61 protein-coding genes and 2 pseudogenes are annotated in these 55,045 nt (G+C 63.2%); 32 read left to right on the top strand and 31 right to left on the bottom strand.

The annotated features are described in order from the left end of the window. Window positions 1-53: 53 nt before the first annotated feature. From NN5_RS10240 to NN5_RS10220, 5 genes are all read left to right on the top strand, one after another. On the top strand, window positions 54-344 hold the full coding sequence (locus NN5_RS10240; RefSeq protein WP_025160433.1) for a hypothetical protein: 291 nt from the start codon (window positions 54-56) through the stop codon (window positions 342-344). Continuing rightward, a complete protein-coding gene (locus tag NN5_RS10235; protein WP_020818473.1) occupies window positions 334-2,640 on the top strand; it encodes a type IV secretion system DNA-binding domain-containing protein in 2,307 nt (768 codons plus the stop codon). The genes NN5_RS10240 and NN5_RS10235 overlap by 11 nt, the downstream gene beginning before the upstream one ends. Then, window positions 2,640-5,711, top strand: coding sequence for a MobF family relaxase (gene mobF, locus NN5_RS10230; protein WP_020818474.1), 3,072 nt, complete (start codon window positions 2,640-2,642; stop codon window positions 5,709-5,711). The genes NN5_RS10235 and mobF overlap by 1 nt, the downstream gene beginning before the upstream one ends. Window positions 5,712-5,760: 49 nt before the next feature. Beyond that, window positions 5,761-5,961, top strand: a complete 201-nt coding sequence (locus NN5_RS10225; RefSeq protein ID WP_020818475.1) for a hypothetical protein — start codon at window positions 5,761-5,763, stop codon at window positions 5,959-5,961. Window positions 5,962-6,032: 71 nt separating this feature from the next. Further along, window positions 6,033-6,686 carry a hypothetical protein gene (locus NN5_RS10220; RefSeq protein WP_020818476.1) on the top strand — a complete coding sequence of 218 codons (654 nt, stop codon included), beginning with the start codon at window positions 6,033-6,035 and terminating at the stop codon, window positions 6,684-6,686. Between the two features lie 20 nt (window positions 6,687-6,706). Here the strand turns inward: NN5_RS10220 and NN5_RS10215 are convergent, their stop codons facing one another. Both NN5_RS10215 and NN5_RS26870 read right to left on the bottom strand, forming a co-directional pair. Further along, a complete protein-coding gene (locus tag NN5_RS10215) occupies window positions 6,707-7,906 on the bottom strand; it encodes a tyrosine-type recombinase/integrase (protein WP_020818477.1) in 1,200 nt (399 codons plus the stop codon). A gap of 145 nt (window positions 7,907-8,051) precedes the next feature. Further along, window positions 8,052-8,582, bottom strand: a complete 531-nt coding sequence (locus NN5_RS26870) for a ribbon-helix-helix domain-containing protein (protein ID WP_063619123.1) — start codon at window positions 8,580-8,582, stop codon at window positions 8,052-8,054. 132 nt (window positions 8,583-8,714) lie between these two features. Between NN5_RS26870 and NN5_RS10205 the strand changes: the two genes are divergently transcribed. Next, the gene (locus tag NN5_RS10205; RefSeq protein WP_020818478.1) at window positions 8,715-9,389 is read left to right on the top strand and encodes a type IV toxin-antitoxin system AbiEi family antitoxin domain-containing protein; all 675 of its coding nucleotides are present in this window, start codon (window positions 8,715-8,717) and stop codon (window positions 9,387-9,389) included. Beyond that, complete coding sequence (locus NN5_RS10200) at window positions 9,382-10,245, top strand: nucleotidyl transferase AbiEii/AbiGii toxin family protein (RefSeq protein ID WP_020818479.1); 864 nt, start codon at window positions 9,382-9,384, stop codon at window positions 10,243-10,245. The genes NN5_RS10205 and NN5_RS10200 overlap by 8 nt, the downstream gene beginning before the upstream one ends. A 20-nt stretch (window positions 10,246-10,265) precedes the next feature. On the opposite strand, the gene NN5_RS10195 is transcribed toward NN5_RS10200, so the two are convergent. After that, the gene (locus tag NN5_RS10195; protein ID WP_020818480.1) at window positions 10,266-10,865 is read right to left on the bottom strand and encodes a hypothetical protein; all 600 of its coding nucleotides are present in this window, start codon (window positions 10,863-10,865) and stop codon (window positions 10,266-10,268) included. Window positions 10,866-11,043: 178 nt separating this feature from the next. Here NN5_RS10195 and NN5_RS10190 point away from each other — a divergent pair, with 178 nt between their 5' ends. From NN5_RS10190 to NN5_RS10180, 3 genes are all read left to right on the top strand, one after another. Then, a complete protein-coding gene (locus tag NN5_RS10190) occupies window positions 11,044-11,964 on the top strand; it encodes a DUF8535 domain-containing protein (protein WP_020818481.1) in 921 nt (306 codons plus the stop codon). A 282-nt stretch (window positions 11,965-12,246) separates the two neighbouring features. Then, window positions 12,247-12,720 (top strand): Hsp20 family protein, encoded by a 474-nt coding sequence (locus tag NN5_RS10185; RefSeq protein WP_020818482.1) that lies wholly within the window; start codon window positions 12,247-12,249, stop codon window positions 12,718-12,720. Window positions 12,721-12,824: 104 nt separating this feature from the next. After that, on the top strand, window positions 12,825-13,343 hold the full coding sequence (locus tag NN5_RS10180; protein WP_025160432.1) for an Hsp20/alpha crystallin family protein: 519 nt from the start codon (window positions 12,825-12,827) through the stop codon (window positions 13,341-13,343). 123 nt (window positions 13,344-13,466) lie between these two features. Here NN5_RS10180 and NN5_RS10175 read toward each other — a convergent pair whose 3' ends face one another. Genes NN5_RS10175 through NN5_RS26865 form a run of 3 tightly spaced genes read right to left on the bottom strand, consistent with a single transcriptional unit; the run spans window position 13,467 to window position 14,349 of the window. Next, window positions 13,467-13,883, bottom strand: coding sequence for a hypothetical protein (locus NN5_RS10175; RefSeq protein WP_100239607.1), 417 nt, complete (start codon window positions 13,881-13,883; stop codon window positions 13,467-13,469). Then, window positions 13,847-14,116, bottom strand: a complete 270-nt coding sequence (locus NN5_RS10170) for an usg protein (RefSeq protein WP_020818485.1) — start codon at window positions 14,114-14,116, stop codon at window positions 13,847-13,849. Before NN5_RS10170 ends, NN5_RS10175 begins: the two co-directional genes overlap by 37 nt. Continuing rightward, entirely contained in the window at window positions 14,113-14,349 is a 237-nt protein-coding gene (locus NN5_RS26865) for a hypothetical protein (protein WP_021224284.1), read from the bottom strand. The genes NN5_RS10170 and NN5_RS26865 overlap by 4 nt, the downstream gene beginning before the upstream one ends. Window positions 14,350-14,621: 272 nt before the next feature. On the opposite strand from NN5_RS26865, the gene groES reads away from it, so the two are divergent. The 3 genes from groES (at window position 14,622) to NN5_RS10155 (ending at window position 17,157) form a co-directional block, all read left to right on the top strand. Further along, window positions 14,622-14,936, top strand: coding sequence for a co-chaperone GroES (gene groES / locus NN5_RS10165; RefSeq protein ID WP_037485676.1), 315 nt, complete (start codon window positions 14,622-14,624; stop codon window positions 14,934-14,936). A 56-nt stretch (window positions 14,937-14,992) separates the two neighbouring features. Then, window positions 14,993-16,612, top strand: a complete 1,620-nt coding sequence (gene groL, locus NN5_RS10160) for a chaperonin GroEL (protein ID WP_020818487.1) — start codon at window positions 14,993-14,995, stop codon at window positions 16,610-16,612. A 158-nt stretch (window positions 16,613-16,770) separates the two neighbouring features. Continuing rightward, window positions 16,771-17,157 carry a SpoIIAA family protein gene (locus NN5_RS10155; RefSeq protein WP_020818488.1) on the top strand — a complete coding sequence of 129 codons (387 nt, stop codon included), beginning with the start codon at window positions 16,771-16,773 and terminating at the stop codon, window positions 17,155-17,157. A 46-nt stretch (window positions 17,158-17,203) separates the two neighbouring features. On the opposite strand, the gene NN5_RS10150 is transcribed toward NN5_RS10155, so the two are convergent. Further along, entirely contained in the window at window positions 17,204-17,668 is a 465-nt protein-coding gene (locus NN5_RS10150; protein WP_020818489.1) for a hypothetical protein, read from the bottom strand. A gap of 99 nt (window positions 17,669-17,767) precedes the next feature. Here NN5_RS10150 and NN5_RS10145 point away from each other — a divergent pair, with 99 nt between their 5' ends. Continuing rightward, complete coding sequence (locus tag NN5_RS10145; protein ID WP_020818490.1) at window positions 17,768-17,974, top strand: hypothetical protein; 207 nt, start codon at window positions 17,768-17,770, stop codon at window positions 17,972-17,974. Between the two features lie 6 nt (window positions 17,975-17,980). Here the strand turns inward: NN5_RS10145 and NN5_RS10140 are convergent, their stop codons facing one another. The 20 genes from NN5_RS10140 to NN5_RS10045 form a co-directional block, all read right to left on the bottom strand. After that, entirely contained in the window at window positions 17,981-20,782 is a 2,802-nt protein-coding gene (locus tag NN5_RS10140; protein WP_020818491.1) for a conjugal transfer protein TraG N-terminal domain-containing protein, read from the bottom strand. A gap of 16 nt (window positions 20,783-20,798) precedes the next feature. Continuing rightward, complete coding sequence (locus NN5_RS10135; RefSeq protein ID WP_020818492.1) at window positions 20,799-22,265, bottom strand: conjugal transfer protein TraH; 1,467 nt, start codon at window positions 22,263-22,265, stop codon at window positions 20,799-20,801. Continuing rightward, window positions 22,265-23,086: a conjugal transfer protein TraF gene (locus tag NN5_RS10130; protein ID WP_025160430.1), complete on the bottom strand. Its 822-nt coding sequence runs from the start codon at window positions 23,084-23,086 to the stop codon at window positions 22,265-22,267. The genes NN5_RS10135 and NN5_RS10130 overlap by 1 nt, the downstream gene beginning before the upstream one ends. 145 nt (window positions 23,087-23,231) lie before the next feature. After that, window positions 23,232-25,046, bottom strand: coding sequence for a conjugal transfer protein TraN (locus tag NN5_RS10125; RefSeq protein WP_029986356.1), 1,815 nt, complete (start codon window positions 25,044-25,046; stop codon window positions 23,232-23,234). 17 nt (window positions 25,047-25,063) lie between these two features. Beyond that, complete coding sequence (gene trbC, locus NN5_RS10120) at window positions 25,064-25,810, bottom strand: type-F conjugative transfer system pilin assembly protein TrbC (RefSeq protein ID WP_020818495.1); 747 nt, start codon at window positions 25,808-25,810, stop codon at window positions 25,064-25,066. A gap of 11 nt (window positions 25,811-25,821) precedes the next feature. Continuing rightward, complete coding sequence (ltrA, locus tag NN5_RS10115; protein ID WP_007015856.1) at window positions 25,822-27,444, bottom strand: group II intron reverse transcriptase/maturase; 1,623 nt, start codon at window positions 27,442-27,444, stop codon at window positions 25,822-25,824. Window positions 27,445-28,038: 594 nt separating this feature from the next. Further along, entirely contained in the window at window positions 28,039-29,067 is a 1,029-nt protein-coding gene (gene traU, locus NN5_RS10110; RefSeq protein ID WP_067734123.1) for a conjugal transfer pilus assembly protein TraU, read from the bottom strand. Further along, the gene (locus NN5_RS10105; protein WP_020818497.1) at window positions 29,064-29,333 is read right to left on the bottom strand and encodes a hypothetical protein; all 270 of its coding nucleotides are present in this window, start codon (window positions 29,331-29,333) and stop codon (window positions 29,064-29,066) included. The genes traU and NN5_RS10105 overlap by 4 nt, the downstream gene beginning before the upstream one ends. Then, entirely contained in the window at window positions 29,333-29,938 is a 606-nt protein-coding gene (traW, locus tag NN5_RS10100; protein WP_021223066.1) for a type-F conjugative transfer system protein TraW, read from the bottom strand. Before traW ends, NN5_RS10105 begins: the two co-directional genes overlap by 1 nt. Window positions 29,939-29,985: 47 nt before the next feature. Then, the gene (locus NN5_RS10095) at window positions 29,986-30,522 is read right to left on the bottom strand and encodes a S26 family signal peptidase (protein ID WP_020818499.1); all 537 of its coding nucleotides are present in this window, start codon (window positions 30,520-30,522) and stop codon (window positions 29,986-29,988) included. After that, window positions 30,503-31,156, bottom strand: a complete 654-nt coding sequence (locus NN5_RS10090) for a type-F conjugative transfer system protein TrbI (RefSeq protein ID WP_020818500.1) — start codon at window positions 31,154-31,156, stop codon at window positions 30,503-30,505. Before NN5_RS10090 ends, NN5_RS10095 begins: the two co-directional genes overlap by 20 nt. Next, the gene (locus NN5_RS10085) at window positions 31,149-31,508 is read right to left on the bottom strand and encodes a hypothetical protein (RefSeq protein ID WP_020818501.1); all 360 of its coding nucleotides are present in this window, start codon (window positions 31,506-31,508) and stop codon (window positions 31,149-31,151) included. The genes NN5_RS10090 and NN5_RS10085 overlap by 8 nt, the downstream gene beginning before the upstream one ends. Before the next feature lie 3 nt (window positions 31,509-31,511). Continuing rightward, on the bottom strand, window positions 31,512-34,103 hold the full coding sequence (traC, locus tag NN5_RS10080) for a type IV secretion system protein TraC (RefSeq protein ID WP_020818502.1): 2,592 nt from the start codon (window positions 34,101-34,103) through the stop codon (window positions 31,512-31,514). Window position 34,104: 1 nt separating this feature from the next. Continuing rightward, the gene (locus NN5_RS10075; protein WP_048574957.1) at window positions 34,105-35,085 is read right to left on the bottom strand and encodes a TraV family lipoprotein; all 981 of its coding nucleotides are present in this window, start codon (window positions 35,083-35,085) and stop codon (window positions 34,105-34,107) included. Then, window positions 35,082-35,954, bottom strand: coding sequence for a DsbC family protein (locus tag NN5_RS10070; protein ID WP_020818504.1), 873 nt, complete (start codon window positions 35,952-35,954; stop codon window positions 35,082-35,084). The genes NN5_RS10075 and NN5_RS10070 overlap by 4 nt, the downstream gene beginning before the upstream one ends. Next, window positions 35,941-37,266, bottom strand: a complete 1,326-nt coding sequence (locus NN5_RS10065) for a TraB/VirB10 family protein (protein WP_020818505.1) — start codon at window positions 37,264-37,266, stop codon at window positions 35,941-35,943. The genes NN5_RS10070 and NN5_RS10065 overlap by 14 nt, the downstream gene beginning before the upstream one ends. Before the next feature lie 4 nt (window positions 37,267-37,270). After that, window positions 37,271-38,071: a type-F conjugative transfer system secretin TraK gene (locus NN5_RS10060; RefSeq protein ID WP_021223067.1), complete on the bottom strand. Its 801-nt coding sequence runs from the start codon at window positions 38,069-38,071 to the stop codon at window positions 37,271-37,273. After that, window positions 38,068-38,634, bottom strand: coding sequence for a type IV conjugative transfer system protein TraE (locus NN5_RS10055; RefSeq protein WP_020818507.1), 567 nt, complete (start codon window positions 38,632-38,634; stop codon window positions 38,068-38,070). The genes NN5_RS10060 and NN5_RS10055 overlap by 4 nt, the downstream gene beginning before the upstream one ends. Window position 38,635: 1 nt before the next feature. Then, window positions 38,636-38,926, bottom strand: coding sequence for a type IV conjugative transfer system protein TraL (traL, locus tag NN5_RS10050; protein ID WP_020818508.1), 291 nt, complete (start codon window positions 38,924-38,926; stop codon window positions 38,636-38,638). A gap of 58 nt (window positions 38,927-38,984) precedes the next feature. Then, on the bottom strand, window positions 38,985-39,305 hold the full coding sequence (locus tag NN5_RS10045; protein ID WP_020818509.1) for a TrbC/VirB2 family protein: 321 nt from the start codon (window positions 39,303-39,305) through the stop codon (window positions 38,985-38,987). Between the two features lie 349 nt (window positions 39,306-39,654). On the opposite strand from NN5_RS10045, the gene NN5_RS10040 reads away from it, so the two are divergent. Beyond that, window positions 39,655-40,104 (top strand): hypothetical protein, encoded by a 450-nt coding sequence (locus NN5_RS10040; RefSeq protein ID WP_020818510.1) that lies wholly within the window; start codon window positions 39,655-39,657, stop codon window positions 40,102-40,104. Window positions 40,105-40,271: 167 nt separating this feature from the next. After that, complete coding sequence (locus tag NN5_RS10035; RefSeq protein WP_020818511.1) at window positions 40,272-40,766, top strand: helix-turn-helix domain-containing protein; 495 nt, start codon at window positions 40,272-40,274, stop codon at window positions 40,764-40,766. Between the two features lie 40 nt (window positions 40,767-40,806). Here the strand turns inward: NN5_RS10035 and NN5_RS10030 are convergent, their stop codons facing one another. Further along, the gene (locus NN5_RS10030; protein WP_306305098.1) at window positions 40,807-41,730 is read right to left on the bottom strand and encodes a lytic transglycosylase domain-containing protein; all 924 of its coding nucleotides are present in this window, start codon (window positions 41,728-41,730) and stop codon (window positions 40,807-40,809) included. A 140-nt stretch (window positions 41,731-41,870) separates the two neighbouring features. Here NN5_RS10030 and NN5_RS10025 point away from each other — a divergent pair, with 140 nt between their 5' ends. From NN5_RS10025 to NN5_RS09980, 10 genes and pseudogenes are all read left to right on the top strand, one after another. Then, window positions 41,871-43,166 (top strand): DUF8535 domain-containing protein, encoded by a 1,296-nt coding sequence (locus tag NN5_RS10025; RefSeq protein ID WP_020818513.1) that lies wholly within the window; start codon window positions 41,871-41,873, stop codon window positions 43,164-43,166. Window positions 43,167-43,266: 100 nt separating this feature from the next. Next, window positions 43,267-43,791 carry a hypothetical protein gene (locus NN5_RS10020; protein ID WP_037485683.1) on the top strand — a complete coding sequence of 175 codons (525 nt, stop codon included), beginning with the start codon at window positions 43,267-43,269 and terminating at the stop codon, window positions 43,789-43,791. 284 nt (window positions 43,792-44,075) lie between these two features. Further along, a pseudogene (locus NN5_RS27410) lies at window positions 44,076-44,150 on the top strand (hypothetical protein); the annotation flags it as partial. Window positions 44,151-44,430: 280 nt separating this feature from the next. Beyond that, on the top strand, window positions 44,431-44,694 hold the full coding sequence (locus tag NN5_RS10010) for a type II toxin-antitoxin system RelB/DinJ family antitoxin (protein ID WP_021224639.1): 264 nt from the start codon (window positions 44,431-44,433) through the stop codon (window positions 44,692-44,694). After that, window positions 44,681-44,962 (top strand): type II toxin-antitoxin system YafQ family toxin, encoded by a 282-nt coding sequence (locus NN5_RS10005; RefSeq protein ID WP_020818517.1) that lies wholly within the window; start codon window positions 44,681-44,683, stop codon window positions 44,960-44,962. Before NN5_RS10010 ends, NN5_RS10005 begins: the two co-directional genes overlap by 14 nt. A gap of 31 nt (window positions 44,963-44,993) precedes the next feature. Further along, a complete protein-coding gene (locus tag NN5_RS26855; RefSeq protein WP_020818518.1) occupies window positions 44,994-45,176 on the top strand; it encodes a hypothetical protein in 183 nt (60 codons plus the stop codon). After that, window positions 45,173-45,541, top strand: a complete 369-nt coding sequence (locus tag NN5_RS09995) for a DUF7673 family protein (RefSeq protein WP_020818519.1) — start codon at window positions 45,173-45,175, stop codon at window positions 45,539-45,541. The genes NN5_RS26855 and NN5_RS09995 overlap by 4 nt, the downstream gene beginning before the upstream one ends. 37 nt (window positions 45,542-45,578) lie before the next feature. Continuing rightward, complete coding sequence (locus tag NN5_RS09990; RefSeq protein WP_020818520.1) at window positions 45,579-45,950, top strand: antitoxin PaaA2 family protein; 372 nt, start codon at window positions 45,579-45,581, stop codon at window positions 45,948-45,950. Beyond that, entirely contained in the window at window positions 45,947-46,207 is a 261-nt protein-coding gene (locus NN5_RS09985; protein ID WP_020818521.1) for a hypothetical protein, read from the top strand. The genes NN5_RS09990 and NN5_RS09985 overlap by 4 nt, the downstream gene beginning before the upstream one ends. Next, window positions 46,204-47,177 (top strand): annotated as a pseudogene (locus tag NN5_RS09980) (tyrosine-type recombinase/integrase). The gene NN5_RS09985 and the pseudogene NN5_RS09980 overlap by 4 nt, the downstream one beginning before the upstream one ends. Before the next feature lie 10 nt (window positions 47,178-47,187). On the opposite strand, the gene NN5_RS26595 reads toward NN5_RS09980, so the two are convergent. From NN5_RS26595 to NN5_RS09965, 3 genes are all read right to left on the bottom strand, one after another. After that, complete coding sequence (locus NN5_RS26595; RefSeq protein WP_020818523.1) at window positions 47,188-47,478, bottom strand: hypothetical protein; 291 nt, start codon at window positions 47,476-47,478, stop codon at window positions 47,188-47,190. A gap of 399 nt (window positions 47,479-47,877) precedes the next feature. Continuing rightward, window positions 47,878-48,090, bottom strand: coding sequence for a hypothetical protein (locus NN5_RS09970; protein ID WP_020818524.1), 213 nt, complete (start codon window positions 48,088-48,090; stop codon window positions 47,878-47,880). Between the two features lie 167 nt (window positions 48,091-48,257). Further along, window positions 48,258-50,504 (bottom strand): TonB-dependent receptor, encoded by a 2,247-nt coding sequence (locus NN5_RS09965; RefSeq protein WP_223308158.1) that lies wholly within the window; start codon window positions 50,502-50,504, stop codon window positions 48,258-48,260. Between the two features lie 616 nt (window positions 50,505-51,120). Here NN5_RS09965 and NN5_RS09960 point away from each other — a divergent pair. The 6 genes from NN5_RS09960 to NN5_RS09935 all read left to right on the top strand — a co-directional run bounded on the left by NN5_RS09960 (window position 51,121) and on the right by NN5_RS09935 (window position 54,889). Further along, window positions 51,121-51,642 (top strand): helix-turn-helix transcriptional regulator, encoded by a 522-nt coding sequence (locus NN5_RS09960; RefSeq protein ID WP_235589628.1) that lies wholly within the window; start codon window positions 51,121-51,123, stop codon window positions 51,640-51,642. Between the two features lie 83 nt (window positions 51,643-51,725). Beyond that, a complete protein-coding gene (locus NN5_RS09955; protein ID WP_020818527.1) occupies window positions 51,726-52,034 on the top strand; it encodes a hypothetical protein in 309 nt (102 codons plus the stop codon). Between the two features lie 41 nt (window positions 52,035-52,075). Further along, window positions 52,076-52,549: a hypothetical protein gene (locus NN5_RS26295; RefSeq protein WP_020818528.1), complete on the top strand. Its 474-nt coding sequence runs from the start codon at window positions 52,076-52,078 to the stop codon at window positions 52,547-52,549. 122 nt (window positions 52,550-52,671) lie between these two features. Next, window positions 52,672-53,511 (top strand): JAB domain-containing protein, encoded by an 840-nt coding sequence (locus tag NN5_RS26290; RefSeq protein WP_158500939.1) that lies wholly within the window; start codon window positions 52,672-52,674, stop codon window positions 53,509-53,511. 500 nt (window positions 53,512-54,011) lie between these two features. Then, the gene (locus tag NN5_RS09940) at window positions 54,012-54,464 is read left to right on the top strand and encodes a Ros/MucR family transcriptional regulator (protein ID WP_020818598.1); all 453 of its coding nucleotides are present in this window, start codon (window positions 54,012-54,014) and stop codon (window positions 54,462-54,464) included. Then, window positions 54,461-54,889 carry a hypothetical protein gene (locus NN5_RS09935; RefSeq protein ID WP_020818599.1) on the top strand — a complete coding sequence of 143 codons (429 nt, stop codon included), beginning with the start codon at window positions 54,461-54,463 and terminating at the stop codon, window positions 54,887-54,889. The genes NN5_RS09940 and NN5_RS09935 overlap by 4 nt, the downstream gene beginning before the upstream one ends. The last annotated feature ends 156 nt before the right edge of the window (window positions 54,890-55,045 follow it).

Raw genomic sequence — 55,045 nt, 5'->3', positions numbered from 1 at the left:
AAGACGGGCAGGTTTCTGAGACCCCACCAGCCTCCCTGCTAGGAGGCCTGGTTTTGATGACCCCCAACAAGCATTGCACGGTCAGGCTCGACCGCAGCAAATATGACCGTCTAGTCGCGATCGCGGCCGAGCGCGAATGCACCGCCTCAGACCTCATCCGGCACGCGGTCGACGCCTTCCTTGGAGCCGGCCAGATTCTCGCTGGAAGCCAGCGGCGGCTCGCGCGGATCAACGAGTTTCAGCACCTCGCTCTCGACATCATCATCCGCGAGCAATTCCCCGAATATCGCGATCGCATCCTCGCTGAAACCGACAAGCGTCTGGAGACCTACCATGGCGCGTAAGGACATTCGATCGAACGGGCGCAACATCCCCCTCATTCATCACAGCGCGCGCGGAAATGTGCAGCGCAACTCAGGCAATTTCACGCGCGGAAGCCAGCTCCTCACGCACGAGATGCTGATGTGGTTCTCGGGCGCGAAGCTGCCCTTCCTGCTATGGTTTTTTGTCTTCCTCATAGCCTTCTGCCTCATCCTCGCCGTGAAGCTCGACGAGCACGGCGTCCAGCTCATCGGAATGAAGCTCTATTCGGCCTTGTGGAACTGGATCGACCTCGATCCGAACAAGCGCGTCAACGTCACGCTTCCCAGCGGAGACGTCCTTCGCACCGTGATGCCGGCAGTCCCCTACATCCCCGAGGTGATCAGGGCATGGACCGTCGCCATGAGAGGACTGTTGGGCGCGTTCCTCATCTCGGCCTTCATCACCATTCCGTTGACCATTTGGTTCATCGACATCTCGCATCGACGCGGCCGCGCGATCCTTCAGGAACGGCATGAACGCGGCGCCATGCTTGTCGACCACGATATCCTTCTCAACGAGATCAATGAATATAATCGCGAGAAGTTCGAAACCGAGGCGGTCGAACTCTTTCCCGGGAAGTCGCCGCGGGACGTCCTCGCGCTTCCCTTCGCCGTGCGCAAGGCAGCCGGAATCCACCATCCCTACAAGCTCGCCGACATCCCTTTCCCCCATCGGCTCGAGCAGTCGCATGCGATGCTATTCGGAACGACCGGCGCCGGGAAAACGACACAGCTTCGCGATCTGATTGTGCAGATGCGCCAGCGCCAGGACAACGCCGTCGTTTTCGACCTCACGGGCGCCTACGTCGAAGCGTTCTACGACCCGGAACGCGACACGATCCTCAACCCGATGGACCAGCGCTGTCCCGCCTGGACCATCTTCAACGACTGCACGAGCTACAGTCATTTCACGGCAGCGGCTGCCTCTCTCGTTCCGTCCGACGGCGGATCGTCCGAGCCCTTCTGGGCGCTCGCCGCGCGCACTCTCTTCATCGAAATGTGCATCAAGCTCCGCGAGCGCGGCCAAACGACCAATCTCGCTCTCTCCGACAATCTGATGACGGCCGACCTGAAGCGCGTGCACCGCTATCTGGCCAACACAATCGCGGACCCGCTGACCGCCCCGGAAGCTGCACGGATGGCGGAATCGATCCGGGCTGTCTTCAATACCAATGCGCAGGTCCTGCGGTTCCTCCCCGACGAGGGCGAGCCTTACTCCATTCGCAGGTGGATGACGGCCGACAAAAGGCCCGGCGCCATCCTCTTCATCACCTCCGATTATGAGGACCTGGAGCTGAACCGTCCGCTCCTGACGCTCTGGACGAACCTGTCCATCACGAGCCTCATGTCGATGCCGCGGACGAACAGTCTGCGCACCTGGTTCGTGTTCGACGAACTCGCCGCGCTCCACCGTCTGCCGGCCATCGAGAAGGGACTTCAGACCGCACGCAATTTTGGCGGAGCAATGCTCCTCGGCCTCCACAGCTTTCCGAAGCTCGTCGAGGTCTACGGCGAAGAAGGCGCTCGAAATCTTGCTTCGCTAGCACGCACCAAGCTGATCCTCGCCACCGGCGAATATAAGACCGCCGAAGAATGCTCCCTCTACATCGGAAACCGTGAGGTTCGCCAGATGGATGAGGCCTATTCTTACGGCTATAACAACACGCGCGACGCTTCGACGCTGACTCCGCGAAAGCAGGTCGAACCGCTTGTCCTTCCCGACGACATCACCAACCTTCCGGCGCTTCACGGATATGTCAAATATCCGGACGGATTCCCCGCAGGACGGATCAAGCTCGAATGGAAACGATACCCCGTTGTCGCCGAGGGCTTCATGCCTCGCGCCAATGTTCAACCCGTTCGATCAAGGCGCGGAGAAGGGGCGTTCGAGGAGGATGGGGCAGGGGAAGCCGGCGGGCGGGACGGCTCGTTGCTGGTGATCGACGAGATTCTGGAATCTCCCAATCTCGCGCGGGATTTGGCCGCCGGGATATTGTCGGCGGAAGCAGAAGAAGAGGGGAACGCGGCGGCACGGGCGGCGCAGGGCACGGACGACCGCGGTGATCAGGGATCGGTAAAGGGTGAAAGCGCCGAAAAGGCGCCCGCGGCACCGGCCCGATCAGACGAGCAGGCTGTTGCGGCGCGGGATCGCGACGATCGGAGCGATGGCCATCGGCAGGGTCAGGGGACGCCCCAGGTCGAGGATCAGACGCTCGCCGAACTGCGTCAGGACTTCTCGGCCGGCCGTGACGACAACGATCTCGATATGGGCATCTGATGCTCTCCGTCGCCCCGATCCGCTCGGCCGCCGGGTCCGCGAATTATTTCGCGAAGGACGACTATTACACCGTCGAGGATTCGTCCGAGGTCAGCGCCTGGGCAGGGGAAGGGGCCGACATCGCTGGTCTCTCTGGCGAGGTGTCGAAGGACGCCTTCGAAGGGATTCTAAACGGGTTCCTGCCGAGCGGGGAAGGGGTCGCCCAGGTCGAGAACCGCCGGCACGGCCTCGACCTTACCTTTTCGATGCCGAAGTCCGCGTCGGTGATGGCCTATGTCGCCGGCGACAAGCGCGTGCTCTCCGCCAACATGGCGGCCGTCAAGCAGACGATGGCCTGGGTCGAAAAGAACCTTGCCGAAGGCCGGCGCGACGTCGACGGCCGCAAGGTTCCGGTCCAGACCGGCAATCTCGTCTATGCGCTCTTCCAGCACGATACCAGCCGGGCGCTCGATCCGCAGGGCCATATTCACGCTGTGATCGGCAACATGACGCAGATGCCCGATGGCAAGTGGCAAGCCCTTCACGCCGACAAGATCTGGAGCCACAACAGCATCATCGGCGCGATTTACCACAGCTACCTGCGGACGGCGCTCGAGAAGATCGGCTACACTGTAGAGCTTCGCGGCAAGCACGGAACCTTCGAGATCGTCGGCGTGCCAAAGGCCGCGCGTGAGGAGTTCAGCCAACGGCGCGAGGACATTCTCAACAAGGCGGCCGAAACCGGCATAACATCCCACAAGGGCCGCGACCAGATCACGATCAATACCCGCGATCCCAAGCTCGACGTCGAGGATCGCGGCGCGCTCAGGCAAAGCTGGATCGAGCGGGCCGCTGCGCTCGGTTTCGACGGAAAGGACCTGCGCGCGGCCGCGGAAGCGCGTGCTGGCATGATGACCGCGGTCGGGCCGCTCGAGCGCGGCTATCGCGCGATCGTCGATGCCATCGATCTCGCGCGCAGCCGGCTCGGCGATTTCCTTCGCCCACACGACCCGTTAGTCGACCATGCGCTCGCGCGCGCGGTCAAGTCACCCGAAGAGGCCCGCACGCAACTCGCGGTCGCATCGGCCGTCCGCATCCTGTCCGAACGCGAGGCGGCCTGGCCGCTTCATATGGTGTCGAAGACTGCGCTCGATCTCGGTCTCAAAGGCGTCACCGTCGAAAGCGTCGAGCGCCGGATCGATCAGCTCGTCCAGAATCGGCAGATCGTGATGGGAACTGCCCATGCCACGGACCGCGACGGCAAGATGGTGACGACCCAGGAGGCGCTGCGCATCGAGGAGAAGATCCTCGACCTGGTGAAGGAAGGCAATGGCGCCGCAAATCCCGTCCTGTCTGCTGCCGACGCGCCCGCGCGCCTTCAGGCAGTCGCGGAGCATCCACTCAATCCCGGGCAGCTTGCCGCCGCGACCCTGATCCTCTCCTCTGACGATCGCACGATCACGATCCAGGGAAAGGCGGGCACGGGCAAGTCCACGATGCTGCAGGCGGTCTCGCGCGTCGCGGAGGCCGAAGGCCGTACGATCCGGGGTCTCGCGTTCCAGAACAAAATGGTCGGCGATCTCGCCGAGGGCGCCGGCATCCAGGCCCAGACGATCGCCTCCTTTGTCCTCGCCCACGAGCGCTTCATCGCCGAACGGAACACGCCGCGCTATGAAGCGGCGCGGGAAAGGCTCGCCGGCACCATGCTCCTCGTGGACGAGACCTCGATGGTCTCGGCAAGCGATATGCTGAAGCTTCACCAGATCAGCGCGGCGATGGGCGTCGACAAGCTCGTCCTCGTCGGCGACAGGCAGCAGCTCTCCTCGATCGACTGGGGCAAGGCCTTCGCCATGATCCAGGCTGCCGGCGCGACGATGGTGCGGATGACCCAGAATATCCGCATCGGGAAGCCGGGCCAGCCGCTAACCGAAGAGCAGCAGAAGCTGAAGGTTGTCGCCGAACTCGCGAACGTGGGAAAGGCGGGCGCCGCCATGAAGGTGCTCGGCGAGCATATCGTGGAAGAGAAGGATCCGGCCGCCGCCGCGGCCGATAGTTGGCTCGGCCTTTCACCGGAAGAGCGTGAGGCGACCGCCGTATTCGCATCAGGCAGAGACGCGCGCGAGACTATCAACAAGCGCATTCAAGCCGGATTGATCGCCGAAGGAAGCGTCAAGGGCGAGGCGCTCCAGCTCACAGTCTATGATCGAGTGAATACGACGCGCGAGGAATTGCGCTATGCGTCGACCTATCGCCCCGGCCAGACCCTCGAGGTGGGTCGGGGCGGGGCGCAGGATGTCGGCATCCAGGCCGGGCGATACGATGTCCTCAAGGTCCATGCCAGTGGCAAGGTCGACCTCGCAGACGGACGGCGCAGGATCCGCTTCGATCCGCAGAAGCTGTCGCCGGCAGAGCAGCGGGACCGGCTCCAGCTCTCCGAGAAAAAGCCGCTCGATATCCACGAGGGCGACCGCATCCGCTGGACCGCGAACGACAAGGGCCGCGGGCTTCACAACGCCACCCTCGCCCGGGTGGTGAGCGTCGACGGCTCCGGCGTCACGGTAGAGACGGCGGGCAAGGAGCAACTGACCCTGCCGATGGGCGATCCGATGCTCTCGCGCCTCGACCTCGCCTACTCGCTGAACATGCATATGGCGCAAGGCATCACAACCGACAGGGCGATCGGCGTCATGTCCTCATTCGAGCGTTTCCTGTCCAACCAGCGCCTGTTCAATGTCCTCGTGACGCGCGTGCGCGACGGCCTGACGATGATCGTTGACGACAAGGAGAAGCTGGCACGGCAGCTCGACATGAACCCGGGCAACAAGACCTCTTCGCTCGAAACCGTCGGCCGCCTCGACATAGATGGGAACATGGCCAAGGGCGCGAAGGCGCGCGAGGATTTCAATCCCGGCCCGATCGACGGCGTCGACCTGTCCGATCTCCCGCCGCTGCCTGACGACCTGCCCCCGCTCCCTGACGCCGGCGCCGCAGCGCCGGTCGGAAAGGACCAGGCAGCGAAGCCCGAACCGAAGCCCGACCGGGCGGAACAATTGCCGCCGCTGCCCGAGCGCAGCCTCGGCCTCGATTTGTAGCATGAAGCCGCCGGCGCGGCGCCGGGGGCGAAAGGAAGGAGACGAAACGATGGCATGGGAATTTGAGCAGGCCGGCAAGTTCGGCAGCGAGAAGGCGGCTGACGATTATGCCAGGCGCAACAATCTCGATCCGCGCGATGTGCAGATCACCCGCAAAGGCGGGGAAGTGGAGCTCAGCATCCGCCGATCGGCGCTCGACGGGCGCAACCTGCGCGACAATGGCGAAGGCCGGCGGGATGGGTGGGGCTGAAGGAGGCGGTCATGGAATTCACTCAGCGCCGCGGCGACGCGCCCCCTCGGGCAATCGGAGGATAACCGCGCATGGGCATCGACGATCGAGACTATATGCGCGAGCGGCAGCGCGCGCGGAGCGGAAGCACGCGCTGGAATGACCGAGCCGGGCGCGTGGAGGGCGCCTGGTTCGACCCGGCCATTCGAAGCTTCGACTATCAACGCGGACGCTGGCGGGGCTCCAGGCGTTCCAGCCCTGTTCGATATATTCCCTTTGCCCTGAGCCTCCTCCTCATTCTGATCCCCCTCTACGGCGAAGCTCAACGGGCGGGCTGGCTGCCGGATCGCGAGGCGGCGATGCCATTTCCGGAATCAGGGTCGGTAACTGTGGCGAGTTGGGCGATGCACGAACCCGTTAGCAGCTTCCTCACCGTCGAGACGGCGGACAGCAATGCCGTCGTGCAGCTCATCGACCCGACCACCGGCCGACACGCCATTTCGATCTATGTCTCGAAAAATGACCGGATTCGCGTGCCGGTGCCGCAGGGCACATTCCGGCTCCGGCTCATCGAAGGTCAGAAGTGGCACGGACCGGTGCGCTATTTCGGGTCGAATACATCCTACGAGACAGCCGCTGAACTCATGATCTTTGCACCTCGGGCCGGCCACATCATTGACCTTCATCGGAGGCCCGATGGCAATCTCAAAACGCGTATGATGTTGTCGCGCCCCGAAGCTCTGTGATTCCGGACGCGTAAGTGTGGTCAGCGGCGCACGCGCGATAGGACCCGGGCGGCGACATTGCTGCGAACCGCGAGCTTGCGGCCATAGCGTAATGCCGTAGCGGGCGAGCTCCAGCGCAGCGCCTGGGCTATTCCCGCGCCGTCCTCTCCGGCAGCAAAAAGGTCCTGGGTCAGGCCGACGCGAAGGGAGTGAGTGGACAATGCCTGCACCGCGGCGGTCAACTCGCTGGCGGGGAGACTCACCAATCCCAGTTCGAATGCTGCAAGCGCGACGCGTCGGTAGATGCCGTTGACGCCCTGGCGTGTCAGCGGCGCCGTTCCGATGGAATAGGTCGTTCGGGCGAGCGCCGTTTCAGAATCGCTGGCGCGTACGCGCCGCCGATCGACTCCGACCCTGCGGAACAGGGGGCCTTCCTCGATACCGCTCGCTTCCAGCCAGGCGCCGACCCGCCGCATGGTCTCGGCCGACAGCCATGCCCAGGCGCCTTCGCCTTCCTGGTCGGTCTTGGAGAAGGGGATGAACAGCGTCGCCGAACCATCCTGCTGGGGATCGATATGCACAGCTTCGACCACCGTGAGTTCGCTTACGCGCAGCCCCGCGTCATATCCGAGCGATAGCAGGGCAGCGTCGCGCAGCCCCTGCAGGTCGCCGCCGCAGGCATCGAGAAGCGCAGCGAGGGTGAATCCCTTGGTGACATGGCTGTCCAGTGCCTTGCCGAGCCGCAATGGCGCTGCCTGGCGCTGCAAGGCTCCTCTGCGCCTGCGGACGGCCTTGAGCGCCGCGCGCACCATCGGTGCGTCGGTAGGCGCGGCTTCGCCCGCCAATCCCATCATGCGGTGGACCGTGCCGAGGCTAGCGATCCGGCGCGCGAGCGTCGCGGGCTTCTTGCCCCTGCCATCGAGCGCATTCACATAGCGAACCAGATCTTCGGGATCGGCGGGCAGCGGTGAGCGGCCTTCCTCACCGCACCAGCCGCTCCAGCAGTCGAGATCGGCGGCGATCGCCGCCTTTGTCGCGTCGGCCATGGCCGCCAGCGTCGTCTCGAGTCCGAGTTGGCTGATCGGCGGCAGATCCGCTGGAACGATGCTGGCGATCGTGCGCAGCAGCCGCATGTCGACGGTCTCGGGATCCGCGTTTGGCGATCGCGTCGGCAGCGCGGCATCGTTGGTCCGGACCACCACGATTTCGGCGTCGGAACGGCTGGCGGGTTTTTCGGCCATCGTTGCTACGCGCCCTTGCGCCGGGCATTGTGCTCATGCGGCACAAGGCGCGGCACATTTGTGCCGCGTGATTTCGCTGCCATTTTCGCGATCGTCATTTTGGCCCTTCCCTGCTGTTTCCGCGCACTTGTTCTTACCATAACGATCAATTATGGTAAGTGACAGATCGCGCGGGGAGGGCGGTTTTTGGGGCTGTTTTACAAGCTTTTCCGATAATGCTGATCAGAGCGCGATATCGACGCGCGTGCAGGACGGTCACGATGCCCGACGGATCCATCCGACAGAAACGCCAAAAGACATAGTGATGCTCATGGCGGCCGAAAAAGCCCTCGACCCCGAATTCTGCCGGAATGGCGCGCCATCGCGTTTCGCGCCTAGCGATCCGATCGAAGCAGTCGAAGAGGCCGCGAATGTAGGCATCCGCCTTGGGCCTCGCCCCAGCGGTCGCGTACAGGCATAAATTTCGCCCAGCCGCCCTCCGGCGCATTGAATGCCTGCGTAAGCTCTGCCTTGAGGCGACCAAACTGCTCGGCTTGAGCCGTTCCTTGTCCCGGCGGATGAGGTCGCGGACATATTCGCTGACATTTTCGTAGGAGCCTTCGGCGCCGACATGTGCCATGACGAAATCGCCTAGTGCGCCCCTGATCCGAACATTGAGCGTAACAGGCTTGCTCATGGCGATAACCTCCTGTTTGATATTCTGGACAGGATCAAGGGCAGACTAAGCAATGCTGGGTGCCTCCGCTGCTTCCCGCCCTTCGTCAGAAAATTCTGGAAACTTTCATACATTGGAAGTATCGGGAATTTCATGTCCTCCCTGGCGCAACAGATCACGGCAGCGGGTCTGGCCGATCATATCCTCAGCGAACGCCAGCTCGGCAATCTGCTGGGCGGCGGAGACGCCCGGCGCTACGGCCTGGTCAATCGGGCGCTCAAGGATGGTTCCCTGCTCCGCGTGAAGCGCGGCACCTACCTGCTGGCTAAGCGCTATCGGGCCGAAACCATCCATCCCTTCGCCATTGCGCAAGGTCTGATGCCGGGTAGCTATGTCTCTTTCGAAAGCGCGCTCGCCCATCATGGCTGGATCCCCGAAGCGGTCTTTGTGACCGCGGGAGTGACGCCTGGCCGCAAAACGCTCCGCTTTGAAACGACAGACTTCGGCACGTTCAGCTTTCATCCGCTCGCTATCGCGGATTATCAGTTCCTGGCCGGCGTCGATCGCGTGCAGATGGGCAAGCTCATCGCCTTCGTCGCACAGCCGCTGCGGGCCTTGTTGGACCTCGTTGCCCTGCGCAAGCAGCAGTGGGCGGGCATCGAGTGGCTGACCCATGGCATGCGGATCGACGAGGACATGCTCCTCGGGCTCCGACGGAAGGATTTCGCCAAGCTGAAACCGGTCTACAAGCACAAGGCCGTGAACAGCTTCCTCGCCGCGCTCGAAAGCACTGTCATGGCCAGGAAGGTCCGCTCAGCACATGATTGACATCATCCAGGAGAAACTGCGCCGCTACGATCCCGCCAATGCGCTAGAGGAAGAGAATGCGGTCAAGGAAATCCTCCAGGAAATCGCGCTCTATGCCCTTTGGCGCGGCGACTTCTTCGACGTCGCGCTATTCCAGGGCGGCACGTCCCTGCGCATCCTGAACAGCCTACCGCGCTTCTCGGAAGATCTCGACTTCCTGCTGCGCCAGGCCGACCCAGACTTCGACTGGACGCCTTATCTCAAGACCCTGATCGAGGTGTTCGGCCAGTTCGGGCTGAAGCTCGATGCTCTGCCCAGGGCGAAGATGGACACGGCTATCCGCCAGGCGCTGATCAAGAACGATTCCATCGCGAGCCAACTCGACCTGTCTTTTGCGGGCGCTGGTAAGCCAAAGACGATCCGGATCAAGCTAGAGATCGACGTCAACCCACCTGCGGGTTCGGGCGAGGCGTCCAGCTATCTCGATTTTCCAGCGGACCACGAAGTTCGGCACCAGGATCTGCCGTCCAATTTCGCTCTCAAGATTCATGCCTTGCTATGCCGGGGTTTCCTCAAGGGTCGGGACTGGTTCGATTTCTCCTGGTATGTCGCCAAGGGAGTAACGCTCAATCTGGCCCTCCTGCGCAATGCCCTCATCCAGGCCGGTCCCTGGGCGGGAGATAATCACATCGCCGTCGACATGCCCTGGCTGAACGAAGCGCTGGGCAGCACGATTGCGAAGATCGACTGGAAGGCCGCCGCTGACGACGTGCGGCGTTTCCTGCGGCCGGCCGAACTCAGGTCGCTTGATCTGTGGAGTGAGCGCTTTTTCCTCGCCAAACTGGAAAAACTGACGTCGACTTCTGGTCACGCTTGAGCGGCAAACCTCCAGCGCTATCATGACACCGCCGCGCGAGGCTGGCCGTGCATTCCGCGAATGTAGAAGTCTCGCTGATGCTCACTCGTGGCGACGTTGGGATGCAGCGCGGCCCGGACGGCGGGCGTTATCGTATAGACCGCATGTCGCTGCGCCCCGCGGTTCTCATGATCCACCAGGAAACCCTGATAGTGGCGTTCGATAAGACCCGCCCGCACCAGCTCGGACACGGCCCGGCTGATCGCCGTCATGCCCGTATCCCGAATGCGCTCGCTGACTTGCGCTTCCACGATCCGTTCAGCTTCAGCCGTGTCGGCCGGCAGCTCGCCCTTCGCGGCGAGCGCCGCCCGCACCTTGCCGGCGGTCGCGCGACGCTGATGGTACCGCGCCCCGCTCGGCGCGATCGCGGTCGCCAGCCATTCACGGATCGGTACCAGAGCCTCGCCATCGCGCACGAGCGGCCCGGCCTGCCCATTCGCCCGGGCGACCCGCGAAATAAGGTCGAGCACCATGAAGGTGTAGCGCGGACGCGCTGAATGTTCGGCGATCGTGCGGACGATATCGGGTATTCCGATTGTCCGGCGGGCGGGCGGAGGTGCGAAAAGGTCCTGCTGAAACATGGAACGAATCAAGCACAAAGTTAGACTCATGTGAATCCCCCAATTACTCACAAAGACGGTCATTTGGCGATTTTGCCACCAGTGTCACTTTACCGCTGGGCAAGGTAAAGTGACGTAGTTGTCATTGTTCGGCGCTTCCCTCTCTCACGCGCGGATGAAGCTGTGCTAGAGCGTGGCGATGGATCTGGACCAGTTTCGCTCCTCCGCTGCCTCCATAGCCGCGCCGGTCGCTCGCCCATTGTTCCGGCTCACAACGGATCTCGACCTGCCGCCGCTGCCCGGGCATGCGGCCGCATCCTCGCGCCACTCCATGGCGAACCTGCTGGAGGAACTCATCGACGCTGCGGGCTGCAATGAAATTCCAGCCCCCGCCCGCGCACCCGATCAGCCCTCTATCGTTGACCTGTTCGGAGCGTTGAAGACGGCCGCTGCCGGCTTCGAAGTGGCTCCCGGCGTGGGCCTTGCCGAACACTTCTGGACGCACCCGGTCGCTCTACATAATGGCGAGGCCGCCGCCTCCCTTCTGCGCACCGCACGCAACGGGCATTCCATACACGGTTTCGCCGTCCTCTATGCCACCGATGTCCGGCCGCCATTGCTCTATGGCCCCAATATGTCGCCGCTGCGTGTGACAGGAACGATCGGCACCGAAAGCGACATCGAGGGTCCTTACCTCGCGCTCGTTGCCTTCGAAGGCGAGCCGGACGGTCGCGCCGCAGCGATCGAAGCGTACGCAGCCCCGATCTTCCATGCTCGACGGTTCATCCTCGTTCGTTCGGAACTCGATCGGGATGTGCTCCGCGCTCTCGAGCATCTTCAAGCGGCGCTGGATGCCCACGGCGTCGAATGTGCGATCCACCGCGTCCGACCGGGTGCAGACGACGAACGAACCCTGATTGAATTGGTCATCTCGAACGCGGTAGGTGGCCGGCGCATGCGGCTGGCGATCGATGCGACGCGTGAGGCCACGCGGTGCCAGGCCGAGCGTACATCTCCCGGGTTCGTGGTAACGCACCGGAACTGGAGGGACGGCAGCTTCATCGCTTGGCTCGCGCAAACGGTAATAGCTGACGGTCGAACAATCCCCGCAATTGCATAACCAGGCCCATCGCGAGAGGCAGGCTCGCGTCACTATCCTCGCTACCCCATCGCGATGCGGTTCCGTCTCCGCCTGCAGCGGGTTCAATATCCGCTTTTTCGTGGAAGCCAGCGCGGTTCGATCAGAGGTACCGCCAACGTGCGATCAGGCTCTTGAATCGAACTTTGGCCTCACTAGCTCTGCAATACCGGACGCCATCCGGGTCCGGATGGACATAGAGGGCGTCGGCTCTCGCATACCGACGCTTCTCATGCCCAAATTGCTTCGTTGGAGGATTTGGAAATGAGAACCAACTTCGACTTTACGCCGTACAGGCGATCAACGGTCGGCTTTGACCGTCTTTTCAACCTGCTTGAGGCGGGAGCACGCGAGGACGACGGCTATCCGCTCTTCGATATTGTGAAGCTTGGCGATGACAGCTTCCGCATCACCTTGGCGATCGCAGGGTTCAGACCCGACGACATCGAGATCGTGGCGCAGCAGAACCAGCTCACCGTGACCGGCAAGCGCGCCGATGATGCGGACAAGGGAGAGTATCTCCACCGAGGCATCGCGTCTCGATCGTTCGAGCGACGCTTCCAGCTTGCCGACTTCATCGAGGTCGGAGCGGCGAGCTTCGAACATGGACTGCTCTCGATCGAACTCCGGCGTGTCGTTCCTGAAGCAATGAAGCCGCGCCGAATCGAAATCGGCGGCGGAGCCCCGGACGGTCGCCAAATCGGCGAGGCGAAGGAGAAGGCGAGCGAAGTTGCCTGATCCCGCCGCCGGCCTGCCGGCGCCGCTTTCGTCCCTCCCGCCAGCGGCGGCCGGCAGGTGCCGGCAGGTATCGACAGGATCCAGCCAGAAAGGAGATGCTTATCATGGCTTTTCGTGATCTCATTCCCTGGAGCCGGCAGGAAAACCGGCTGCCTGTCTCGGTCAGCGCCGAACAGGACCGGGACACTCATCCGCTGCAATCGCTTCACCGCGAGGTGAACCGTCTCTTCGACGACGTCTTGCGTGGCTTCAACATGCCCGCCTTTGCCGGGTTTGATCGGCGCGCCGGCTGGCCTCACCTAGAGCTCGGCGAGACGGACAAGGAAATCCGTGTAACGGCCGAACTTCCCGGCCTGGATGAGAAGAATGTGGAGGTGCTGGTCGAGGACGGCGCGCTCACTCTTCGCGGCGAGAAGAAGGCCGAGGTCGAGGACAAGGACCGCGGCTATTCTGAACGAAGCTATGGCCGCTTCGAACGTCGGATCAGCCTTCCGAACGGTGTCGAACACGACAGGGCGAGCGCAACGTTCAAGAACGGCGTCCTGACTGTGACAGTGCCACGCTCCGATAAGCCCGACGAGAGTGTGCGCCGAATTCCGATCAATGGCGGTGCGGCGTCATGAGATAGGCCGGGGGCGCTCTGCTCCCGGCCACCGGCGCTCCGAAGCTCCTGCCCCGGAATTTCAGGAAGCACCATGAGCCAATTTCTCGATTAGCGGGCGGAAACGGGTCTGGTTACCAGACCGTCACCTGGCTTCACGGTCCTGGCGGTGCGCTGCCAGGTCGAGGGCGGTGAGAACACGGTCGATCACTGCTGCTTTGCTCGCGGCCTTTGGAAGTTCGCGAACGGCGAATTGCTGCATCTTCGTCAGATCGTCTCTGGGAATGCTAATCTCGATCGGTAGCATGCCCAACCGTTCGGGATCGACACCCTGTGCGGCTCGGCCCGATGCAAGCAGATGATCGAGCAGCCGCTTACGATCGGCAAAAGTCCAGCGCAGCGCCTCGAGCTCCTGCGGACTGATGGATAGCAACGCGATCGCGAACTCCATGATATCGTCGAACGGCAGGCGCACGCGCGCACCATCCTTGCGGCCGCGTCGCATCCGCTTGAACACCCCTTGATTCACTGAATCGAAATCACGCCGTCGACGGCGTTCCATTCCGTAGGGCGTATCAGCCCTTCATGGGCTATGCGCACAGAATGGAGCGCCGCCTCGATCTCGCGACGCCAGTGGTCGAGAAAATCGAACAGCACGGGAAAGTCTGGAGCGAGATCATATTCCTGCCAGACGAATAGCTGGAGAAGCGAAGGCGCGTCCGGACGATAATAGTGGATTTCCGCAGTCGTCAGGCCATAGCCGCGCAGCTGCGCAATAAATCCCCGGTCGATCACGGCGACGGCTGCGGCCGCTCATGGCCCTGATCAAGCGTGTGCATCGCCGCAAGAATTTCGTCGACTGGGATGGGACGCCTTGCTCCAGGGGGCTTGCGCAAGCCAGGCTGGTTTCTGACCGCGGACCTGTCGGACGCCCAGGACGCCAGAATTGCGCGCTTCACTTCCGGTTCCAGGCTCGGATGCCGGGCAACTTCAAAGGGATGAAGAAAACGGGAAAATGGTTGCGACATTGCTGTGCCTCCTTTCCTTCTCGTCGCTCCATTGTTGTTCGTGGCGCCACGTCCACCGCTGCAAATCTTGGTGCGCGCGTGAGTCGCGTCAAGAGGGCATTCGCGATGACCAAGGCACTGAAATCAGGGCAATTGGCACTCACTCGCGCAGAGTGCCAATATTTTTCGTTGCACCCCTTGAACGGAAAAATCTCCTTTCCTAGCTTCGGAAAGCCTGTCGTTCAGATGAACGAGAGGGCCATCACATATTGTTTTGCATCCGGAGGTTATGCATGCATTTCCGCCCCTTGCACGACCGTGTGGTCGTCCGCCGCATTGAAGCCGAGGAAAAAACCTCGGGCGGCATCATCATCCCCGACACCGCCAAGGAAAAGCCGCAGGAAGGCGAAGTCGTCGCCGTCGGTCCCGGCGCGCGCGATGACAACGGCAATCTCATCGAACTCGCCGTGAAAGCCGGCGACCGGGTCCTTTTCGGCAAATGGTCGGGGACCGAGGTCAAGATCGACGGCGAGGACCTGCTCATCATGAAGGAAAGCGACATCCTCGGCGTGATCGACAATGTCGTCCCGCTCAAGCAGGCGGCCTAGCAGGACCGCCATTCCTCAAGCATTCAGGAAGGAACAAGGAAAGGAGTTAAGCCAAGATGGCTGCCAAGGAAGTGAAATTTGCGTCGGACGCGCGTGATCGCATGCTGCGCGGCGTGGATACGCTTGCGAATGCAGTAAAGGTCACGCTCGGTCCCAAGGGCCGCAATGTCGTGATCGAGAAGAGCTTCGGCGCTCCGCGCATTACCAAGGACGGCGTCACCGTCGCCAAGGAGATCGAGCTCAAGGACAAGTTCGAGAACATGGGCGCGCAGATGCTGCGCGAAGTGGCCTCGAAGCAGAACGACAAGGCGGGTGACGGAACCACCACGGCCACTGTGCTCGCCCAGTCGATCGTGCGCGAGGGCTCGAAGGCGGTGGCCGCCGGCATGAACCCGATGGACCTGAAGCGCGGCATCGATCTGGCGGTCGGCGCCGTGGTCCAGGATCTCGCTGCGCATGCCAAGAAGGTCAGCGCCAACAGCGAGATCGCCCAGGTCGCCACCATATCGGCCAATGGCGATGCTGAAGTCGGCCGCATTCTCGCTGAAGCCATGGAGAAGGTCGGCAATGAGGGCGTCATCACAGTCGAGGAGGCGAAGAGCCTCGCGACCGAGCTCGAAACGGTCGAGGGCATGCAGTTCGATCGCGGCTATCTCTCGCCCTATTTCGTGACCAACGCCGAGAAGCTCAAGGTCGAGCTCGAGGACCCCTATATTCTCATCCACGAGAAGAAGCTGTCCAACCTGCAGGCCCTCATTCCGCTGCTGGAGCAGGTGGTTCAGTCGGGCCGGCCGCTTCTCATTATCGCCGAGGACGTCGAAGGCGAGGCGCTGGCCACGCTCGTCGTCAACAAGCTCCGCGGTGGGCTCAAGGTCGCGGCCGTCAAGGCGCCTGGCTTCGGCGATCGCCGCAAAGCGATGCTCGAGGATATCGCAATCCTCACCGCCGGCAATGTGGTCAGCGAGGAACTCGGCACGAAGCTGGAAAACGTAACGCTGGGGATGCTCGGCCGCGCCAAGAAGATCATCATCGACAAGGACAACACCACCGTCGTCGATGGCGCAGGCGCACGCTCGGACATCGATGCCCGGGTCGCGCAGATCCGTGCTCAGATCGAGACCACGACCAGCGACTATGACCGCGAAAAGCTGCAGGAGCGCGTAGCCAAGCTAGCAGGCGGCGTCGCGGTCATTCGCGTCGGCGGTGCGACCGAAGTCGAGGTCAAGGAAAAGAAGGATCGTGTCGATGACGCGCTCCACGCCACTCGCGCCGCGGTCGAGGAAGGCATCCTGCCGGGCGGCGGCATCGCTCTGCTCCGCGCGCTGAAGGCACTCGACGGTCTCAAGGCGGCCAACGACGACCAGCAGTCCGGCATCGACATCGTCAGGCGGGCTCTGCGCTCGCCGGCGCGGCAGATCGCCGACAATGCGGGCGAGGACGGCGCCTTCATCGTGGGCAAGCTTCTGGAAAGCAGCGACTACAACTGGGGCTTCAACGCCGCCACCGGCGAATATGAAGACCTGGTGAAGTCGGGCGTCATCGATCCGGCCAAGGTCGTGCGTACCGCCCTCCAGGACGCCGCCTCGGTCGCCTCGCTGCTCATCACTACCGAGGCGCTCGTGGCCGAGCTTCCAAAGGAAGATAAGGCCGCGCCGATGCCGGCGATGGATTACTGACCTCCTGGGCGGGAGGGCATGGCCTTCCCGCCCTTGCTCGCACATCTCTCGAATGCAAGCGGGCCTGCTACATCGACTATCTCCCATTTCTGACCGGACCGGAATCAGGGTAGCTTCGGTCGAGAAATTTCGTAGGATGGTGCTGGCAGGAGATCAGAATGCACGAGTTTATCGACAGTTCGGACGACGTGCTCGCCCTCGCAGTCTCAGGCAAGATCACCGGCTCGGATCTTGACGCGATCATGACCCGATTGGACAGCGCGATGGCGCGACACGAAAAGGTGCATATGTTCGTTGAGACGCGGACGATCGACGGCATCGAATTGTCGGGCTTGCCCGCTTACACCGCCCGGGCAATGCCCCTCTTCGGGAAGCTCAACCGCTTCGGACGCGTTGCCATCGTTGCAGATCAGGCCTGGATTCGCTTGGCCAGCCGCCTTGAAAGCGCAATTCTCCCGTTCATCAGCTACCGCGTGTTCGAGCCCGATCAGCGCGCCGAGGCACTCGCCTGGGTTGACCCTGCGAAGACGCAAAGCGGGGCCTGAACACGAGCTGCAGCACTGAGATCGGCCGCTTGGTCCACGATCCCTGCTATCTTGACGCGGGGCGATCAAGCACCGGACATCCCCTCGCAGCCTCGCGATGGATCGCGGCAACCATGGCATTTTGGCGGTCGCTTCTCTCCCGCTGAAAGCGGTCAACCGCCGCTTGCCGCGCCCGAGCCTCATCAACTGTGAGATCCGTCTTTCCCAGATCCGGCAATTCGCTTCCGGCTTTCGCGCTCTGCGCGCGATACCATTGAACGAATTCCTGGGTGAGCTCGGGCGAAAACGCCCCGCCGTGCCGCTCGGCATAAGCAGCCTCCGCTTCGATCGCAGAGGCCATATCCCGGAGTTTCATCGCCGCCGCCTGTGCCTTGGCGGCGCACTCCCGTGGTGGCAGCGCACTCTCCTTTGCCGTCGCAAGGCCACCTTGGGCCAGGAGGGCGCTACCGGCAATGACAACTGCCATCCATTTCATCTCGAACCCCCTCCGCGCAACCTTGCGTTTGACCATTCCTAATCGGGCAAAGCGGCGCGCCGTATGGCCGTTCGGACAGTGCCGCCCCTTGTGAACAAAGATTGAACATGCTAGTGAACTTCCTGGGAGTTCACCATGCGAACCGTGAAATTCGACATCGAAACCTATAATAGGACCAAGGCTTCGGGCACGCCGGTCTGCACGCATGTTGACGAGGAATATTGCGAAATAGGGACGGCTGTCGATCACGATGGCAATCCTACGCTCGGCGGTCGCATCGGCTATGCATTGGCCTATCTGCTCATGGCTGGCTGCGTCGGCTATTTCGTCCTGTTCGTCTAAAGCTCCTCATTCTCGCAGCTTGGGATCATGGAAGAAGCCATGGTCCCTGCCCCGGTTTACCTCGCTTTGAACATCGACCGCGCCTTGGATGCGTTGACCGCGCATGGATTGGGCAGCCTCACGCGTCAGGTCGATATCCGCCCTGCCCTCTTCGATTATGTCCGCTGCCGTCGATGACTGGCCGCCTCCGGGACCGGCCGGCACTCCGGCTAGCCCGCGAGGCTGGTAGGCCGCCCGAACGTCGGCAGCGCTATCGACGGAGGGATGGTGCACATCGACGAGATCGGGCGCATGGAGCCTGCCCTCGATCTCGGACCGGATCGACGCCTGCTTTTCGTCCATCCAGCGCGTGATCATCTCCTGCCGAACCGCTCGCTGCTGATCGGTCAAGTCGGTCGCCCAGAGCTCCGGCGCGTCGAGCCCCGGATTTGCGACCTGCTGGTGGCGATACCATTGGGCGAGATCCTGACTCAGGTTCTCGCTCAATTGCATTCCATGCGTCTCCGCATAGCTCGCGTCGCGCGAGAGCTGCTGCGACAGCTCATCGAGCCGTCGCGCGGTTTCCGAATAGGATTTCGCCAGAGCCAGGGAATCTTCGGTGCTGACCGACGACGAATCCGTCCTTGAGCCACGGGCGAAGACACCGCTCCGAGCATAGGTGCCTTCCGACGTCGAAGCGCCGCTACCGTTCGCATGCTCGTCACGAACCCCGCTTGACGAGGTGTTGCCGCTCTCACTGCTCCGAGAATCGTCCGTCGTCCAATTCATGGTGTCCATCTGGCTACCCGACTTGGACACATTGATTCCGAGCCCCGGCAGCCCGCGCCCACCCGAGCCTCCGTTGCCGCCACCGCGGCGGCCGCCAAGGCCGGCCGAAAGTGCTCCACCGATCTGATCGGATATCTGCGCTTGGCGATCGTGCCGCCCCGAAACGCGCTCGCTTTGCGAAATCGTCGATCGCTCTTCCAGGCCCTGGGTACTGCTGCCCGTGCGCCGATCGAACTGCTCTACAGAGGCATTCGCCTGATTGCCGCTGCTCGATTCCCAACCCCGCGTATGCTCGGTTGAGCTTCCGAACGTGCTGCGGTTCGCATGGGTCGCGGTCAGAATCTCGTTGGCGGCATTCTCATAGGCACGCGCCTGGCGATGCGCCTCGCTGGCCATTTCGCGCCATTCAGCGACCGATCCCGATGTCATCGTCGGCGTGAACCCAAGGCGCGAGATGGCCGCGGATGTATCATATACCTCCTGGCCGTTGCCGAACCCCGTCACCATGGCGCCATTGTCCTGACGCCACCCGAAGCTGGCGCCGCCGCCCATATAGGTGGGCGCCGTCGACCATTGATCGGCCTGCCGCATGTTCGACGTGGCATTCGCCCAGCTCACGTTGCCATACGAATAGTTGCCGGTCGTCTGTTCCAGCGCCGCCGCTTCCGCAGCGTTCTGCGCCGGCGCGAGCATGGACATGGAATGCCCGGCAATCGACATCGCGCCGCGCGCGAGGCCTGCCGCGAGAAAGGGCACGCTCATAAGCATGAAGCCAGCGATCGTGGCGGTCTCGCCATTCACCGCCCCGATCCCCGCATAGCTTGCGAGCGTAACGCCGCCTTCCGCGACGCCTGTCGCTGCCGACGTCGCCCGCGTCATGCAGATCATGTGAAGGATGACGTAAAGCGGCCCCCATGCGGCGAGATAGAAGAACCCTGTCACATAGCCCTTCAGCGTCGAGACGCCCGTCTGAGGCATCAGGAAGAGCGGGAAAACGACCGGGAACATGGCGAAGAAGACCACCGTCAGCACGATGTTCAAAATCGGAACCCATGCCATCGCCTGCTGAGCGATCGAATTATAGGTGTTGCGCGCCTGAATGTCGGCACGGGTCTGCGCGAAGGTGTCGATCTCTGCGGCGCCCGTCCCGCCGGACATCGAATTTCGGGCCTGCATGAAAGCATTGATTGCTGTGTTCTGGCGCATCACCTCAGCAAAGTTGTTGCTCGTGCCCGTGAAGGCCGCACTGACGATGGGAACGTCGTGTTTGAGCTTGTCCGCCGCCAGAGCGTTGCTGAGCTTGGGATAGACCTCCTTGCCCCAAAGAGGCGCGTTGGCCTCGATCATTGGACCCCATTGCGCGTCGAGCGCCTGGTACGCCTGCCGGCAAGTGATGATGAAGCTGTTAACCGTTCCGTCACCTTGTCGCTCAAGCCATTGCTGCGATCGGGCTTCCGAGCCCGGCCCGACCGCAGCCCAGAGATCGGGCGCCTTCGCAAGATTGGTCAGCGACTTCTGATAAAGCATCACATCGCCGAACAGGCAGTTCTTGAAATGGTTTTCGAGGTTGGTCGAGAACTCCGCATCGCGAATGATGAAGTTGCGCGTCGCATCGAACAGTCGCGCGCCATACACCATGCCGTTCGTCGAGTAGTTGAGCTCGCTCGGCATGACGAAGACGGTCTCGGCCGTCCGCGTCAGCCAATCGCCCACCTGTGTCGTGAAGCTCGCAAGCACCCCCAATCCCATCGGTACATTGTCGACCGTCGATGGCGTCAGGCCCGGGTTGATGCGATCCGTTACCTTGATGTCCACCGTCGGGACCATCAGGCAAAGATAAATGGCCGTCGCTTGCAGGAACCAGTTCAGCCACGCCTTATAGTTGAGCGTGAAGGCCACCACGAGCAGCGAATAGATGAGGCCCATGACCATGACGACGCGGATGAGCGAGCGATAGCCACCGCCTCCCGACCACGCCGCGACTGCGTTGAAGATGTTTACGAGATACTCGCCGCCACCAACCGTGAAGACCTCAAGCATCGGTCTGCCCCCGCGCCTAGTTCAGACCCTGTGCGTTGAGGCCGCGCGAAAAGTTCAGCGCGGCCGCCATACCGGGCGTCATGGAATTCTGGAGCGTCGATTCCAGCATAATGCTTCGGTTGATGATCTGCATCGTCACCTGGAGCTTGTTGTTCAGCCGGACGTCCCGTTGGCTGAATTTCGCCCGGGTAGACGCGATTTGCTGTTTCCACTGCGTCGCGGTCTCTTGATCGAAGGTCTGATAATGAACCTTCGCCTGCTCGACCCGGTCGAGCATATTGTCGAGCATCGCCGAAAGCAGGTCGACGGCGACGATCTCGGACAGCGTCTCGATCTCGCCTTCCGTCAACGCATAATGCGCATAGGCCTGAACTCCCAGGATCTTATAGATCGGAACCGTGGCGAGGTTGAGGAGCTGCTTCTCGGCGGCGTCCAGCGGAGTATCGGAGCGGATCTTGTCGCTCATCGACCTGATCATCGTGGCGATCCGCGGCCGCAGCGCGGACGAAGCGGGGACGGAGAGCGTCTGCTCCCCCACATCGTAGCAATTCTCGTCGTTGCACTTCAGTATCTTGACGGGCGGCGCGTCGGCCGTGCCATCGAGCAACGCAGTGACGACCGCTTCTTCGGCAGGTCCGAACATCACGACCTTCCCGCCCACGCTCGGATCGGTCGACGGCGTGGTCACGACCGTTCCCACCAGCGTCATGATATATTCGGAGAATGTCTTGTCGAATGCGCCGAACTTCGCCGATTTCTTAAGGGCCTCCCATGTGTAGTTATGCGGTTCTCCGACCAGCTGGTCTTTCATCGACGCGTCTGTGTTTCCCGCGATGGTCGAATCCCGCCTGTTGCCGTTGTTGCAACCCTGGCGGGCTGCCGCCCAGTCCGAGAATACGCCCTGGCTGTTGCCGACGGCTTCGCAGATCGTCGCGCGCGTGGTCTCCATCTGCGGCCAGATTCCGCCGACCAGCGCCTGCGCCGTCTCGCAGCTCGAGATGTTCATCTGATTGAGGAGCTGCGCCTTCTGGCTGAACTCGTCCATCACCTTGCCGATCTCCGGCGAAACAGAATCGATGGCGAGCTTGAAGGCAAAGCCGAGCGCATTGTTGGCGGTCGCCTTCAGCATCGCGATGATCTCGCTGGCATTGATGAAGGAGAAGCTCCCACTGAAGAGGTCGATACCTCCACATCCCGCACGCGCGCTCGGAAGCTGAAGATTGAACGGCTGGACGCTTTTCTGCGGGAAGCGGGTCCAGACATTACCCAGCGAGTAATAGCCCGCCGATTGACCCTGAAACGCCGATGGGCCGGTGACGTTCGCCGCGCCGCCCACGTCCGAAAAGAAGCTGTTCATCTCGGAGGCGACGTCGGCCCGGGCGGTCCCGGTGCACGCGAGATTGGCCATAGCCAATATTCCCGCCCAGGCAGCGGACGAGCGAAGCACACGGCCGATCAAGCCGCGACGGCGAACCTGTTCCATCAGAAGTCGCTCCCCACCTTGGTGTTCGTCAGCGCGAAAATGCGATCCATGATCTCGTCGGCGCTGAGAATCCCATATCCCACCGGAATCGTGCGTTTGGTGACGGTGTCGAACAGTACGAGCGCCGGCGTCTCGTTACCCGGGACGCCCATGCGCGCGCGCTGGCCCGCATCGACGACATAATTTGGAAAATCGCGGCTCGGCCCGCCGTCCATCGAAACCGCCATCACCGCCATGCCGTGACTGTCGGCCACCGATCGCAGGATCGGTGAAAACAGGTCGCATGCGCCGCAGCTCTGCGCATAAAAGTAGAAGAGCCCGTAGCGTTGGCTAAGGTTCGCCATAACCGCATCGCGATCGGCGCGCCGGTTATCGAGCCAGGCTCGCTTGCCCACCGTCGAAACAGGCCGCTGCAGCGTGTAGTCGAGATCGGGGTTCTGCCACAGCGCGCGCTGCCAGGTGTCTGAGAAGGTCGAAGCACGGTCGAGCTGCTCGCGCTGAAATCGGACGTAAGCGATGACATTTTCCTCGGTCGGATCGAGGATCGCCCGTGCCTTGAGCTCGTCGAGCTGGCGGGTGATGGCGGACATGCGCTCGACCGCGCTCGACGGGACCGGGACGGCTTGCTTCTCCGGCTCCGTCGCTCGCGGCTTGCTGCAATAGAACCATTGACCGAGCCTGCGTTCTGCACAGTAAAAGTCATCGCCGGCATCGGCCCGCTCGACGCCATCCGACGCTCCATCGCGCGGCTGGGCCGCCGCGGGAACAGCCAGGCCAGCGAGCGAAAGCGCCAGAAGCGGCGCCGCCATGATTGGATGCATGGACAAACTTCCTTTCTGATAGATGCTCTCACCCACGAGCCTCATGCGCGGGAGGGAACGGGAAAGGTCGGCCGCGGCGGAGACGTCCGTAGGCGCCGCGCCGGTCGATTCCACCGAAACGCTGCGCATCGCGTCCTTGACCATGCTATTTGCCGTGCAGGTCATAGTACCCCTGAATTTTCAGCTGGATCTGGGTCATCGTCTCGACTTCGTCCGGAAGCCGCGCGGCATCGACGAACTCGGCATAGACCTCGGTGAAATCCATGAGGGAAAGGTCGAGCCTGGCGAATTCCTCGATCGTAAAGCCAAGGCACTGCTCCTTCTTGGGAGCGCCCCAGGGCTTGCTGAGCTGAATTCGTCCCTGCTCCTGCAGGATGCGGCTGAGCTTGCTTTCAAAGCAGCAATAGGCCGTTCGCCGGGTCTTGCAGATTCCGAGAAAGCTCGACGAACAGTAAGTGCCGACCTTGTGGCAGAAGCCCATACGATCCTTGATGTCGAGCTTCATCTCGTCCTGAGAGCATGCGAAGAGCGCGAGGAACGGCGTGGCGAGGGCCGCGATCGCGCCTGGGCCGCCGGCAAGCGCGGCTGCGCCCGCGCCCACGCTCAACAAGCCGGACACCTTGCCGGCACAGCAGTTGATCAGCCCGAATACCGGCTTGTGGCAGGTCTCTCGCGTGCCCTGGAAAACCGTGAAGTTGTTCTCGTCGAACTCCTTGCCGGCCTGGTCGATGGAGTGAAGAGCGACCAGCGCATCCTTGAACTCGGTCGACGCCTCGCGCACGATCGGCTCGCAGTCGCCATTGATGCAATAGACGTCGTCTCCGCAGATATATTGCGGTGCATCGGTCACCGCGCTGCCGGGTGTCGGGCAGCGGTAGACCCGCTCCTCAACCTTGCAGGCGCCATCCCGCTCCTCGTCGAGGCATTCGGTGCGCAGAAAGGAGCAGCTTCCGTTCGCTTCTAGATCGCCGCAATCGTTTGCCGGCGTGAAGCGATGACACACATAGTCGCGTTTCCACGCCCAGCAGGCTTGCGTCACCGGAACGCCGTCGATGATCCGCGTTTCAGGTCCTTCCGTGCAAACATCCCCGCCAGGCTGCAACGAACACATCTCATCGCCGGCAAGACTGCCGCAGCTGTCGACCCTTCTTGTTACGACAGTGCTCGTGCTGCCCTTTGCATGCCACGACGCCCCGGTGAGCGGGCTGACGCTGAGCGCGACCGGCAAATCCGCCGTGCATTCATATTCCGTCGCATAATAATCATCGCAATATTTGTTGTCAGGCCAGGGCCAGCCATAGTCGCGATGGGCAGCGCAGGCCTGTTTCCGAACGCCTGTCGGCTTGCAGACTCCTGAGGAAATATGAGGGGCAATGGCGGCATAGCGCGCGAACGGGGTTCCATATGCGCTGTCGGGCACCACATAGTATTTGTAGCTATCGACGGTTTGCACCTCGGGCACCATGCGGATGGTGCAGGTCTCGGGCCTGTCCTCGACCTTGGTGCCGCTGTTGCAGGTCGCCTCGTAATAGCCCTCAGATCCTGAGCCCGGCGGGAGCGGGACGCACGAGCCGGAGCTGCCCCCCATGCTCTCCCCGGCGAGGTAGGCCGATGGATCATTCTCGACGGTCGTGGCGCGAGCGGTTGTCTCGAGGATCTCGGAATTGCTGAACGTCGGCCGTGTCCGGTCCGCGTCCGTGGTGATGCGATACTGCTCGTTCGACGCCTTTGTCGCCGCGGCTTCCGCTTCCATTCTTTCCGGATCGTCGAAATAGGCGCCTTGCGGCAGCGCCGTGCCGCCATAGCCCGGCACCGCTTCCGCGCGGGCATTGTCGGTCGGCACCAGCGTCGTATCCTGCCGTTTCTCATTGGCGAGCGAGCGCCCTTCCTGGCGGGCCTCCTCGACCGACATCTGGGCAGAAGCGGGGGAGGCGGCGGCAAGACCCGCGATAAGCAGCATCAGCGAGAAGCGGACGCTCACGGCAACGCTCTCCTTAGATTGGAGAGACCCACCGCCGCCACGCGCGCGCCCGGACCGTTGCCCTCGGCGAACGACGACAGCGCATATTCGACGGTCACATTGCCGATCATCCGGTCGTGAGGCGGGACCTTGGTTCGGCATGAAAAGCCGGCGCAAAGGTCGAAATCCGATGAGACCGCGACGTAGGTCGGCACCGCCTGTACGTCGAAGGCGCGGAACAGTCTCGGGTCGATGCCGATGTTGGCGAAATCGTCCTCCCGGTCGACGATCTTGCCCAGAGCCTGCGAGAACTCCTTCATCGAATTGTTCGGAAAGCCGCGGAAAACGACGACGCCCCCTGCCCTCGCCGTGTCCTCGATAAGCTGGCGAAGCGCCTTGGGGGGCATCGAGAGGCTGGCGAACGCGATGAGCTGCGGCGCCTCCCCGCCGCCGACTTTGGCGTTCGTCGCAGCACCCTGCACGATTTCATCGAAGTCGACAGCCCCTGCAGGTCCTTTCGGCAGATCCGTCGCCGCGACGCGCCGCATGTTTTCCATGCCGCTGTCACGAACGGTAACCGCCTCTTCCCGAAACGCGTCACCGCGGTCCTTGATCTGATCGACGAACGCCTCGGCATCCGCCTGAAGGTCCGCCGATCGCTTCTTGATGGCCTGAACATCGATGCCATCGACGGTCTGGGCCAGGAGAGCGGTCATGCTGGCGGCTGCGACGAGGCCAACGGCGCCCAAGATGAGAAGTCGCATCGCTCCCTCCTTCACAGTAGAGTAAGACGTGGGCGCTGCGGCGTGTCTCCACGCCCAGTTTCCCACGCCTTCTCTCCGAACCGGACGTGCACCTTTCGTTGTGCATCCGGCTCTCCAGAAGCCTTGGCGTACTCGGGTTTCTTCATCCATTTGAGATCGAACCTCCGAACTGGCACGTAGCTCATCAAGAATTGCTCCGTGCTGCCTTCAGCCCAGACCTTGCTGCCCGGATGGGCGATGCCCGGCCTGCGCCACGATGCGATTTTCCTCCCGGGGACACGTTTGTGCTTGGCCCGCAGCCACAGCCAGAGACGTTGCCGCACATGCCAGTCGAGACTGGCGAAGATCGACTTCGCCCCCACGCAGTAGCGGTAGTAGGCAGACCACCCGCGAAGGTATGGATTGAGTTCCTGAAGCATGGCCTTGAGCGAACGCCGAAGCGTCTGCCGTCGGGCCAGTTGATTTACCCGTATCCTGAATCCGTTGATCGGCTCGCGCGGGATTTCGATGCGGGCGTGCAGCCCGAACCGCTTGTCCCATTTGAGCCTCACGCGGCATCCAAGGAATCGACAGCCCTCGGTCAGCGCGGTGATGCGCGTCTTCTCGGGCGAGAGCGTCAGACCCATCGCTTCGTGCAGGTAGGTTGCCAGCGCCTGCTTTTCGGCAAGAGCGTCAGCTTCCGTTCCCGACACGAAGATCAGGAAGTCATCGGCATAGCGGACGGGATAGAAGACCGGTCGCCCGGCCTTGCGATCCTTGTCGCGCCTGATTGCCGCCAGCCTTATCCCATCGGATTTCAGCTGTGGGTCCTCGGGGCGTTTTACCCAGTCCCGATACCGTTCCTCGATCACGCCAAGCGCGATGTTGGCCAGCAGCGGTGAGAGCACTCCACCTTGCGGCGTGCCGGTGTCTGTCGGGCTGTACGAAACATCCTCGAGAACCCCGGCCTTGAGGAACTGCACGAGCAACCGGTTCACCTTGCGGTCCGCGACGCCGTGGCGCACGCGTTCCATCAGCGGGTGATGTCCGATATTGTCGAAGCAGCCCTCAATGTCGCCTTCGATTACCCATTGGTACGGCGCTTTGTGTCGGCGACCGTCAGCCGCAGGTCTGCCCCGCGACTGGATGGTCACACGGATATGTTCAAGGCAGGCCTGACTGCCCCGTCCGGGCCGGAACCCGTAAGAGACTGGCCAGAACCGGGCCTCGAAGATCGGCTCCAGTACTTGCTTGACCGCGCACTGCACCACGCGATCCTTGACTGTAGGGATACCGAGGGGTCGGAACTTCCCCGGTTTGCCCGGCTTGGCGATCCATTTCCTGCGTGCAGGGGACGGGCGGTAGCCGCCCGACCGAAGCTCCTCGCGAAGCTTCCGCAGAAATTCCATGGCACCAATACCGGATGCAATTCTCGCTACGGTCTCCCCGTCGACTCCCGGAGTGCGCTTGCCGCGATTACCGGCAATCGTTTTCCAGGCCATCTGCAGATTGCGGGGATCGGTTACCCAATTCCACAAGTCGCAGTATGGTTCTTCGGGGTGTTCCCGACTCCACTGGTAGAGCTTTCGCTGAACGCCGAGGAGCCAGACCTGTGCGGCCTGATTACCAGAGTCCACTGGTAGTTCCTCCGTCATGACAGCCCACCGGCTTCCTGCCTGCCTTCGCCATGTGGACGGCTTTCCCGCCCTCGGACTACTACGCAGGCTCCGCCCCACCAGCGCCCATCCCCGGTCTCCGCGGATAGCCTGCTCCGAAGCAGGCGGGCGATGATGGTTCCCGTGTTCCGACGATCAACCTTGGACCCGTAGGTGCGACGCTTAACCCCTTGCGGCTCGGGCGTGCGGACAAGAAAGGACGACCCGCACACGAGTGCTCTGCGAGCACCCACCAGAAGGCAGCGCAACACGCCAACCGGTTCACACCGCGATTTCCCCACCCCGTCAGGTGATCGGGAGTTCAACTGTAAATAAAGAGGCTTCAGACACGTCATTCGCTTGTATCTCACCATAGATCCTGTGGTAGCCCGGCCTGCGGCTGACGGGCCGCATCCGGTACAGTTCAGGTCTCCTGCTCTGAGGCCGACCGCCGGAACGCGGCAAACCTTGGAGACCCCCTTCCGCCCCGACTCCTTCCGCCGGGTGGGGTGGCATCGCAGCCACCGGTCATTCGTCAGCAAGACGATGAAAGGATATGTTGTTGTATTACATACATATTTCCTTTCTGCGCCGTCACGGCGCTCGCACGCAGCAGTTGCGCTTGCGCCAGACCAGATAGCCCATGTCCTCGCCCCCCGCGGGATAGGCACGACCGGCATCCGGCGGCATTGTCGAAGCTCCGATCGCCGAGCAGGCGAAGCGCCCGCTCACCGTCGGAATCGGATTGGTCATCTGAAACCGGTACTGCTGTTTGCGCATGACTGGCATGAGGTACTTCTTGCACAGCCCTTCCGAGCCCATCGTGCCCCAGGCGAGCGCCTGCCGGTGCATCTTGTAGGCAAAGCGCGACAATGCGAGCCGCGAGGACTGGACATGGCCGATCGACGCCGGGATGTTCCCGTTCAGGGGATACATGGACCCCTGACAACCTGCGCACCAGAATAGCTGGTCGAGCGGCAGGTTCACCGTGCCGGCGACGCAGTCGCCCGCACAGGCTGCCTTGGCGAGCGGATTTGCGAAAATGATCGCTTCGGGGTTGATGAGCGCCGCAAGCGAGTCATCCTGCCAGAGCGGATCGACCTCGGTCATATAGGCGATGTCGAAGCTCGCCTGCTCGAAGCAGACGAAATCCGTAAGGATCTCCATCCAGTAGAGCAGCGGATAGACATACCAATGCACATGCCATTTGGCCGTGCTCTGCGACCTGCCGCCGACCATCGAAGGGCCGGCCAGATAGCCCTGACCGATATCGAAGCCCGGAGCGATGCGCACTCCGCCAAGATTGGGAAAACACCAGGGCTTCATGGTGACGTCCGCCAGGCGGGCAGGCTCCCAGAAGCCCACGGAAATGCCGATGCGCGGTAGAGGATCTGCACAGGCGCATATGGGAGACGCCGGGTTCTTCGTGTCGGGTCGGCCGCTCGGCCAGATCTTCAATCCGCCCACCGACAGCGGAAACAGGCATGACCAGCAGACGTCGGTAATCGGGTTGACGAACTTCCCATTGCAGGTGGGACCGGCAGCCTCGGCGCGTGGCGCCAGCATGATGGCGAACAGGACGACGAGAAACGTGCCGAAAATCGGTCGAAGTCCGCGCATCATTCTCTCTCCGCCAGTTGATCGAGATACGCCGCGTCGGCGCGCCGCTTCGCCCGAAGGTAAAGGACCGTGACCACGAGCGCTGTGGCGAGCAGCACGGCGATCAAACAGGGCGCGGCTCGGCCGATGCGACCGCGCAGCTGGTCGAGAAGAGTCACTGCGCCGGCCAGGGTGACGCAGAGAGCGAGCCAGGACAGGCGCATGGTCCTTAGCCTCGCCGTCTCGGGCGCCGCCATCGGCGTTCGGAGCATGTCGAGCCACAGCGCCATCAGCCGGACTTCCCTGGCTTCAGCACGATCTCGGAAACGCGCATCGTCCTGCCGTTTTGGCTGACCACCGCAGGCGTATGCTCGATCCCGAACGTTGCAGTGAGCTTGCCTTCCTGGTCGAAATAGAAGCGCCGCTTCTTCGCCGTCATCGCATCGATCGGCGAACCGTTGACGAAGATGATCTTGGCCTTGAGATCCGTATAGCGCGAGGTCGCCCACGCGAGTTGCGTCGCATCGTCGCCGTCGACGAAGACGAGGTCCTGCTTTATCTCGACGAAATCGAGCGGATTGATGCGATGACCGGCACCCGCAATCAGATTACCCTTCTGGTCCCGAATGTCGCGCTCGATCGCGATGGTCGGATCATAATCCCAGCTTCGCGCCATGCGCGCCGGAGTGATCCCGTCGACAGGCTTGGGCCGGCGAACTCTCTGTTCGACCCTTCTGGCAAACTGCTCGTTCATGCGGGCAAGCTCGCCGCTGCCCTCCGCCCGCCGCAGCCGCGCCTCGATCGTCGCCAGCAGATCCGGCTCGATGATGGGAAAGACCTGGCCGACATGGCCATAATCCCTGGCTTCGCCAGGGATAGGGCCGATGAGGAGCATGGCCGCCGCGAATGAAGCGATGCCGGCACCGCTTGTCAGAACAGCTTTCACAGGATCGGCTCCCCGGTTCCGATGACTTGCCGGCCGCAAACAAAGCCGATCTCGGCATAGCGACTGTCGAAGCCGTCCTTGTGCGGCGTCGCCGCGAAATAGCAGCCTGGGGGCACGACCCCCGTCGCACCGGGCACAAGGCGTTCGCCCGCCTTGGTGAAGGGCTTCATGCGAACAGTCGGAACGCCGTTGATCGTTACCGTCATGCCGTCATGCGCGATCACGTCTCCCGCGACAGCATAGACCTTCTTTCCAAACATCCTTGGCCTGGCGCCAAAATGGCGGCGCAACAGCGCGCTCGCCGGCGGATCGAAAAATATGAACTCTCCCTTGGCAGGCAGGCGGCCCCGCTCGATGAGGAAGGCCCAGTTCGGCAGGGAGTCCGTCGTATTGACGAGGAAAAGGTGGTCGTCGCTCCAATCTGCCAGCCCTGTCAGGGCAACGCTTCCGCCGACGAAGGCGCCAAGCAGAAGCCAAAGCTTCGGGTTCGGTCGCCAGCCCCGCTTCGCCGCGTCATTGACCGCCGCTGCCATCGGGACCTCCAAAGGTTGAAACGGTGGCAGCCGGCGGCTCGTACTGGGGCGCTGACGCGGCCGGCGCCCCGGGCATCATAGGCGCCGGTGCCATGGGATCCGGGTATCCGACCGGCGCCGCGGGCTGCGCCGTCATGGGCTGCTGCGGCTGTGCCGCGAGCATGGCCTGCTGCTCGAGCTGCTGAAGCTCCAGAGCCGATGCTTGCTTCGGCCGAGCAACGCCGGATGCATAGACCGCCTCCTTCAGCTTGTCGGTGATGTCGGGGACATTCTTCGTGAGAACGGCTTCCCCGACGAGCACGATCTCACCGCCCGAGCTTCGCCGCTCGAGCTCCTTGTCCAGCGATGCCATGAACTTGCGCATCTCCGCCTCGACTTGCGCCGGCGGAGAGGTGGAGCGCGCTTGTGCCTGGACATACTCGCCGACGATCGAGGACAGCCGCGCGGAAACGATCCGCTCCTGCTTGGGCGTGATCAGCGCCTTTGTGACCCACATCCCCCATATCAGGACACCAATGACCAGAAGGCCCGCGACGATCTGAACGGACGAGAAGCCCGCGAAAATTGCGCGCTTCGCTGCGGCCGCCGGTTGGGGCGCAGGGGACGGCAGGTCGAGCTCGGTCTGTTCAGCCATGATCAGCTTTTCCTTCGGGCAGGGCCGCAGGCACGATCTTCTCGCGGCGCAGAACGATCAGTCCGGCGGCAATCAGGAGATGTGCGGCGATGAAGATGTTCTTGAATGACGCGATGCGGTCAGGAGACGCGGCGACGTAGCGGGCCGTCAAATTGTTGAGCTGGTGCATGAGCCCATCGAGCGAGAAACCCCCGAGCGCCACGAAGAAGAGCGCGAACAGCCCCCAGGTCAGCAAGAGCGTCGATGCCGTGAAGCCGATCAAGTGCAGATAGAAATGGAGCAAGCTCCGCAGGGCGGGCTGTCGCCCGACCGCGATGTCCGCGCCATTCCTCCTGTGCGCTGCGGCATCCATGGCCTACTCCGCCGCCTCGGCAACGTCGACTTGCTCGTGCGACGCCCACTTTTCCGGATTGCCGGGGAAGGCGACCCGTTCGATCGCCTCATCCATGCTTAGCCCTCGCGCGACCAGCGCCTCGATCGCCGCGTAGATAGCCGGGCTCGACGAATAGACGGTGGCCGAGAACGGATCGAGCACCAGCCTGCCGACGGCCAGGGTCTCGGGGCCCTTGATAAGGATGTCGGAATATTCGCGGCCGTTGATCTTCAAGGACCGCAGCAGCGCGTCGGTATAGTCGTCCATCTCAAAGCGGTCGTGCTTCTTGAAGTCCGCGATTGTCTCGGGCTTCTGCTGGAGAATGACGAACCAGTCGGAGTTCTCCAGCGCCGCGACGGACCCGGCCGACTTATAGTAATCGTTCAGGGACTGCGTCGCCGTCACCAGCGCCGCGCCATATTTCCGGCAGGTGCGAGCATAGGTCTCGATGAAATCGGCCATCGCACCGCCGCGCAGCATCTGCCACGCTTCATCCAGAAGCAGCGCCTTCGGGACCGAACGATCGACTTTGCGCATCATCTGCTGCGACATGAACATGATCGCGGTCAGCACGACGCTGCGCAGTTCCTCGCGGGATGAAAGGTCGGAGAGCTCGAACACCGTGAGCTGCGCCGACAGTTCGAACGATACCTCGCCCTGGAAAAATCGCCCGTACGTCCCTGCCGACGAAAAGGGGCGCATGGCGATGCCAAGATCCATGGCAAGGCCATTTCCGGTGGCTTCGAGCGCAGCGATCACGTCGTCGATCGAGCCCTGGCGTCCCTTTTCGCTCCAGACGCTGTTAACGGCCCCGTCGATGAGGCCACGCTCGGTATCGTTCAGCCGGTCGATGTGGCGCGACATCTGGTTCACGATGGCTTTGAGCATCGCCATGCAGTCGAGCAGGTAATCCTCGTCGCTGCGGGCCAGCTCCTCATCGATCATGCTGAAGGGGTTGAGGCAGAAGCCGGACGACATCGTAAATTCGACGAACGCGCCGCCCTGGAGCTTGGCGGAGTGCTCGAAGGAGCGACCGTCGTCGATCACGACGACGCGCGCGCCGGCACCGCAAAGGGAGGCACAGAGCTCCTGCAGCGTCACGGATTTGCCCGACCCCGATTTGCCGAAGACGGCGACATTGTGGTTGCCCGCCGCATTCTCGAACGGACTCCAGAAGAAGGGTTGTCCACGCCGACCGATGAGCATGAGATGCGGCACCTGGCCGCCGAGATACTCGCCCTGGATCGGGGCCAGGTTCGCCGCCGTTGTCGTGAGCAATGTGCGCATCCGCTTCATGCGCTCGAGGTCGCGTGCAAGCCCGTTCGCCATTGTCATGGGCATGGCGCACAAAAGGCCCATCACCTGCAGGTACCGATCGTCGAGCAGGTCCCAGCCCGCTGCGCGATAAACCGATTTGAGCACGCGTTCGTTGGCGTCCCCCCTGCCCTTCGGCGAGAAGGAGGTCACGCTGAAGAAGACACGCACCAGCTTGCGCCCCTGGCGCAGCTCGTCGTTGACGTAACGCCATTCCTGGCTTTGCTCGCGCAGCTGCGGCAGGAAGCGCGCCGACTTGGAGTCCGCAAGGCTCGTGGTGCGCATGAACTTGAAGCTCGCCTTGTTCGACGATGCCAGCGGATCGGGGAACTCGACGCACAGATTTGTCGCGACCGGACATGGCATCCTGAGCTTGTCGGTGAACATGTCGCCAATGAGCCGGGCGACATCCCACGGCGCCCAGCGGCTCGGCAGGTTCCGGACCGAGAATGAGCGAACGTCGAAGACGTCCGGCAGAATCTCACCGATCTCGGGCGCCTCGTCCACCGTCGCCCCGGTTGGCCGAAATCGCTCGGTTCTGAGCAGCATGCGATCGGGCTCGATGTGAAGCTCCACATCCCGGCGCACCGCCTGGTCCGCAATCGGATCGAGCGGATTGTAGTTGACGACGTCCTCCCCCGCCGCAGTGGTCGGCGAGGTTATGTCGTCGATCCACCCGATGAGGTCGGTCGGATCCATCTTGCGGGCCGGCACATTGATCGATGCGAGGGCCGAGATCAGACCGTCCATCACCGCCACGATTTCCTCGACAGACACGCTCGAGGATTCCGGGGTCGAGTAGGAGATCGCCACACGGTGGTTCCGCAGCGAGAATGGCGCATCCGCGGAGAGCGAGCGCCACACCCCGTCGGTCAGGAAGTCGATGCGGTGCTTCGCCATGCGCTCGTAGACGCCGCGAGCCGAGTAGCGCGGAAGATACCAGCGCGAGAGACGCTCGGACACGCGCGGACTCATCCACTGGTGGAATTGCAGGCATCCCGGCGCGGGGATCGCTTCGGAAAGGAACTGGGTGAGGATCTCCCCTGTCCGTTCGTCTGCACCGATCAAGGGAGCTGCCTCGATCACAAAGCCCCGCGACGCGCTGTTGTAGAACACGCCCGTCTTTGCGTCGAAGCTGCGATAAGGGAGCCAGTCGGCCAGCATGGGCACGCCAAGCTCCGGCCGATCCGCATCGGGACGCTGGCTGTCGCCGAGGATCCCTGAAAGAAGGCTCTCGAAGAAGCCGCCCTTCCCCGCCATCTCAATGATCCTCCGGCACTGAGGCGGGGAAGTCCGCGGCGCGAACGGTCGGCGCAGATAGGTTCGGCTTCGAGGCGACGGGAGTGCCATCAGCGGCGGCATCACGCGCATCCTTCGCAGCGGACCCGGCAATCTGCCGATAGGCGGGATCGCTTTTCACCCGTTCGACGGCCTTTTCGCCCGCCGCAGAGATCGTCGTCGGCGGCGCCGCAGAAGCCGCCGGCTCCCTCGCATGGCCGCCCGCCGGCGCCCCAGAGGGGGACAAGGGCGCCGGCGAGGCGGTTACGGATGGTGCGTGGGCAACACCATCCGCGGGGGCTGCGGCTGCTGGGCTTTTTTGCTTTTGCGCGAGCCGCGCGGCGACATCCGCCTTGATTGTCTCGAGCGGGTCGCCTCTCCTCGCACGCGCGGCAGCGACGGCATCGGGATCCGGCGCAGCAGGATCCCCAACACCAGGCGACCCACCCGGCGGGTCGACGCGGTCGACGGCATCGGCCAGACTCTCCGGGACCCCTAGCGCGTAGTCCAGACGCGCATTGGATGGGACGGTCTGCGCAAGGCTCTGCTGCCATTCACCGCTCGCGACGACCGCATGTATGGCGCTTTTCTCATGCAGGCGGCCGCGCTCGTCGATGTAGGGCTGGAAGACGATCCTGAGCACCTTCTCGCGCGTCCGGGCTGGATCGGCGGGGACAGTGGCGGCGGTCCGCCTCGATGAGCCAAGACGGCTCCGATCCCTGGTGGAACGCGGGGCAGCGTCAGCCGGAAGCGCGACCCCTTCAGCTGCATCTGCCGTAATCATGGCAAGCGCGCGGTCATCGATCGTTGCGCTCGGCGCGCAGACGCCATCAGGAGCAGCGCAGGAAAAGTCGCCGCGCACATTTCCGCCGAGCGCTGCGCAACCTCCAAGCGCAAGAGCGGTCGAAAGCAGCAGCGGCGCGCCGAGACGGCGCCAGGGGCTATGCAACGCAGCGTTTCTCATGACCGCGCCTCCCGAAGCCATGCTTCAAGGAAAGCCCGGGGGCGATATCCTTCGATCATCGCGCCATCGCTACGCACGATGACGGGAGTGCCATTGAGGCCGTTCCGCTGCGCGAAGGCCTCGTTCGCATCGAGGCCGGCCGTGTTGCACGAAGCCTCGCCCTTTATCGGCTGCCCGGCATAGGCGGCATGGAGCGCAGCCTCGCGGTTCTTGGCGCAGTAAACCCGGTCGGCGAGATCCCGGCTTCCCAGCACCGAGATCGGCCGCTCGACCACGCGCACGTTCATGTCCTTGAGAACGCCAGTCAGCGCCCGGCAATAGCCGCAGCGAAAATCCGAAAAGACCGTGACGGTCGGGCCCGCCGGATTCCCCCAGACGATCGCGCCATCCTTCGGCAGGCTCGAGAGCGAAAGCGTTCGCGCCTTGGCGGGACTTGCCGGCCGCTCGAGCCGTGCAGGTGCTGCCGCCAGCTGCTGGCCCGCCTCCTCCTCGCCGCCGGCGGCAAGCGCGTTTGCCCGCGCGGAGGAGCCGACCAGCATGTCGGGGTTCATCTCGAGCAGGCGCGCCGCCGTTATGTCCTGACGGGTCTGCATGTCATAGACGCGCCCGATCACCAGATAGCGGGCGCTGGTGTCGACATAGAATAGGTTCTCGCCCGCGGTGATCTCGCACAGGCCCGCAATTTTGCCGCAGTCGATCGCACTCACGGCAGTCTTGGGTAACCGCGCCTTCAGGAGCGCCTGCACCTGGCTTTCGGCGCTGCCCACATCTGCGGCCAGCGCGATGCCCGCGACGCTCAGGGCCGCGCCGGTCGCAACCAGAAGGCGCGATCGCCGAGTGAGCGAGCGGACACGATCAATTGCGGACATAGACACCCTCCAAGAAAACAATTTCGACATCGATCCCGGTCGGCATTTCGATCACCGGCTGATATTGCTCGGCGCGCTCGATCAGATATTTCGACACCATGTCGCCCGACTGCGCGACGCCTTCGCCAAAGCCGCCTTCGAGGATTTCGCCCGTCGAAAGCTTGTCGCGCTGCCCGTTCGTGGTGATGTTCGTTCCCTGGAACACGCTGTTGGCATTCGCGGAGAAGCCGCGGCCGAAGCCGCCGGCGAGCCCGGCCAGGAACGCCTGGGTGACGAGCGAGCCCTCGCGGGACACCACCCTTCCCCGCACGCCGGTCTTGCCGCCGAAGGCAATGAATCCCTTCACCTCCGACACGGCGTAGCGGCCGCCCGGCTGCGGGCAGGTCATCTTTTGCAGCTTGACGTAGACTTTCTCGCTCGAAAGATCGCCGCGCGCCGCGCCGTTGATGAGACAGCCTTCGATCTTGGTCGTAAGCAGCCGGCCGTTCTGATAGACCGAACGCGCGGGCCCCGTAACGCGGAGCACCACCGGAAGCGGGTCGGTCTGGCTGTTCACGCCGGCGCTCGCGTCGACGCCGACGATCACCTTCGCCCTCGCGAAGCTGTTCGGCGGCAAATAATTGACGCTGTCCGTGTAGGTGGTGTTGCCTTTGGCGACCCGCGTGGCGTTCCCCGTCTCCGCCGTGTTGAAGCTGACAAGCTTCACCTCGCTTGCGGTGCCCACCGGTCCGCGCGCCGCGGCGCCTGGGGCACCGTCGGGACGCTGGTAAGCCTGCGGTCCGTTCGGGCCGTAGAGCGCCGCCGGGCCGGGCGCGGGCGGCGTGGCGGCCGGGCGCGCATTGATCTGCCGCCGCAGCTGCTCGTTCTCGGCTTGATAGGCCGACAGCACGCGCTGGCCGTCGGCCTGCATTGCCTGGTTCTGGCCCTTGAGCGCCTCCACCTGGGCGGTCAGCATCTCCAGCCGGCGGTTCTGGCCGTCGATCGACTTCAACTGATTTTCGGTGGACTGGAAGCGGTTCTCCGAGAGCGCCATCCACTCCTGCTGCGAGAGATTGCGGTTCACCAGGTCCTTGGTCGAAACGGTGACCTCGCTCGTGCCGTCGTCGGCGAGCTTGTCGCCCTTCTCATCGCCGCTGAAGATCCAGAACGAGGAGAGGATCAGGCCGGCGCCCGCCACCCCGGCCAGCAGCAGGCGCTGCTTGCGGCGAACGGCTTCGTTCGCGGTGAGATCGCTGGCGACAGGAGATACGCCCTCGTCCGAAGCCCCATCAAGAGCGGGACGCTTGCGATTCAGGAAATCGAATAATGCCATGTCCTCACCTTCCGTTCTGGGACACGAGGTAGGCGGTGGTGACCTTGCCCGGAGCGAGCTTGCTCTCGGCGATCGACACGGCCAGGGCGCTCGCTGGAGCGACCATCGCTTCGGTCAGCTCGACCTCTGACGGACCCTTGTTCTCGATGCGCAGGACCTTGCCGCTGAGCTCCGAACCGCGATATTCCGCGATCATCTGCACCTTGAGGGTGCCAACATAGACCGGCCGCAAGGCGCGCTGGCGCATCTCGTAGCCGTCGGCGACCGCATTCGAATACATCGCCTGCACCAGCTCGACCGCGGCATCGTGGGTCCCGAGCCTCTCGGCCGGACCGTTCTCCGCTGCGCGTTCGTTTGCGATCGCCGGATTGGAGACGAAGACCTGGGCGGCCTGGTCGCCGCCGATCCGGCAGACGAACTTGTAGACATAGCCGCGCTTGCTCGTGGCGAAGAAGGAGAGCGCCGGGCGGGCAAATCCGTCGGGAACGGACAGGTAGATGTCGCCGCGGACCGGCTCGTTGACGACCGAGAAGTCATCGGTCGGATTGCCGGTGGAGATCTTGGAGACCGACGCGAACTCGTCTTCGACCAGGCTGATACGCGTCAGGTCCTTGGCGGACGCCTGGCAGTCGACCTGGCTGCTGTCCGCCGCCATGATGGTCTGATCGGCCCAGGCGGGCTGCGCGCTCAGCAGAACGGCAATGCCTATCAGCGCAGCGCCCGTGCAACGGCTCAGATGACAGTTGACGCGCGAGAGGAAGGCGGTGCCCGCAGCGGCACTGCCGACGACATAGACGGACATCATTGATCCTTCCCCTGCTCGGCCGTCACCATGCCGAAGCCGATCAGCTTCAGGGACAGGCCGGAATATTCCCAGTCGTACCGAAAGGTCCGCCGCTCGTTCGAGATGACCCGATTGCCGACGATCGTATGCAGACTGCCCGTCACCTCCGAGCGCAGCCCCTTCGTGTCGAGCTCCATCTTTTCGATCGTGAAGAACTGCGAAATCGAAGATCCACGCTGTTCGTTCACGATCTTGAGCAGGTCCGCCTTGACCTTGCCCTGGGAGGCCGGCGCCGTGATATCGAGCACCGCGTTCATCCAGTATTCGAGGTTCTGCGGGCTGCGATTGAGGGTGAGCACCACCGTGTCGCGCGTGATCATCTCGAGATATTCGCGGCTGACCCCGGCGGAGCTTACCGTGACCGGCGATCGCAGGATCGGCTGCAGCACGATTTCGCGGTCCCGCGACACCGTGAAGATAAGCAGCAGGATCGTCAGTGCGCAGAGGCCGACGGCGACGATCGCGAGCAGATTCCGCTGCCGCAAGACCCGCTGGCTGTGCGAATGGCTGTAGGAAAGTTCCATATCACCCCGCCATCAATCGAAGGTACGAGGGTGGCGTGGCTCTCAGACCGGTGAAGCCGGCCGGAAGAAACCAGTAGGCCAGATGGAGAAGCCATGACGTCGCCCGGCCTGCCTTCGCTTTTCTGAGACCCCACCAGCCCGCACCCGAAAGCAACATGCCGATGAGGATGTGCTGAGACAGAATCCCCCAGACGAAGGGGATGACCATCGCCAGGAACTCATCCAGGGTCCACAGCCCGATCAGCTCGGGATCATCCAGATGAGTCGGGATGACGTACTTATCCGCCGCCATTGCACCACCCTCTCCTTGGGTCGGTCAAAGCTGCTACTTCGCCCGACCGCAGGAATGATCAGATCGTCGCGGTGACCGTCGACGTGACGATGGGAATGCCCGTGCCGGCGCCGACGCCGACACCGACCGGGATGGCGATCTGGCCCATGGAGAAGCGACCGGAGGCGAGCGCGACGATGCCGCCCGCGAGCGAAAGCACCGTGATGATCTTGCCGCCCGAGCCCTCGAGGAAATCGGTGAACTTGTTGAGCGCCGTGTCGAAGGTCGTGTCGGCGCCGGCGAATGCCGGACCGGCGAACCAGAAGGAGGCGAACAGGAGGGCGGCGATCACGACGATCGCCAACTCTGCGCGCCCGGTCTCTTTCAGGACTGACTGCATGTTGGGTTCCCTTCAATTGGAGACGCGACGAGAACCGCGCCCAGGGAAAGCTGACCAACCCGCGGCCGGGTCGTCACGGGCAGCCGGGGTGACGGGGGAAGAATCTTTCGCCGATCGAGGCCCTGCCCCCGAACGCCGGGCGGCCTGCCCGCTCATTCGGGGCATGGCGCCCCGGATTACGGGGCAGACTGGCCCGGAATGCGGGACAACTTGCCCCGGAAATTGCGGCGCTGGTGGCGTCCCGGTAGACTCGGGGCTACGACTCAGCAGATATTAACCATCGAGACTCCAGGCTCCGTCGCAGTAGTCAGCGCCATGCTGCCTTTCAGGAAGAAGGATTCATCTCGACGTGGGGACGACGGCCGCCGAACACGAAGGCTTTGTGCTCGATGTCTCCGGATATCTCTTTCGGCTGACCACCGAGTGCCTGCGCCTATTCTCCAATGAGACGAACGAGCATCAGACGCTCGTATCGCTGGTCGCGGCGCGGCTCGCCGAACCGGGTGCCGCGGGCAGGCATGAAGTGCGCACGATGCGCGAGCATTTCGCGGCGATTCCGACCCATGGCGACGTGAAAATCCGGCTTCCGCTCTCTGATGCGAATGCCCAGGCGCTTGAGGAAATGCGGCAGGCTCTCGGCCGCCGCCTCGACACCACACTGACGATCGGCGACGCGCTTTCGGCGCTGCTGTTCGACTATGTCGTCGAGCTCAAGACCTCGCAGATACTGGACCGGTTGTCGCTTGAGCAGCGCCTTGACGGGGGCGAACCGGGGCGCACGAGCACGCGGCTAAACTAGGAAATCGCCCGATCTTCGCGAGCTATATCGCGGTATCTGCGCTGGAATATTGCGCTCACTCTGGCTCCAACGACGCTTGCAAAGCGGGATTCACCGTGTTTGCCTTGTCCCCTAACGGGGAGGTTCGGGGGCTAATGTCGTCTCGCGCCACAGCTGGATCATAGTTCGTGCTCGAGCCGGATGACGAAACGATCCTGCGCGATTTCGTACCGCTCATTCGGTGCATGATGGACCGAAAGGACATCCCGCAACGCAAGCTCGCCGCCCTCACCGGCATCAGCAAGACGCGCCTGGGACTGCTGCTGCACAGCGACCCCACGAAGCGGTCGCCCATGACTGTGGACGAGCTTCAGATCATCCTGCACGCGCTCGGAACCGACATCGTCGCGGCCTATGTGCGCATCAAGGCAAGCGGGACGATCCCGCAGCCCCTGATCGAGCGCCATGACGTGCTCTTCACAATGATCTGCGACGCATTCGTCGACATGCCGGAAGGCCTGATCGTTCTGCTCGAAGAACTCGAAGGCATCGATGGCTCGGAAGTCCGCCCGGAATGGGCGGTGCCGGTCAGGCGAGCCGTCGTCCGGAAACTGCTGGACGAGGTGAGCGCCAAGCTGGCCCGCCGTGCACGCCTGGCCGAGAGCGATGACTTCCGGATCTAGCCCGACCGGATTCGGCGCCGGGCCCTTCCCCGCCGCGCTCCTAGAAGAGCGAGACGCTCGCGACGCGCGCGGGCGGCACCGACCGAGGCGGGAAGACGCTTGCGGTCTGGCGCGGCAGCACGGTTGCTTGCCGGTAGACGCCGCTCAAGCGCGCCCAGTTCATGAGGACATTGTCGACATAGGCCTGCGTCTCGGCGATGCGCGGCACGAGCCCGCCACGGACGCGGCCAGGCCCGGCATTGTATGCGGCAAGCGCCAGATGATAATGGCCGAACCTGTCGAGTTGCTGGCGAAGATATCTCGCTCCGCCGCGCAGATTATCCTCGACGCTATAGCGGTTCACTCCCAGCGAGGCAGCCGTCCCGGGCATCAGCTGGGTCAGGCCGAAGGCGTTCTTGGGCGACAGCGCATCGGTGCGATAGCGGCTTTCGCGAATGATCATCGCATCGAACAACCCGACCGGAATGCCGTATTCGCACGCGATCCCGCTCATCAGCTGATAATAGCTGGCGCGCCTGCTCTCAGCGTCCGCCCTCAAGAATCCTGTCGGCCGATAGGGAAGGACGCCGCAGCCTGGCTCGAAGCGATTGGCCGCGAAATCGAAGCTCGCGCCGCCGCGCATCCACGCAGGAACGGGGATGGCAGGCGCCGGCGGCAACCATTCGGCGGAGGCGGCCGAGCCTTCACTCCCGGCGCTTCCGCTTGCTGCCTGCTCGAGCGCAACGCCGCTGTTCGTGAAGCTGTTCGCCATCTGGAATTCCACCCACCGGCGGCTGAGGTCATGCACCCGAAAGTCCGGCGGACGGGCACCGGTCGACACCGGGTTGGGCACGCTCGGGGGTTCGGCGGCTGCATCCGGCCGGCTCTCCGGCCCGGGCGCGGTCATCGTGATGAGCTGCACTCTGCGCGCGGGCTTGGCCTCTTTCCCCTGGGCTGCCGCGCCCCCCGACACGACCAGCGCCACAATGCCGAAACCGATCCCCAACGCCCTCATTGCACCCTCCCTGCTACCGAAACAGGCCAAGGGAAGATCAGCGGCCGCCGGGTTGTCAATCCGCGTGCCCGAGCAGTGTCAGCCTCAAAAATCAAGATCAGGAGGCGCCGATGTGGCTGATCCCGCGCAATACGGACGGGACCCGCGCAGGGAGAATTGCGCTTCCCGCGCCCGTCCGAGAGGCTCTCGTCCGCTGGTATGTCGGACAGGGTTCGCGCGCCGACGAGGAAGCGGGGATCATGCTTGTCCAGCAGGCGCGCATCGGCGAGAGGTGGATCGCCTGCGACTGTTTGTCGGCCGACGCTCCGCCCCCGATCCTGACGCCGGCGTTCCTGTCGGAAGCAGAAACCTACTATCTGCGCCGTCTCACCAGCGTTAACCGTCCCGAACACAGGGCGGACTGCCCGTTCTTCCGCGATCAGGCCACCAACCGGCTGAGCGAAGTGCGAACGCAGGAGAGCCCGGCCGATCCGCCGACCGGCTATTTCGAGGTGCTGCGCCCGGCGCCCGAGAAGCTGGCGCAGCGTCCCGAAGAGGAAAGCAGCGACGACAGAACGCGCCAGGCCTCGGTGCCAAGGCTCGCCCGATTGCTCTGGCGTCTTATCAACCTCTCCGGTCTCAATCGTACGCTCTGCCTCTCCGACGAGAACCCGGAACATTCGATCAGCGACGAGTTCAAGACGCTGGCCATCGCGGCGCAGCGCGTCGAAATCGCACCGGGCATCGAGCTCGGCCGTGCCCTCTGGACGCATGCACAGGCGCTCCACAGCAAGCGCATCTATGCCCGCTTGCGCGAGCTCTCCCGAGTCTGGCCGCCCGGGCATGCGCCCCAGGGCTTCCTCGCGCTCTTCACGCAGAAGTTCGAAGGTTCGACGATCCATGTCGCCGGGAGCGATCCTGTCGTGCTGGCGAACCGCGTCCAGTCCCCCTCGATCCGCGGGAACACGATCAAGGGCCCCTATCTGACGATCGTCGTGGCGGGCCAATATCCCGAAGCGCATGGCTATGCGCCGCTTCGCGGCTATGCCCAGCCGATCTACTCGGGAAAGCGCTTCATCCCTGTCGATTCCGAGTTCGAGCGCGCGGTGCTGCGTGACCTGCTGCGGCTGCGCTGGTCCTTCGATCGCGCAGGGCTCGACCTTCTCCTCGAAAAGCCCGTGTTCGACACGCTCACGCCAATCGGATCATGCCGCCCGGATTTTCTGTTGGAAGCGCGCTCGCGCAGCACCGGCGAAACGCGGGAGATCATCGTCGAGGCAATGGGATCCACCGATGAAACCTATCTCGCCGCGAAAGCCGTGACCCACCCCCGCATGCAGCAGATCGCCCCGGTTCTGTGCGTCTCTCCGGACGACGTGGAAGAGGCGCGGATCGCGCCGCTCGTGCGGAAGGCGTTCGGCTTGTGACCGGCCCCTCTCGTTCCGTTTCGAGAGAGCGGCCTCGGACCGATGGCGCCTGCCGCTTTCTCATCGCCCGTTCATGGCATTCTGTCTGGAGGATAACGCTGTGCAGGACCGGTCCGCCGATTATGCGGCGCTCGCCGCTCACCTCAATCCCGACGATCCTGGCGACGGCGCCCGCCAGATCGATGCCACCATCATCGCCTATCAGCGTGCCCGATGCCGGCCCGGCAACCACGGACAGCTCGTGCGGCACCTCGGCATGCTGCTCATGCTGATCGCTGAAACGATCGCCGTGTTTCATGGGATGCTATGGCTCGAGCCGACCGCGCTCGCGCCCTATTTGGGCTTCATCCTAGAGGTTCCGCTTTGGACCGCGGCTCCTGTTGCGGCCATAGCCATCTGGCTCGCCTTTTTCCTGTCCTACCGCATCGAAGAGAAATCTGGTCAGGAGCTGCCGGAGCCGCCCGCCGCGATCCGCGACTGGCTCGAGGCGCACGACCATCGCCACGGAATTGCCTGGTGGCACGAGACGAGATGGCCTTGGCCCAAGCTGCGCGCCCACCGGCGCGAAATATTCGGCTATGTGATCTGGCGCAGAACGCCTCTGCCCTTGCGAGCTGCACCTTGAGGGTTGGCGGGCGTCGGCAGCTTAGGGAAGGGGCGCGGAGAGTGGCGCAAAGCTATCACCCTCGGTGGGCACGAATTCCGCAAACGTGCTCGCCTTCTGGGAATGTGGTCCGAAAAGCATCCGAAATCCCCGGCCCTAACATCCTGACGAAGCCTGACAGCGGACATAGCCAGACTGACGCGGACACATCGAACTCGCCGTCGCGGTCGACGCTAGAATTGGTCGGCGCAGCCCAGATAAGGTAGCTTAGCGCAAGGTATGCCTGGTGCTACGGAGGTCGCGCTATGGTGGCGCCAACATCAATCATACTCGATGACGCCCTTAAGGGGCGCGTCCAGCACCTGGCCGAAGTGCGTCGACGCAGCTCGCATTGGATCATGCGCGAAGCCATCGCACAGTATGTCGAACGTGAGGAAAAGCGCGAGGCATTCCGCCAGGACGCCATACGGGTGTGGGACGAATATCAGCAGACGGGCCTGCATCTGACGCTTGAGGAAGCCGATGCCTGGTTGGCGAAGCTCGAAGCCGGCGAGGACGCCTCTCAATGTCAGGGTGCGATGCAGCAACCGGATTCACCTCTAGCAATTTCACCCAAAGTGTATTACACTGAAATACAGATTTCAGATGCAGGAGTTTATCATGGCGGCAAGCCGTATGGTGCAGGCTCGCGTTCCTGGCGACATTCAGGATGCGGCCAGTCAGGTTATTCGGGCTTCGGGCCTGACGGTCAGCGACGTGGTGCGCGTGTTGATGACCCGGATCGCGCAGGACAAGGAGATTCCGGCGGCGCTGTTCCAGCCCAACGCGGAAACGCTGGCCGCCTTCGCCGAGGTCGAGCGCGGCGGCCTCGAGCGGTTTGCGTCCGTGGATGCGCTGTTCGCCGATCTTCATGCGGACGATTGAGCGCACCACGGCGTTTCGCCGGGACTTCAAGCGCGAGGCGAAAGGGCCGCGCCGCAATGTGCTGGATACCGATTTGCGGCGGATTATCGAGGCGCTGGCTACGGATGCGCCGCTGGAAGCGCGGCACCGGGATCATGCCTTGACCGGCAACTGGAAGGACTATCGGGACTGCCATGTAAAGCCCGACCTGGTGTTGATCTACCGGCTCATTGACGATGACCGGCTGATCCTCGCCCGTCTCGGCTCCCATTCGCAGCTCGATCTGTAGGCAGATGGCTTGCCGCCGATATGGAGGCCCTATGACCGATGAACTACCCGACAATCCGCCGATGGACGAAGCGTTCATGGCTGGCATGAGGCCATCCCGGCGTGGGCGCAGCGCCGAGCTGCTGACTATCGCCGACCGCGCCGCGGCGCATGTGAAGCGTCCCTATGTTGACCATGCCGAATTGCTCTACGACGAAAACGGGTTACCGAAATGATCCCCGGCACTTCGGCCACGACACCCCCGCAGCGCCGCCCAGTCATTCTGCACGTCAGCTTCGATGAGGCCGGCGCGGCGATCGGCCGCTTGCTCGCCATCGCCATGCCGCCGACGCGCGCGGCCGAGACCGGCGCATCATGGAAGGTCGCGGATTTTCTCCTGGCCTGGTGGAACGGCGACGAGTGCGGGCATTTCCCGATCATCCACTTGTGCAACGTCGATGCCGTTATTGCCGAGGATATGCTTACGATCATGGCCTATCTGGCGCAGGAGTCGACGACCTACGCCGATGCCTGGGGCTACCGCGACGCGATGGGCGACCTTTGGGTGCGCTATCGTGGCGACCCGGCCGAGGCCGTTTAAACGTGCCGGAGATCCACCGCCATCAATGGGAGGCGATATGACCGACGACGAGCTTCTGGACGACAACGCGGCCGAGCGCGCCCAAGCGGCGGCGCTGCGCGACCAGGCCCGCGCCGGGGGCTTGCGCTTCGAGGCGTATCTTACCAAAGATCAGGCCGACTGGCTGTTGGAGCAGATCGAACGGGGCAGGTTTGCCGATCCTTCCGAGGCGGTGTTCCTGACCGTCCAGAACTTCATCGAAATGGAGCCGCACGGCGATCTACGCGACGAGTTGCTGCGGCGTCGTATTCAGGCCGCGATAGATGATCCGCGGCCGGGGATTCCGCACGAAGAAGTCTGCGCCAAAATAGAGCAATGGATCGCCAAGCCGCGTCCCGAACCGGCGCGGTGGCAGAGGGCGGCGCAATGACCGCGCCCTCCCCTGCCCGGTTCAGCGCCGAGGACCGCGCCGTGCTGCTGGCCGTGAAAGGCGTCGGCCCCACGGTTCTTGAGCGCCTGGAAACGCTTGGCATCGCCAGCATGGAAGCCCTGGCGTGCCAGGGCGCGGACGAGGTGTGCCGGCGCATCGCGGCGATGCTGGGCGCAAGCTGCTGGTCGAACAGTCCGATGGCGCGCGGCGCGATCGAGCGGGCGATCGACGCGGCCCGCCAGGAGCGCGCGCGATGAATCAGCTCGCCCCCCTGGCCTCGCCTGCATCGTCGCTGCGCTGGCGCTGCCGGCGTTGATCGCGGCGGCCGACGAGCGCGCGCAGCTTCGATTCCTTGAGTTCTTCGCCGTTGCGATCCGCAATCCCCACACGCGCCGCGCCTATATGCGCGCGGCGGGCGAGTTCCTGGCCTGGTGTGAGGCGCGCGGTGTCGCCTCGCTCGCCCAGGTGCAGCCGCTCCACTTCGCGGACTGGATCGAGGCGCTAGGCGGCGAGCTGGCCCCGCCCAGCGTCAAGCAGCAGCTCGCCGGCGTGCGCCGCCTGTTCGACTGGCTGGTGACAGGCCAGGCCGTGCCGGTGAACCCCGCCGCGTCGGTGCGCGGGCCGGCGCACAGCGCGCGGCGCGGCAAGACGCCCGTTCTCGCCCCCGACGAGGCGCGCCAGATACTCGACACCATAGACGTTGCCACCCATGCCGGCTTGCGCGACCGCGCGCTTATCGGCCTCATGGTCTATAGCTTCGCGCGGATCGGCGCGGCCGTCGCCATGACCGTTGACGATGCTTTCGTCCAGAACCGCCGCCTATGGGTCCGCCTGCACGAAAAGGGCGGCAAGCGGCACGAAATGCCGTGCCACCACAACCTTGAGGAATATCTGCTCGCCTATATCGACGGCTGCGGCTTGCGCGAGCGCGCCAGGGGGCCGCTGTTCCGCACGATCGCGCGCGGCACTAAGCGCCTAAGCGATGCCCCCCTCGCCCAAGCCAATGCTTTCTTGATGGTGCGCCGCCGCGCGACCGCGGCGGGCATCGGCACCGCGATCGGCAACCACTCGTTCCGCGCGACCGGCATCACGACCTATTTGAAGAACGGCGGCACCTTGGAGACGGCCGCGACTATGGCGAACCACAGCTCCACCCGCACGACGCAGCTCTACCACCGGCGATCCGATGACGTGACGCTGGACGAAGTGGAGCGGGTGTTGATTTGAGCCGGCAGGATCAGGCGTGGCGGCTGATATTCGCGCCGTGGTCGCCTTGCATCATCTGCATGGCGCTCTGTAGCATCGCCAGGGTCATGGCGTCGTTTCGGGATTGGGCGCCTGCAATGCCGTCCCGCGCGAGCTGCACGAAGTTGACCCGTTCCCAATCATCGAGCGCGATCGGTGCGCCCTGCCCTGTCCCAACGGGTATCTTCACCGTCATTCCGAGAAACGCCGAGCTGTCATCCAGCGACATTTCGCCTCTTTTGATCTTGCCGTTCATCCAGTCGAACAGCTCCTGGCGCGTCATGCTGGTGAAATCAGGCGGCGCGGCGCTGCCTGGCCCGGTTTGAGCGGTGCTTGCCGGCGCGGTGGAGAGAGCCGCCGAGAATGAGGACGAGCTGGTGCGATCGGCCGATGATGGACGCTGACTCGCGGCCAGATAGTTGTTCGCTGTTTCAATTCGCACGAGAACGCCCTTTCCGCCAAGCCAATCGCGGACGATTGCAGGACATGGTTAATTTCAGGTGAAACGGCGTGGGATTTGAGCCGGCGAGAGACCGGACCTTAAGTATCGCCCCGCGCGGTCGCATTGTTCACGGGTAGACTATTTTCGCCGGGGGCCTTGAAGTGACGACGATCGGTGCAGCTACCAGCGCGATGCCCTATATAAAATCGCGCCGCCCAGATTGAATTATCGGTCAAGGCATCAAATGGACGCTTCACCGCTGAGGAAGTTACCGCAAGGCTTGAGGCGCGCGACGTCAGACAGCTTCGCCACGCGCAGAGCTATGAAAACCTCCTTGATGGCAAGGGGACGTATTTCGGCCACTCCGTTGGCAATAAGACCGTTTGGAAGCCGGAACTGGCGGCGCAGCAGATCAACGCTGCCCGCGCCGCTCGCGTAAAGCCTTATCTGCACATGTCCGGCCCCGTCAGCATCGAGGCGCTGAACGTCGATTCCGCCGTCAGAGCGCAGGGGATGATGAGGCAGCGCGCGGGGATCCAGATGTTCGGCCTAGAGCAAACGGTACGTCTGCCGTGTACCACGACCGGTTGTCGATCTATGGCATTACTCATGCCGCAAAATCACCACCGCGCCTCGAGCGCGATCCCCAGCACGCGCGGGTTTCCAAGGACCGCACGCGGTAGCCCGTCGAGGCGATAGTGATAATATCGATCGTCGAAAAGGTTGCTGGCAAAAGCGGACATCGTCCAGTGCCCTGTCTCATAGGCGACCCGCGCGTTCACCAGCGTGCGTCCGCTGGCCCGCGATGCGCTTTGTGGTAGGCGAACCTCGGTAAAAACCGCTGAACGATGGCTGGCGTTCAAGTTAATGGCCACTCGATCGACGGGACGAATGTTGACGCCGCCGGCGAGCGTCCAGCGCGGAGCATGAGCGAATTCAAGGCCGTCATAGTCCGTCACGCTGCCGACCGTCGTGGCAAATTCATCGAACCTCGTGCGCGAGTAGCCCACCGAGGCGTACCAGTCGAAAGCGCCGCTGGGGCTGTGCGTCGCCTCGATCTCGAACCCATAGAGATGGGACGAGCCGGCATTGACGATATGCGTGTCGTATATGCTCATGCCGAAGTTCGCTGAAACCTGCTGATCCTTCCAGTCGACATAGAAGGCGTTGGCATTCAATGTCAGCCGCCCATCGAGCCACGCGGAACGCAGCGACAGCTCGTAGTTCCAGGTGAATTCAGGATCGTAGGAAAAGGTCGCCGAACGCGCGATATTGCCGCTCGAGCCGCCTGACCGATAGCCTCGTTGGACCGTGAAACCAGTCTTGAGGTTCGGCGTCCAGGCCATTTGGATCCCCGCCTTCGGCAAGAACGCATCGAAGGTCCGATCGGTAGCGGCGGCCGAACCGCTCGCTTGGGCTACGATGCCGGCAACGCCCTGGTTGATTGCAACCACCGCGCGGTACAGCGGCGACCCGGTGGAGCCGAAAGCCCTCGGATCAGGATAGGCCCCCGCGAACCGCGCGGTCTGATCGATGCCCAAGCTGTTCGTTTCGTGGTCGTAGCGAAACCCCACGGTGAACATGAGCCTCTCGGTCAGCCTGAATTGAACATCGCCGAACAGGGCATAAGATCGCACGTGACCAGAGGCATCCGCTGAGAAATCGACCGGAATCGCTGCCAGCGCCCGGCTGTAGAGTCCGGCAACCAACTGCGCAGTCGGCGCGTCGATGCCACTGCTTCGCAGCAATGCGCTTATCGTGTCGACCGGCGTCGGAACGCTGTCATCGCTCGCCGTCGCGCTTCGGTTCCTTCGATCGTAGAAGAATGCCCCCATCAATCCGCTGAGGCGATCCCCCTCATAGTTCAGCCGGAGTTCCTGGGAGAACGTCCGATAGCGATTCTGCTGGTCGTAGGCGCCCCCATCGGCGGCCGTCATGTCGTTGTCGGAGCGATTGAACTCGCTAATCTCATTGAAGGCCGTGATCGCCGTCAGGGAGAGACCTGCGCCCAAATCGAAGCGCAGATCCGCGGTCGCGATATCGGTGCTCGCCTCACTGTCGTTAGGACTGTCGGAGAAGTTCCACCGACGGTCGAAAAAGTCGGGCACAGACGTATCGGTGAAGCTGAACGAATAGCCGCTGTAGCGGTCATAGCGCGTGTAGCCGAACCGCGCCTCGAAGCCCGGAACGGCCGTCGGCGTCCACAAGAGCTTTGCTCGGACCTGGGTCGTATCAAGAGGATTCTCGTGCGCGCGCCGTGTCGGATTCCAGGTAAATCCGTCGGCGTCTCGCTTTTCCACGCTGACGCGGAATGCGAGCTCTCCGGATACGATCGGACCGCCCAGCGCGGCGGCGAACTGCGTCTCATCGGCGTCCGTTATCATGGCGCGAGCGCGCAGCTCCCATTCCATTGTCGGTTCGGCTGTCCGCATGATGACCGCCCCGGCCAGGGCGTTCAGCCCTAGCAAGGTCGACTGTGGGCCTCGCATAATCTCGACCTGGCGGACGTCCCACATATCCGCCGGCGACGCATGAACCATGGCGGCCGGCACGGCAGCTCCATCGACAAATATCGTGGCGAGAGCTGCCCCCTCGCCGCCCATGATCCCGCGGTCGGCGATGCCTCGGATAGTGAACCCGCCGGCGCTGAACGTCTCCGTCACATTCGCCGTGCGCGCGTACACCTCCTGGAGTGATAACAGATTCTCCTCCTCGATGCGCCGAGCGGTGGTCACGGCCACGCTGCTGGGCGTGTCCTGCAGGGATCTCCGTGCTTTCTCCCCTGTCACGATGATTTCGGAGTAGGTGCCGACATGGCGCTCCTGCGCACGCGCAAAGCCACTCCAAGACAGAGCGGCCAGACCCACCACTCCCCACAACAAACAACGCACCACGATGGCCCCCCAAAGCAAATCCTTCGCCAGTAGATAAAGGCGTCGCCCGCTTGCAACAGGATTGATGAAAGGTTCGGCGATTGCCCGCGCGACCTGTGTTTCAGCCCGTGCAATCCGTGACTTTTTGCGGTGACGGCGAGACCAGACCCGCTTTGGGGAGCGTAGCTGGAGAGGCTACAGCAAATCTTGTTCGCAACTTGACTATCGTCAATGATGCGAACCGGGACGGTCGCATTGCCCGAGAATTCGAAGGGGGGAATCTTGAATAGTCGACCCATAGCCTTTGCGGCGGGAAGAAATAGCCGATGAATGGCCGACAAAAGGTCTTTCCGCCTGTGCATCGGGGGAGCCGCTTGTCAGGCCTCACCGCCGATGGCGCGTTCTCGGTCTCTTGCGCACCCGCACGAGCCATCATGGCTTTGCTCACATGCCAAGGGGTGGCGATCAGGAGCAAAATCGGATTACGTCGCCGCCATGTCTTGTCGAACGCATCCTTCCGGACGGGCCTGCCCGAAGCCGTCAGCGGGACCGCGCAGCCTCGCGCCACCCCTATGATCGCTCCTCGGCGAGAACGAAGACGGTGATGTCGATGACGATGCACGAAGATGACGACCTGGCACGCTGGCTGCGCCTGACCGAAAAGCAGCGCGCCTGTCTCGACCTGCTCATCGAGCGTAAGACCTCGAAAGAGATCGCTCGGATCCTCGGAATTTCCAAGCCGACCGTGGACCAGCGCATCACCGCTGCCCGGATCATCCTCGGCGCGGCCAATCGCGACGAGGCAGCTCTCATCTACGCGCGTCTCAAACAGCTATATGACCGGATCACATATGACTCGGTGCAGGTTCCCTCGCCGCCGACGCTGGTGCCATCCGACTTTCCGGACGGCGATCCCGAACCGGTCCTGAAGCTGAGCGACAGTGCGGCGCCCACCTTCGGCGCCGGCCAGGGATCGAGGGACTTCTTCCTGCCGTTCCGGGACGGATGGAGACACGATCACAGCATTCAGGCGCGCGTCATGATCATGGTGGGAATTCTCGTCGCCTTGGTCATCGTCGTTTTCCTGGGGCTCGGCATCGCGGAAGCGCTGACGCGGCTCGTCTCCAACTGAACCTGTTCAACTTGACCCACGGTTCGCCGGCGCGCGGGTGCGCGCCCGGCAAAGGAGAACTTATGCCTCAATCCATACCTCTGATGGCCGCCCGCCTGCAGCGCGACGTGCCGACTGCTGAATCCAAGGTCGACGACGCCATCATCGCCCTGTCGTCGCTGATGACGAGCATGGTGACCGCGCGGCGCGAAAGCGGTGCGCCCGCGAAGACCGGCCAGGCGACCATCCTGCGCCTCGCCAAGGCGCAGATGTCGCTTGTCGATGTGAGCAGCGACGTCCTGCGGATCCATGGCGACCTGCTCGAAATCGGCAAGGAAATGGGCAGTTACGATCTGCGCGATTGCCCCTCCGGCTCGGCGGAAACGACCCCGCATCTCGCGGCCGTAGCCTGACGGCGATTGACCGGGAGCGACTGGCATGAAAAGCGGGAACGATGCGCATAGCAATCTTCATCGCCCTTCTGTTGGTGGCTCTCGGCTACGCCGCCTGGCGGGGCGGTGCTCCGGAGCGGGTCATGGTGGGGATTGCCATCCTGATGGTCCTGCTCGATCGCCTGCTGGTCTCGACAGGTCAGGTGGAATATCATTCGGTCGACCTGGGTTACCTGGTGATCGACCTGATTGGTTCGGCGGCGACCATCGCCTTGGCGCTTCTGGCGCATCGCTTCTGGCCCATGATCGTTGCCGTCCTCCATGTCCTGCCGCTGCTGGCGCACATCAGCCGGGCGCTCGACGTCTCGATGAACCCGATTGCCTATCTCACGATGCAGGTCGCTTCGTCCTGGCTGCTCCCGCCCCTTCTCATCCTCGCAACCTGGCGGCACCAGCAGCGCTTGCGGCGCAGCGGCAGCGATCCGTCCTGGCACGTTTTCTGGCGTCCATCGAGCCGAATGACGGTGAGCGGCTAGCCGCCGCGCTGCTGCAGGAATTCCGCAGCATCGGACGGATCCTGGCCCAAACGCCAGAAGCGCTCGAGCGGGTTCTGGGTCACCACCCTTCGATCGCGGATATCCTGCTCGGCGCCCGGGACATGTTCCTTGAGGGTCTGCAGGCCGACCTGACAACGCAGCCGGTCGACCCTGCCTGCCCCAAGCTCGGCCAATATCTCATGGCCTCGATGGGATCGCTGCCGGACGAGGTGCTGCGCATCCTTTTCCTGGACGCTTCCTACCGCCTGATCGCGGACGAGCAATTGCACCATGGGTCCGTCCGGCAGCTCGAGCTTTATCCCAGAACGATCTTTCGGCGCGCGATCGAGCACGGCGCCACCGGACTCATTCTCGTCCACAATCACCCGAGCGGCGACGCGACCCCGAGCGAAAACGACATCGTCGCGACGCGCAGGCTTTCCGACCTTGGTCGATCGCTCGATATCGAGATCGTCGATCATATTGTCGTCACGGCGACCCACGCCCAGCGCGTCGCAGCGAGCGGGCGCATAGGATCTGATCGTGCGCCCGCCTGCGCCCATGTTCTGCGCGACAATCCCGGGTCGGGAGGCGGCGGACAACAGCAAAGTGCGTCAACCGCGCTCGCAAATGCGCGCCGAGCCTATAAGCGCCGCCAGTTCCGCCGAGAGCTGATCGGGTCGCCAAAGCTCTTCGGCGAACCGGCCTGGGACATGCTGATCGACCTCTTCATTCACGAAAGCGAGGGCAAGAAGGTGGCAACGAGCGCCCTTTGCCTCGCTTCGACCGCGCCTCCCAGCACTGCGCTGCGGCTGGTCAACAAGCTTTGCGAGGCAAAGCTGCTCGTGAAGATAGACGATCCCGACGATGGCAGGCGCCAGTTTGTCGAACTGACGCCCGACACGGCCGCGCGTCTCGAAAACTATTTTGGCGCGGATGAGGGAGGGATGCAGGAGGGTTGAGGCGCCGTCTGGAAATGGATTGGACGGGCGCAGCGTTGGGGGGAGGAGAATCCCGGAGAGGTTCACGATCGCATTGCCGCCGGCTCGCGACGTTAAATTGCTGTTAACCATCCTGTCCTATTTCGAGGCAAGGGGGCCAGCGGCAGGTCGCGGTGTGGGGGTAACGCGACCTGCCAATCAGGCAATGACATCAGGGACTGATCATTCGAAGCGCCGGGCGCACTTCGGGCCTACCGCACCGGGCTGAATCATCTCGCGCGGCGCACCGATCGCCAAACCAGGTCCGGGCGAGCGGTCGGCAGGCAAATGGCGAATGGCGCTACGAACCAGCATTAGCCGGCGGACAGGATAAAGCGCCGCTTCAAAGCGACCTGGCCTCGGTTGCAATCGATTATTGGACTGTTCGCCGTATCATTTTCACCGATGGACGCGCTTAATTCGAGCAGATAACAGGTCCCGCCGCGATCATTACGGATGCGGCGGTAAGCAGGAGCAGGGCTGTGAGCGAGGAAGCGGGGCGCAACGAGAATCTCATTACTTTGACGGCTGACATCGTTGCGGCGCATGTGACGAACAACAAGGTCGAAGTCGGCGATATTCCTCGGCTGATCGGATCGGTTTACGACGCTCTCGCCAGCGTCGGCCAGCCCGGCAAGCCTGAGCAACAGGCCCCAGTCCCCGCGGTTTCGATCCGCGCTTCGATAAAGCCGGATTACATCGTCTGTCTGGAGGACGGCAAGAAGCTCAAAATGCTGAAACGCCACCTGATGACCCACTATCAGATGACCCCTGACCAGTACCGGGCGAAGTGGGGGCTGCCTGCCGACTATCCCATGGTCGCGCCAAATTATGCCGAGCAGCGCCGCGAGCTCGCGAAGAAGATCGGCCTCGGCCGGCAACCGACCGTCCGCCGCGGCCGCGGCAAGCGCAAGAAGCTCTCCATCGCTACATGAGTATCGTGGCCGCAGGGCTGATATTCCTCTGCACGCCCACCCTTGTCGCCGATGGCGATGGCCCGGTCTGGTGTGCCGAGGGTCCACGCATCCGCATCGCGGGCATCGCCGCGCGCGAACTGGATGGTACTTGCCGTCGCGGCCATCCCTGTCCCCGCGCTGGACCGATCGCGGCGCGCAATGCATTGGTGGAGCTGCTTGGCGGCTCGCGCGGTGAGGTTCGGATCGCCAACGCAGGCATCAGCCATATCCGCGTCCGCGCAGCGCCAATGCGCTGTCTCTCGACCGGTCCGGCGGGCGGCGCCAGAACCGGTGCCTTCTGCACTCTTGCCGATGGCCGCAACCTCAGCTGCGCGATGCTTGCGACCGGCACCGTCGCGCGCTGGGAGCGCTACTGGCGTTCCGACCAGCGTTGCCGGCCCTGACAACGCCAGATCTCCTGAGCAATATTTACATCGTGGCCGGATATGTACCTACCGGTGGAGTAATAAATTCTGGAATAAAGTGTCGGTTTGTTTCCAACAGCCCCGGGGGGTCGAAAGGATCAAGAGTCTTGTTCTCGCGAGTATGAATTCCTTTAC

The sequence above is a fragment of the Novosphingobium naphthalenivorans NBRC 102051 genome (assembly GCF_001590985.1).
GTDB lineage: Bacteria > Pseudomonadota > Alphaproteobacteria > Sphingomonadales > Sphingomonadaceae > Novosphingobium > Novosphingobium naphthalenivorans.
This window is presented reverse-complemented; position numbering and strand designations above follow the sequence as displayed.

Coding starts and splice junctions, on each gene's coding strand:
- trbC (WP_020818495.1), bottom strand. CDS start 25,810: ATGCGACTTCTCATCTTGGGCGCCGTTGGCCTCGTCGCAGCCGCCAGC.
- traL (WP_020818508.1), bottom strand. CDS start 38,926: ATGGCGGCGGATAAGTACGTCATCCCGACTCATCTGGATGATCCCGAG.
- NN5_RS10150 (WP_020818489.1), bottom strand. CDS start 17,668: ATGGTCAAACGCAAGGTTGCGCGGAGGGGGTTCGAGATGAAATGGATG.
- NN5_RS10175 (WP_100239607.1), bottom strand. CDS start 13,883: ATGGAACGCCGTCGACGGCGTGATTTCGATTCAGTGAATCAAGGGGTG.
- NN5_RS26290 (WP_158500939.1), top strand. CDS start 52,672: ATGTTCCTTGAGGGTCTGCAGGCCGACCTGACAACGCAGCCGGTCGAC.
- NN5_RS10005 (WP_020818517.1), top strand. CDS start 44,681: ATGCGGACGATTGAGCGCACCACGGCGTTTCGCCGGGACTTCAAGCGC.
- NN5_RS10130 (WP_025160430.1), bottom strand. CDS start 23,086: ATGCATCCAATCATGGCGGCGCCGCTTCTGGCGCTTTCGCTCGCTGGC.
- NN5_RS10195 (WP_020818480.1), bottom strand. CDS start 10,865: ATGTTTCAGCAGGACCTTTTCGCACCTCCGCCCGCCCGCCGGACAATC.
- NN5_RS10070 (WP_020818504.1), bottom strand. CDS start 35,954: ATGTCCGCAATTGATCGTGTCCGCTCGCTCACTCGGCGATCGCGCCTT.
- NN5_RS10045 (WP_020818509.1), bottom strand. CDS start 39,305: ATGCAGTCAGTCCTGAAAGAGACCGGGCGCGCAGAGTTGGCGATCGTC.
- NN5_RS26595 (WP_020818523.1), bottom strand. CDS start 47,478: ATGACGCGCCAGGAGCTGTTCGACTGGATGAACGGCAAGATCAAAAGA.
- ltrA (WP_007015856.1), bottom strand. CDS start 27,444: ATGACGGAGGAACTACCAGTGGACTCTGGTAATCAGGCCGCACAGGTC.
- traC (WP_020818502.1), bottom strand. CDS start 34,103: ATGGCGGGGAAGGGCGGCTTCTTCGAGAGCCTTCTTTCAGGGATCCTC.
- traW (WP_021223066.1), bottom strand. CDS start 29,938: ATGCTCCTCATCGGCCCTATCCCTGGCGAAGCCAGGGATTATGGCCAT.
- NN5_RS10200 (WP_020818479.1), top strand. CDS start 9,382: ATGATTGACATCATCCAGGAGAAACTGCGCCGCTACGATCCCGCCAAT.
- NN5_RS09990 (WP_020818520.1), top strand. CDS start 45,579: ATGACCGACGACGAGCTTCTGGACGACAACGCGGCCGAGCGCGCCCAA.
- NN5_RS10190 (WP_020818481.1), top strand. CDS start 11,044: ATGGATCTGGACCAGTTTCGCTCCTCCGCTGCCTCCATAGCCGCGCCG.
- NN5_RS09955 (WP_020818527.1), top strand. CDS start 51,726: ATGGCCGCCCGCCTGCAGCGCGACGTGCCGACTGCTGAATCCAAGGTC.
- NN5_RS09935 (WP_020818599.1), top strand. CDS start 54,461: ATGAGTATCGTGGCCGCAGGGCTGATATTCCTCTGCACGCCCACCCTT.
- groES (WP_037485676.1), top strand. CDS start 14,622: ATGCATTTCCGCCCCTTGCACGACCGTGTGGTCGTCCGCCGCATTGAA.
- NN5_RS10105 (WP_020818497.1), bottom strand. CDS start 29,333: ATGGCGCTGTGGCTCGACATGCTCCGAACGCCGATGGCGGCGCCCGAG.
- NN5_RS10180 (WP_025160432.1), top strand. CDS start 12,825: ATGGCTTTTCGTGATCTCATTCCCTGGAGCCGGCAGGAAAACCGGCTG.
- NN5_RS26870 (WP_063619123.1), bottom strand. CDS start 8,582: ATGAGCAAGCCTGTTACGCTCAATGTTCGGATCAGGGGCGCACTAGGC.
- NN5_RS10055 (WP_020818507.1), bottom strand. CDS start 38,634: ATGGAACTTTCCTACAGCCATTCGCACAGCCAGCGGGTCTTGCGGCAG.
- mobF (WP_020818474.1), top strand. CDS start 2,640: ATGCTCTCCGTCGCCCCGATCCGCTCGGCCGCCGGGTCCGCGAATTAT.
- NN5_RS10075 (WP_048574957.1), bottom strand. CDS start 35,085: ATGAGAAACGCTGCGTTGCATAGCCCCTGGCGCCGTCTCGGCGCGCCG.
- NN5_RS10095 (WP_020818499.1), bottom strand. CDS start 30,522: ATGGCAGCGGCGGTCAATGACGCGGCGAAGCGGGGCTGGCGACCGAAC.
- NN5_RS10155 (WP_020818488.1), top strand. CDS start 16,771: ATGCACGAGTTTATCGACAGTTCGGACGACGTGCTCGCCCTCGCAGTC.
- traU (WP_067734123.1), bottom strand. CDS start 29,067: ATGATGCGCGGACTTCGACCGATTTTCGGCACGTTTCTCGTCGTCCTG.
- NN5_RS26865 (WP_021224284.1), bottom strand. CDS start 14,349: ATGTCGCAACCATTTTCCCGTTTTCTTCATCCCTTTGAAGTTGCCCGG.
- NN5_RS10145 (WP_020818490.1), top strand. CDS start 17,768: ATGCGAACCGTGAAATTCGACATCGAAACCTATAATAGGACCAAGGCT.
- NN5_RS10225 (WP_020818475.1), top strand. CDS start 5,761: ATGGCATGGGAATTTGAGCAGGCCGGCAAGTTCGGCAGCGAGAAGGCG.
- NN5_RS09985 (WP_020818521.1), top strand. CDS start 45,947: ATGACCGCGCCCTCCCCTGCCCGGTTCAGCGCCGAGGACCGCGCCGTG.
- NN5_RS10135 (WP_020818492.1), bottom strand. CDS start 22,265: ATGGAACAGGTTCGCCGTCGCGGCTTGATCGGCCGTGTGCTTCGCTCG.
- NN5_RS26295 (WP_020818528.1), top strand. CDS start 52,076: ATGCGCATAGCAATCTTCATCGCCCTTCTGTTGGTGGCTCTCGGCTAC.
- NN5_RS10185 (WP_020818482.1), top strand. CDS start 12,247: ATGAGAACCAACTTCGACTTTACGCCGTACAGGCGATCAACGGTCGGC.
- NN5_RS10125 (WP_029986356.1), bottom strand. CDS start 25,046: ATGCTGCTTATCGCGGGTCTTGCCGCCGCCTCCCCCGCTTCTGCCCAG.
- NN5_RS09960 (WP_235589628.1), top strand. CDS start 51,121: ATGACGATGCACGAAGATGACGACCTGGCACGCTGGCTGCGCCTGACC.
- NN5_RS10090 (WP_020818500.1), bottom strand. CDS start 31,156: ATGGCTGAACAGACCGAGCTCGACCTGCCGTCCCCTGCGCCCCAACCG.
- NN5_RS10205 (WP_020818478.1), top strand. CDS start 8,715: ATGTCCTCCCTGGCGCAACAGATCACGGCAGCGGGTCTGGCCGATCAT.
- NN5_RS26855 (WP_020818518.1), top strand. CDS start 44,994: ATGACCGATGAACTACCCGACAATCCGCCGATGGACGAAGCGTTCATG.
- NN5_RS09995 (WP_020818519.1), top strand. CDS start 45,173: ATGATCCCCGGCACTTCGGCCACGACACCCCCGCAGCGCCGCCCAGTC.
- NN5_RS10085 (WP_020818501.1), bottom strand. CDS start 31,508: ATGGATGCCGCAGCGCACAGGAGGAATGGCGCGGACATCGCGGTCGGG.
- NN5_RS10235 (WP_020818473.1), top strand. CDS start 334: ATGGCGCGTAAGGACATTCGATCGAACGGGCGCAACATCCCCCTCATT.
- NN5_RS10220 (WP_020818476.1), top strand. CDS start 6,033: ATGGGCATCGACGATCGAGACTATATGCGCGAGCGGCAGCGCGCGCGG.
- NN5_RS10065 (WP_020818505.1), bottom strand. CDS start 37,266: ATGGCATTATTCGATTTCCTGAATCGCAAGCGTCCCGCTCTTGATGGG.
- NN5_RS10060 (WP_021223067.1), bottom strand. CDS start 38,071: ATGATGTCCGTCTATGTCGTCGGCAGTGCCGCTGCGGGCACCGCCTTC.
- NN5_RS10010 (WP_021224639.1), top strand. CDS start 44,431: ATGGCGGCAAGCCGTATGGTGCAGGCTCGCGTTCCTGGCGACATTCAG.
- groL (WP_020818487.1), top strand. CDS start 14,993: ATGGCTGCCAAGGAAGTGAAATTTGCGTCGGACGCGCGTGATCGCATG.
- NN5_RS10025 (WP_020818513.1), top strand. CDS start 41,871: ATGTGGCTGATCCCGCGCAATACGGACGGGACCCGCGCAGGGAGAATT.
- NN5_RS10215 (WP_020818477.1), bottom strand. CDS start 7,906: ATGGCCGAAAAACCCGCCAGCCGTTCCGACGCCGAAATCGTGGTGGTC.
- NN5_RS10140 (WP_020818491.1), bottom strand. CDS start 20,782: ATGCTTGAGGTCTTCACGGTTGGTGGCGGCGAGTATCTCGTAAACATC.